The sequence below is a fragment of the Micromonospora sp. NPDC093243 genome (genome assembly GCF_044753725.1).
Taxonomy (GTDB): domain Bacteria; phylum Actinomycetota; class Actinomycetes; order Mycobacteriales; family Micromonosporaceae; genus Micromonospora.
Genome location: NZ_JBIVNT010000001.1, coordinates 1 through 56,334, shown reverse-complemented (window position 1 = coordinate 56,334; position 56,334 = coordinate 1). Strand labels below are relative to the sequence as shown.

The following is a 56,334-nucleotide window of genomic DNA, read 5'->3' as shown; positions in this document are numbered from 1 at the left end:
CCGCTCGCTCTTCGAGCGACAGCCGGTCGGCAACGACATCTGGGTCGCTCTCGGCTGGTGCGCGGGCATCCTGGTCATCGCGTACGCGTTCGCGATCGCCGCCTACCGACGCAAAATCGCCTGAACCACGATCGACCTAGACACCTCCGCCCAGCTGATCACCACCCAGCCCACCGAGGCCACGCGATCGTTGTTGCCCGTCCCACTCCCCACGCGCGGAACGTCGCGACCGTCCTCGTATGGCTTGCTAATGGCTTGTGCTACCGACTCGCCGGGAGTCCAGTTCGGCCTCAACCCGATGCCCGTTCCGCTTTCCGTTCCGATCGATGCTGTCATCCTCGGGTTGGCTGCCCTCGGCGTTGACGGCCACGTCGCTGCGGCCCCGCGCGCTCCCGATGATGCCCGCCGCACATGGGGGAGTGCGTGTGGGCAGGATGACGACGTGAGTGGTGCGTCTGGCGCGAGGATGTGCAGCGTGCCGTCCTGCGAGATGAGGGGCAGGACGGCCGCGGCGCTCGGCGAGTTCGTCAGCCTGCGAATGACCTGGTGGCAGAGGTGTTCCCGGCCGCGGCGGGGGCGTTCTGGATCATGGCGGGGGCGTCTCCGGGCCCGTGGCGGTGCGTGTGGGGTTGAGGAAGACGAACCGGATCGCCGGGTTACGCGCGGTGAGCCGTCGTCTGGCCTCGTCGGCCACGTCCTCGACGTCGGCGGCCCTGACCTGGTCGGCAAAGTCGATCTTCGCAACAACGAGAATGTCGTCGGGACCGAGCTGCAGGGTCAGCAGCTCCACGATGCCTCGCACGTTTGGCAGGGCGGCCAATTCCCGGCGAATCTCGTCCTGAATCGGCTCCCTTGCTGGCCGGCCGACGAGCAGGGCGAGGTTGTTGCGGGCCAGAATGGTGGCCACCACGAGGAGCAGTACACCGATGGCGACCGATGCGAGGCCATCCCAAAGCGGGTCACCGGTCAGCTCGGCGAGCCCCAGGCCCGCTCCGGCCAACCCCAGACCGATCAGGGCGGCGATGTCCTCCAGGAACACCGCCTTGATCGCGGTGTTGGGCGTGCGCCGCAGGACCCTAGCTGGACTGATGCCCCAGCGCTTGGCCCGGCGCCGTACCTGCCGCACCGTCCGTATCAGGGACACCGACTCCAGGACGAACGAGACGACCAGCACCGCGTATGAGACGAGGTAATCTCCCGTCTCCTTGCCCGATGCGATGACGTGCACGCCGTGGGTGATGGAGAAGCCGGCGCCGCTGACGAAGGTGAAGACCGCGGCGAGGAGGGCCCAGATGTAACTCTCCCGGCCGTAGCCGAAAGGGCGCGCGGGGTCGGCCCGGCGGCCCCCACGACGCAGCGCCACGAACAGCAGCACCTCGGTCGTGGTGTCGGCGAAGGAATGCGCGGCTTCCGACAGCACGGCCGCCGAACCCGAGAGCAGACCGGCAACCACCTTGGCCAGGGCGACAGCGACGTTGACGGAACCGGCCACGATCACCGTGCGGACGCTCTGCGACTGCCCGTCCGATTCGGTCATGAAGCCAGGCTATGGGCCGGGAGTCGGCCGGGCGGGCAAGACCATCGAGTCATTTCGTGACGGCCCACGGCTGACAGCACGGGCGCCTTTGTCTTTGGGCGAGTTGGCCCATTCTCTCCGCGGGTTCTCCCGTCCGCCGTGCGGGTGTCGGAAGGCCATCCGCGCAGCTCAAGCGGCATGCGTTTACTCGTGGAGCATGCCGCCGGCTCGGTCGACGGGGAAGGCGCCCCGTGGTGGGACATCAGGCGACGCCCCCGTGAAATGATCCACGTATGCTGACCCGCCGCGATCTCAATCGTGCCCTGCTTGCGCGGCAGCTGCTGCTGGAGCGCTCGCCGCTGGGCTCGCTGGAGGCGATCGAGCACCTCATGGGCCTTCCCGCCCAGGCGCCGAACCCGCCCTACCTCGGGCTGTGGACGCGGCTGCAGCGGTTCCAGATCGAGGACCTGTCGGCACTGCTCACCTCCCGCGCGGCTGTCCGTACCGCGCTGATGCGGGCCACGCCGCACCTGGTCAGCGCCCGCGACGCCACGGACATCCTGCCGCTTCTGCTGGCGGTGCAGGACCGTCACCTAAGCCCGTCGGGGCGCGAGCGGCTGCGCGGAGCCGATCCCGGCCGGGTTGCCGCCGCGGGACGGGCCCTCGTCGAGGAGCGGCCGCGCACCATCAAGGAGCTCGGCGCGGAGCTCAGCGCACGCTGGCCCGACGTCGAGCCCGCTGCGCTCGGCGCGGCGGTGCGCGCGGGCGTGCCGCTGGTACAGGTGCCTCCGCACGGGCTGTGGGGCGCGGTCGGGCAGCCCGCGTACACCAGCGCCGAGCACTGGCTGGGCGCCGGCGGCGGCCCGGGGACCACTCTGGACGACCTGGTGCTGCGGTATCTGGCGGCGTTCGGCCCCGCGACGGTGCAGGACATGCAGGCCTGGTCGGGGCTCAGCGGGCTGCGCGAGGTGACCGAGCGGCTCGGCGGCCGGCTGGTCGCCTACCGCGACGAGGACGGCACCGAGCTGCTCGACCTGCCCGATGCCCCGCTGCCGCACCCGGACACTCCGGCGCCGGTGCGCTACGTCGCCGACTTCGACGCGATCGTGGTCTCCCACGACGACACCAGACGGATCATGGAGGACCGGGACCGCCGCGACGTGTTCGGCGTGCCCGGCATCATCCCGGGGACGGTGTTGGTCGACGGGTTCGTCCGGGCCATTTGGCAGATCACCCGGCGCAAGGGCGCGGTTACGCTGGTCGTGCGGCCGCTGTTCCAGATCCCCACCCGCGACGTGCACGACCTGACCGAGGAGGGCGAGCGGTTGCTCGCGTTCGCCGCGCCCGACGCCGTACGCCGCGACGTGCGGTTCAATTCCCGCTGGTGAGCCGTGCCCGGGGCAGGCGCAGGAGCGGCAGCGGCCGGTGAGTCCGCACGACCGAAGGCCTCGTACCCGTTGAGCGCCAGCAGGATGACGATCAGCAGCGCGGCCGTGACCAGCGCCGGGACCACGACGGCGATCGCCGCGACCGCGCAGCAGGCGAGCGCGGCGGAGAACCGCTGCGCACGGCGCCCGAGCAACGGTCTCGATCGGGGCAGCAGGCGGTCAGCCTTCCCGGTAGGCGGGCAGCCCGAGCGCGGTGCGGACTCTGCCGGCCTCCTTGGCTCCACTGCTCGCCGCTGCTGCGCGGATCTCCCGCATCAGCGCGTCGGCGTCCGCCGATTCGCCGGCTCGCCGCCAATGCCGTAACGCGACGTCGTTCTCCTTGAGGAGTGCGTCCATCGGCGCCCGGACCTTCGCCGGCCAGACCGTCTCGCGCAGCTCAACCGCGTGCGCCGCGTTCGTCCGGGCCACGTTGGCGGCCAGCGTACGGACCGTCCGCCACGGCTTCCCGGCGTTGACCGCGTCCTCCAGCTCTTCCAACGCGGTGTTGTACGGCGCCACGCTCGCCAGGTAGCGGCTCTTCGCCTCAGCAGGCGTCAGCGCGGCAGGGGTGGTCGGCGCGGCGCTCTGCCAAACCGGCGCTGGAGCTTGCGGGTCGGCCTGTCCGCCTCCACCGCACCCGGCGAGCAGCACGATCAGGGTCAGGATGGCCGTCCAGCGACGCACGGAGACTTCCCATCTGTCGAGCTCCGAGACACCGGGAGCGTACGCCGCCCGCATCGCTGACCACGAGTACTGCGGGGCCGAGGTGCGGGATGAAGGTCGCGCGACTACTTCGCGAGGGCCTGCGCGCGCGTGCGGCCGTATTCGGCCAGGGCGTGGAACGCGGCCTTCGGCCTCCACGAACCGTCAGGCAGTACCCGCACGATCCCGCGCGCGGCCAGGTCGTAGTCGTGCTCCGGGTCGCCGGTGGTCGGTAGGTGCCGGTTCGCGAACGTGTATACGAACGCCGCCTCCACCCCGCCGGCCTCGTAGTCGCGCAGCAGGTCCACAACGTAGCGGGCCTGGCCCTCCTCGTCACGCTCCAGCCCCGCGGTGAGCTTCGCGGCGCGGCCATGCTCGTCGTACGTCACCGGTTCCGCCCCTCCCGCGACGTCGGCCGCGCCGCGGAACGTGCAGCAGCCGAACTCGGTCGCGGCGTACGGCTTGCCCTGCCCCACCGCCGCCGCCAGGGTTTGCGGGAACGCTCCGGCGTTGGTCGCGTCGCGGTAGCTTGCGTCGCTGGCGATGATGTCGAACGGCGCCCAGTCGACGTCCTCCAGCGGGATCGACGCGTAGCCGACGAGGCCGCCGAACCGCTCCCGCACCGCAGGCACCACCTCGGCGAGAAAGTCGCGAACCGCTGCGCGCGCGACCGGAACCGCCTCCCGCATCCGCATTGGATCGGTGAACAGCGCCATGCGCTCGGCTAGGTCACCGCCGGGCAGGAAGCCATCGGTGAACAGGGAGATCTCGGAGCCCGTGAGGTACACGACCGAGGACCCACGGCGCCGCAGCCGCTCGGCCCGCTCGGCGCCGTCGAGCACGAACGCCATGAGTCCGTTGCGGTCGAGGCCGTTGGTGAACGGGCAGTACCACACCTCGAGCCCGGCTTCGGAGGCGAGTCGCGCGGTCAGCTCGAGCCGGTCCTGGACGCCGCCGGTGATGCGCACCGCGTCGCAGTGCAACTCCTCACGGATGACGCGCAGGTCGCGCCGCACGGTCTCGGGGTCGAACGGCTCGTGGGTCGTGGACCCGGCGCTCACGAAACCGGTGTCGTAGTTCATGCCGAAGACGCGCATCGAGTCCTCCTCGCTCGTAAGGTACTTCGCGTACCTTACAAGGTACGTCCAGTACCCTACAAAACATGAGCACGAGGCGCCGGGGCGAGGAACTGGAGCGGGCGATCCTGCACGCGGCAGCGGAGGAACTGCGCGAGTCCGGCTACGCGGGGATGACCATGGACCGGGTCGCCGCCCGGGCCGGGACCAATAAGAACGCCATCTACCGCCGGTGGCCGCATCGGGCGGCACTGGGCATCGCGGCGTACCGCCACCTGTCCGACGCCGCGTTGCCCAATCCGGACACGGGCACCCTGCGGGGCGACGCGCTCGAGATGCTGCGGCTGGCGAACGAGACGTGGTCCTCGCCGCACGGAGCGGTGCTACGGGGCCTCCTCGCCGCCGCGGCCGACGACCCGGAGCTACTCACCCTGATGCGCGAGCGATCCGGCGCGGACGCCATGGACCGCGTCTGGCTCGCGATGCTCGAACGGGCCGCGGCCCGGGGCGAGGCGCCGGCGGCAGCCGCGCACCACCGGGTCGCGACGACGCCAATCATGCTGTTAAGAGCCGAGTACGCGATGCGCGGCATCCCCTCGGTCCCCGACGAGGTACTCATCGAAATCGTCGACGAGGTCTTCCTGCCGCTCGTACGCGGCCGCGCCTGAACACCCACGTCGAACGCGATCACCCGCCACTCGACGCTGACGTCAGAGCCTGGTGCGTCATCTTTGGGCATACCCGTCTCGGCCACCGTCTGAGGAGCGATGGAGTGCCCGGGTGGTGGCGTAAATTTCCTGCCTTCTATACCGTGGCACGACTGCGGGCGGCTACTTCCCCGATATCGCTGTCCGCGACGGATTCGCGTACGCAGTCGAAATGAGGGGTTCGTCGTGACCATGGACTCGCAGGCGTCCGGCTGGCCTGAGGCCGGCAACGTCGACGTGCAGCAGAAGATCGACACGTCGGTGCCGCATTCGGCGCGGATCTGGAACTACTGGCTCGGCGGCAAGGACAACTTCGCGGTCGACCGCGAGGCCGGCGACCAGTATCGACAGGTTTTCCCCGGCGTCGTCGACGTCGCCCGCGCCTCCCGTCAGTTCCTGGTCCGCTCGATCACGTTCCTCGCCGGTGAGGCGGGCGTCCGCCAGTTCCTCGACGTCGGCACGGGGCTGCCGACGGCCAACAACACCCACGAGGTGGCGCAGCGGATCGTGCCGGAAGCGCGGATCGTCTACGTCGACAGCGACCCGCTGGTGCTGGTGCACGCCCGCGCGCTGCTGGTCAGCACGGCCGAGGGCAAGACCGCCTACCTCGACGCCGACCTGTACGACCCGGCCGCAGTCATCGCCGAGGCCGGCAAGACGCTCGACTTCCAGCAGCCGATCGGACTCATCCTCAGCGGCGTTATGGGCCACGTGCCCGACTACGAGACGGCCCGGTCGATCACGCGGCAACTGCTGGCGCCGCTGCCGAGCGGCAGTTTCCTCTCACTCAACGACGGCACCAGCCTGATCAGCCCGGAAATGCAGCAGGCGCAGGAGAACTACAACGACACTGGGGCGACCCCGTACACGCTGCGCTCGCCCGACCAGATCGCCGGGTTCTTCGAGGGCCTGGAACTGGTGGAGCCGGGCGTCGTACCGTGCCCGCAGTGGCGACCCGACGACGAGGTCGACGGGCCCGCCGACATCGACGCCTTCGGCGGGGTAGGCCGCAAGCGCTAGAGCCGGTCATAGCAGGACTCTAAGTGGGGCCGACCCGCAGGAGCGCGAACCTTCATGATCAAGCGCCGCGGGGAAGCCAGACACACCTCCTCGGCTTCAGCTACGCGGTCTGGAAGTATTTGTTTATCAGGCCGTCGAGGATCTTTCCGTCAGGGTCGACCGGTCTCGGTCGACTGGCTGTTCGACCGACGCGGGACGGTCTCGGAGTTCGGTCGCGGGTTTCCGTCGTCTCACCGGGGCCTGCCGTCCTCGCGACGCTGATCGGTGCTCGGTGGCCTTCTCCGCCGCGTCGGAGGCCGCGACGGGTGGTGTGGTGCGGATCGCCGCGGTGTTCACCAGATCCGGCAGGTCCCGCCCGGCCACCAGGGGTAGCTCTCGCGTGACGTCCGTGATCGGGCCCGGGTCGCCCGCTCCGTCGGCGACTCGGGCGACGCCTGCTCGTCCCGTCGCGGCGGTTCGCGGCATCGGTGCCACGCGGCGGGTCGTTGCCGGCGGCGCGGTGTCGGCCGGCCCCGCGACGGAGGCTGCCGCGTCCGTGGTCGACGGCGATTCCGCCCGGCTGGTGGCCGAGCGGCCTGTTGTGTTGCGCGGCGTTCGGCGCGGTGCAGCTGCCGGCAGGAGCGGGGCGAGTTCCGCGTGCAGCGCCGCCCAGTCGGAGGCGGGGGGCGGGTCGGGCTGATCCGTGGTCGAGGTGAGCTGGCCCGTACCTTCGGACCGTTCGAACTGCCGGTCGCTACGGTCCGGCGTCACCGCCCGGGACCGCTCCGATCCCGGTCGCTCGTCACCATCTCCCGCCTGCTCAACGCCGTCCCCGGCTGACTCTGGCCGCGCTGAGCCGCCGAAGGTCCCGTCCGCCGCAGGGGCTACGGGAGCCGCGTCCATGAGCGTCTCGGGGGCGTCGGCGAGCAGCCGCTCCGGGGCGTTGGCGAGCAGCCGCGCGGCCGAGGCTAGTGCGACGGGGTCGGGGTGGCCGGCCCGACGCCACCGCCGGCGGCGGCCGCCAGCCGGCAGGTTTCCGGCCAGCACCCGCGCAGGTGCCAGATCGGCGGCGATCAGCGCGGTGAGCCCGTCGTAGTCCGCCTGCTCGGCCAACCGTCGGGCGATCTCGTCGAGGTCGTACACCGCCACGGCGATGTCCGCGGTAGTGGCGTCCAGTGCTCGGCCGATCTTGCGGCGCAACACCCTGCTGAGCGCCGCCTGCCGCCGCTCGGCGCGAATCTGCGCGCGGGCCGCGTCGAGCGAACCGTACAGCCCCAGGCCGGGATCGGCCTTGGCCAACGAGCGGGCGCGGCGGGTCAGCCACGGGTGTCGCAACCAGTGCCCGACCGGTTCGTACCCCGGCGTCGTGGGTGGCAGCTGTTGCCTGGCGCGCAGCCGGTCCCGCCGCTGATTCTCGCTGCTCATCAGCCACACCAGATAACCGAGCAGCGACATGCCCGCGTAGAAACCGCCTTCGAGGTGGTTACTGTGAGCCAGCCAGTTGAAGGCGACCGCGGCGGCGGCGATGCCGGCCGACAGCACCCGGGACAGCATTGCCCTTTCGCCTAGCCGACGGCGTACGTCAGCGTTCGCCAGCACCACGATGCCGCCCAGCTCCAACGCCCCGACCGCGGGAAGGGCGACGTACCACGGCATGCCGAGCCCTTCCATCGCCCCGGACACCTGGCCACCGAGCGCGATCAGCAGCACGACAACGTAGAACCCGGTGCGCAGCACGGCAACGTGCCGCATCGCCTTGGCCAGGTCCGCGTCCCACGCCTCCGGCGGCCCGGCGCCTGACGCCCCGCCAATTGACTTTCCGCCGGTCATCCGAATGTGGTCCGGTTCCTGGAACACGCCGAGCAGGTTCCTCTCTCACCTCGGCCCCGGCCTGACCGGCGCCGCGGCCGCCCGACCCGGCGGTGCCGCCCGTCGAGTCGTACCAGAGCCGCGCTCCGGCTGCCGGCCGTCGTCCGCCGCATGCTACAAGGTTGCCGGCCGCATTGGAGATCTGCGATACCACGCCAGGTGCCCTGGGTCGCCCCTCCCGCGCCACACCTATGGTGACCGGAGCGGGCACCAGGTGACGCAGAACCCAGACAGTCGCCTCGACGCCGGGGTGACCATGGGCGGTCGTCTGCACCACCCTCGCGCTGATCGAGATCAGCTGATACGCGGCGGTGCCGCTGTCCGGCGACGACTACATCGAGCTGCTGCCGGTGTCCTGGAACGCGATCGGCAAGGGCAGCATCAAGCTTGCGGGTGTGTTTGCCGTCAGGCTTGGTGACCCAGGCGTAGACGGCGAAGCCGTTGCGGTAAGGGAGTTGGACCCTTCGCCGTTTGCTCGTGCTCGTGCGGGCTCAGGCTGCCTCCTGGCGTTCGATCTGGTCGCGGATGTAGTCGTGGACCCATGCGGGGAGGATGCGGCGGTACTTGCACGCTGATCCTGGCCCGGAGACCGATTCCGGCCATGCGGTCTCCACCGCCGAAGTGCTGGCCAGGGTCCTGCCAGACGCGCACCTGCAGGTCTCGGCAACCGCTGGGGACGTCCGCACCTGGCGCGACCGAATCGGCACCTTTCTGGCCGGCTGACCGGCAGCTTTCCGGCCGGATAATCCCTTGGCCCGTAGACGCCGAAATGCTACGAAGGGGAGTGCCTGACCTGACGAGCTCCCTTGATGCAACGTCCCTGGAGACTCCGCGGCTGCTGTTGCGCCGCTGGCGAAGCGATGATCTGGACGGGTTCGCCGCGGTCAACGCGCAGCCCGAGGTGATGCGCTACATCCATGACGGCCGCACGCTGGACCGGGCCGCGACCGCGGAGCGTCTGACCAACTATCAGCGGCACTGGGAAGAGCACGGCTTCGGCCTGTACGCGGTGGAGATCAAAGAGACCGGCGAGTTGGCCGGTTTCACCGGACTGGCGGTGCCAACCTTCCTGCCCGAGATCATGCCGGCCGTGGAGATCGGCTGGCGGCTCGGCCGCGCGTACTGGGGCCGAGGCCTGGCCACCGAGGCGGCCCAGGCGGTTGTCGCCCACACTCGTGCCGAGCTCGACCTGCGGCGGCTGGTCAGTATCCACGTCGTCGGCAACGAGGCGTCCGCGCGGGTGATGGTCAAGCTGGGCATGTCGCTGGAGCGCGAGACCGTGCAACCGGACACCGGCCGCCACGTCCGGGTCTACGCGATGGACCTGTAGACAGATCCCCGCAGCCAGGACCGACGCCGCCGACGCGAAGGGCCGACCAGAGAGGGACGCTCAGCAGAAGGCCAAGCAACACGAAGGCCTGCCGACAGGAAGGCCAGCCAGGAGGAGCGCCGTCCAGTACACCGTTCTGCCGTGATCTAAGCTCGCCATTGTGGGCCGCCACCAGCGCCGACTGACGTGGATCAAGGTTTGCGGCGTAGCTCGCGCAAAACACCGTGCCGGCGTACGGCCCACACGAGGCGCCGGACGCTGCGGTGCCGCACGAACAACACCGCCGCCCGACGGACCAAGCCGAACCGGTCGTCGCTCACCTGGTTCTCAATGGTCTGCCAGATCAGCTCACGCACCTTGGCGCTGTCCAGCACCGCGCGTACCTCGCGCCGCACCGTGGGATCCTCGGCCGCCGAAGCAATGGCGGCAGCCTGAGCCGGTCGGTCCGCAAGGGGCTCCACCAACGCCGCGACGAGCGGTCGGCGCACATCGTCCTGCTCCAGCAGCAGCAACACTGCCTCCCGAATCTCGATCGTGTCCAGGCCGGACCGCAGCAGGCTCAACAGGCTGCGCTCAACCTCATGGTCATGATCCGGAACGGACAGCGCGGCCAGCAGCAGGGCCACCTCATCGAGATCAATGAGGTGGCGCACCCCGTCGCGGAACTCCGGCAGCCCCCAGGCGACCTGCAGGCCCTTCACGAGATTGCGGTTCATGAGCCATCCGCTACCCGGAGGCGACAGCCGGCGAAACTCCGCGACCTGTCCGGTCCACCGCACCGGCCACGAACCCGAGTTGGCCGGCATCAGGGTCATCCAGTAGCGGGCGAGACGCCCGCCCGCAGTCTGGGCCCAACAGCGTCGCACCGGCCGACGTAGGGCCACCTCCATCACCGAAGCCCAACGAAAAAGCACTTCGCTCATGCCGCGATCGGCGCGCTATCCAGCGTAACGGCGCGCCAGAGTTGCCCGACCTTCGCCGGCCGTTACATCGTGGCCTGCGTGCTTCCAATCTTCCTGGCACGTTCCTGACCCTTCACGGGTCAGGTGGACAGAGCCTCGGTGGGGGCGCCCTAGGGCTTCAGCACGATTTTGCCTCGCGCGTGGCGGGACTCACTCAACTCGTGCGCGGCGGCCGCCTCTTCCAGAGAGAACACGGCAGCGACCGGCACTGTGAAACGACTCTGCTCGGCCAGTTCGCCGGCGGCGGCGATTCCTTCGAGAGACGGTGTGTCCGCGCCGGGGCCAGAGCCGCGCGACAGGTGCACGCCGTACGCCGCGGCGTTGATGTCGGCGATGCTCACCACCCTGTCCGGGCTCGCGACAAGGTCCACCAGGTCGGGTATAGAACCAGAGCCGGCACAGTCGAGTACGACATCCACCCCGCCGGGCACCAGAGTGTGGACCCGCTCGGCCAGCCTGGGGCCGTAGGTGGTCGGGATCGCCCCGAGCGAGGCGACGAACTCATGGTTGCGGTCGCTGGCCGTGCCGATGACGGCCGCGCCGCGAGCGACCGCGAGCTGGATCGCGGTCGTACCGACCCCGCCGGCCGCGCCCTCGATCAACAACGTGGTGCCGTCCTTGACGCCCAGCCGGTCGAGCACGCGGGTGGCCGTCTCGATGTTGCCCGCCGCGCCGCCGGCCTGCTCCCAGCTCAGAGCGGCCGGCTTCGGTGCCCAGGCGGCCAAGACGGCGTATTCGGCGTTCGCTCCGCCCATCTGGGCGTAGTCCGTGATCCCGAAAACCTCATCGCCTACCCGAGCCGTGATCACCCCGTCACCGACCTCATCCACCACGCCAGCTGCGTCGACACCGGGCACGTGCGGCAGGCGGAGCGGAATCCAGTCCTGGAATCGGCCGGCACGGACGTACGTGTCGGCCGGATTGACACCCGAGGCCCGAACCGCCACCCGTATCTGGCCCGGTCCGGCGTGCGGTTCCGGTGCCCCCGAGACCTCAAGGACACTCGCGGGACCGTACTTTGAAAATTGCAAAGCCCTCATGCACACGGACGCTAACGCGCGCCGCTGTCCGCCTCGCTAAAGTGAGAGCAGTGACCGATCGTTTGCCTCACACCCTCCGCTCCGACGCCCTGGACAACCGCGAGCGCATCCTCGATGCCGCCCGCGCGGTCTTCGCCGTGGAGGGCTTGGACGTGCCGATGCGGGAGGTTGCCCGGCGCGCCGGGGTTGCACCCGCCACCCTGTACCGCCGATTTCCGACCAAGGAGATGCTGGTCACCGAGGCATTCGCAGAACAGATGTACGCGTGTCGCGCCGTCGTCGACGCGGGCCTCGCCGATCCGGATCCGTGGCACGGTTTCTGTCTCGTGATCGAGAAGATGTGTGAACTGCACGCACGCGACCGAGGCTTTACCACGGCTCTCATTTCGACCTTTCCCAATGCGGTGGACTTCGACGCGCGCCGCGAATACGCGCTCAGAGCGATCGACGAACTGGCCCGCCGCGCCAAGGAAGCGGGCCGTCTGCGCCCCGACTTCGTCCTGGACGACGTCATCCTCGTGCTCATGGCCAACAGCGGTATCCACGCGACCTCGCCGACTGCCCAGGTCACCGCCTCCCGGCGTTTCGCCGCGCTCGCCATCTCGGCATTCCAAGCCTCCCCGGATGTCTCGCCGCTCCCGCCCGTGGCGCGGCTGGCACCCCCGGCATCGGTATCCAGACGCAGCCAAGTGGGCTAGTCCTTCTTCCTGGTAGCGGCGCTGCCAGACGTAGAACCGGGTGTGGCTGAGGCCATGTGACCCCGGAGCTTCTGCGACCCCTCGGGCCGGCGTTGCCGGCAGGCCAGGGGTCTGCCCGAGTTGCGCGCGCCGCATCCCCACCACGCCTCGTCGCGTGGGCGGGCCGCCGCGTCAAGCTCAGCTTGACTGGATTGGGCTGGAAACCCCTTCCGGGCTGAGGAAGCTGGTAATGAGGGTGGCAAGTTCTTGAGGGCGTTCGGCGACCATCGCATGGCTGGCGCCGGCGAGGTGCAGCACCCGCAGTGACGGGTTGTCTAGGCTGGCGAGACGCTCGGCGGTGGCGCGGCGGTAGGCGGCGTACAACTCATGGAACGCCTGCTGTTCGGGTAGGTCCTCGGTTGCGAGTACGAGCAGCAAAGGGCACCGAGTGTCCCGGTAGGCGGGGATTAGATCAAGCGATTCCATTGCATTGCGCAGCTGCTCGGTCAGCTCTGGACCGGGACGCAACCGGCTACGGCCGTCGTCGCAGGGCATCAGATTGCGCGCAAAGGCCGCCGCCCAGTCTTCCGGCGTGGCTCCGTACCGTTGGGCCATCGCACGCTGTCCAGCCAGCGCTGCAGCCACCTGATCGGCGTCAAGCGGGTCGGCCATCATCGCCGCCACAGCATCGAAGGCGGCCCGCAGCTTGGCGAGTTCCGTCGCTGCCTGCTCCGGATCCATCCCGGAGAGCTGCTCCGGGCGGCCCAGTGTCGGGTTCCCGTCGAGGCTGACCGCGCCGGGGCACTCCGGGTGGCGCTGCGCCCAGAGCGCGGCCACCATCCCGCCGAGGGAAACGCCGACCACTGCGGGAGGGGCCAGGGCCAGGTCATCGGCGACTGCGGCCAGGTCGGCCAGCACCTCGTCCCAGCGCCACGCACCGTCTCCGGACCGCCCATGCCCTCGAAGGTCAACGGTGACCACCCTGTGGGCCGGCCGCAAGTGTTGAGCCAGCGTCATCATCTGGGCGAGATTGCCGCCGGCGCCATGCAGAAGTAGCAGCGGGCGTCCGGACCCGCCGAAGTCGCGGACTGCGATCGGCACCGTCCCAGAGCTGATGAAGGTCTCACGCACGTCTGGTCCTCTCCTGTAGCAATCGGTCACGGACGGAGGCGCAGAGCACGCCACGCTCGGGGTGACGGGCCAGCTTGCCGCGGGAGACCAGGTCGTGGACACCCTGGCGAGTGATGCCGAGCATGGCGCCCGCCGCCGCGTATGACACCGACTCGGCGGTGGGGTGACCCACCCGCCGCGCAACCACCTGGCCGAGCGGGCTTCGCCACCAGTCCAGGGGAGGCTCGAATGGGCCATCTCCTGGATACAGGGTGGAGATCACTCGCATGATCGCTGCAGCGGCCGCTCGGTCGTCGCCGCTGAGCATCGTGGTGGCCCAGGATCGTGCCCGCTCGTGGACGACGGCGCGCAGCGAGTCGACACGGTCGTGGCCGTCGAGCAGGATCTCGAGGGGGTCGAGCAGGCGGATGTCGATCAATCTGGCGAGCTGTTCGACAAGGTCCCCGTGGCTCGGTGGCATACAGCCTCCTCCGTTGCTTGACGGTCATCGTCAAGTACTTGACGCGGCATGTCAAGCGGGAGTTGTCGAACCGGCGGGGCGAGCAGACGGTCGAGGGCTTGGACCATGGCGAAAGTAGCCGGCGGGTGAAGGCGAGCGTTGGCATCCCTCACCGAGGTTCGTGCCCATTGCGTGCCCGACGTATGGGTCAACACCGGCAAACAGCGGTACCCGACACCCGGGATCTGAACTCTTCGTGCCCGTTCACCAGTCGGCACGGCTACTCACTGTGGCGGATCAACCCGATTTCCAAGCTGAGGTTAGGCACCTTCAAGCTGAACGGTCCGGGTTACTGGTCGTCGTCCTCGTCGTCCCGCATCAGGCGATCGAGGTCCTCGGGGCGCATCCGCTTGACCTGGGTCTCCAGTTTGCGACTGTACTGGCGATCGTTCGGATTCATGCCGTTACGAGATCGAGAGCTGCGGCCATACTCCTTGAGAAAGCCACCCAGCTCTCGGCGTATGCGTTCCCGCCGGCCCGACATGGACGCCACTCTAGGATCCGAAGGGCGAGTTGCGCCCTCCCATAAACCCCTGTCGACAGCAACGGCGACAGCAACCGCCCGAGACGAGGACGGCCGGCAGCGGACCGGGTACGGATCGAAGCCCGAGGTTACAGACCCGGACGGACGCCGCTGGACGGAGCCCAGAACTTACAAGCGACGGGCCGTGCGAAGCCGGCTCTATTTCTGGAATGCGTGACTGTCGCTGGGCCCCTAGGGGCGGCCGAGCTGTTCGATGTTCTTCGCCCACTCGCGAGTCAGCGCTAGTGCCGCTTGGCGATCCTTTACCCCTTGCCGATGTAGGTCGTGGCGGCCCGGGTCATCGTCGCCGAGGTGGGCTGGAAGCGGGTAGGCCACGACGAGCCAGCGGCCGGAGGCCGCCCGGTACGGCCACACGACCGTGGTGGCAAGCAGCGCGGCAAGCCAGTTGAGCACGTGGCCGATAGTCAGAACCAGGAGAATGGCTAGCGCGATGATCTCGAAGGGTCCGGCGTCTGAGCCTCCAAGCGCCGGCTGGGGGAACCGGGGACGCCAGGCGAGACGGCGGCGGCCCACCCGCCACACGCGCAGTCGACCGGACTCGTTTCTCCACTGCGCCAGCACGACGCCATGGTGGCGTACGACCGCCAAGCAGGCAATCTGCGGTGTCGGCAACCTCAGGACCGCTGCGCGGACTGAGCTGACGAGTGGGCGTATCAAGGATCCTGCCGAGCAGCCAAACCATTGAGCAGCGCTGAGCGACGTTAACCAAGCCCTGTCCGCTGCTGGCAGTGTGGAGGTCCGCCCGTGCCTGACGCCAGCAGATGACATCAACGGAGCCGACCGCCGCCGAACATCAGCGGACGGACCAACGGGAGCCCGCGGCCATCTCGAACGACGGCCGACCCGGCGGCAGGAGCGACGCTGATCTCGCGTGGGATACCGAGCTTCTCCAACACCTCGGCCGTGAAGGTCTGACCGTGCCGGCGCCGATCCCGACCATGGACGGCCGGCTGTTCGCCGATGGTCTGGTGGTGATGACCTACCTGGAGGGCGGGCCGCCCGAGACGCAGGCCGACTGGCGTCGCGTGGCCGGCGCGCTCCGCGAGCTGTATCGGTTGACGCAGGTGGAGGGCTTGGGGTGGTGCCGCCGTCCCCGACAGGCGATGCCCGCCGGGAACGACGGAGGGGCTCACTGGCTGGAGCGGGCGCTCGGGGTGAGGATTAAGGCGAGGACCGCGGCAGCGGCGGCAATGGTCGCACCGGTGGTGAAGCCGTGTTCGAAGTAGTACGTCACGACGTCGGGCCCGGTACGCCATCCGGTTAGCGGGTCCGCGTCATGGACGCCATCACGATCCGGTTCGGCACGGTGAGTCGACCCACGGTCAACGGGCGAAATAGTGCCGCGACGGGGTCCACGGTCGATGTCTGCATGCTGATTCCTCGAAACCTGATCGGTTGAACTGGAGGCTGGTGGGCGACTAGCGGAAGTCCGCTGCGTGGTCGAGGGCCCACTGCCGGAATGTGCGGGCCGGAACTCCGGCAACCCGATCAACGGTCGTGGTGACCGGCTCCGGCACGTCAATCATCGCGGCCCACCCGTTAAGCGCCATGTCCACGAACGACGGATCGCCCCACGCGGCTAGCAGAGACTCGCGCGCCTCGGCGCGAGGCTGCTCCTCCCACCGGAGGTCGCGGTCGATCGCCGTCCCGATGAGCCGCACCTGCTCCCGTTGGCTGACGGCCTCAGGCCCGGTGAGGGTGTACGCCGCCCCAACGTGCCGATCCTCGGTCAGCGCCAGCGCGGCCACCGCGGCCAGGTCCTTCTCGTGTACCAGCGACCGGCGGGCGTGTCCGAACGGCCACCGCACGGTCCCTCGAATGCGGATTTGCTCAGCCCAGCCAAGCGTGTTGGCCGCGAATCCGCTCGCCCGAAGGAACGTCCACTCCAGCCTGGTCCGCTCGATCAGACCCTCGATCTCACCCCAGAAGCCGCCTGGGCGTTCGCCATCCCGCCCGCCCATCGCGGACAGGTAAACGACCCGGCGGGCGTACTCCGAAAGCCGCTCCACGGTTGCTGGTGCGACCGCGGTCGACACGCCGGGCCACACGAGGAAAACCGAGTCGACCCCGGCCAGGGCGGCGTCAAGCGTGTCCGGTCTGGTCAGGTCACCGGCGGCGACGGCAACACCGGCGGGCAGCCTCGCTGCGTCCGGTTCGCGGACCAGTGCTCGGACGTCAGCGCCCAACTCCAGCAGCCTGTTAACAACGTGCCGACCGACGTTGCCGGTGGCACCGGTGACCAACACTGATCTCTGTGTACTCATTGACCGCTCCAGTGGTTCGTGGCGTACGCGCGCCGATTCCGGCCGATCTGGCAACGGCGCCCGGCACACTCTCGAACTTGAACAAATGTTCAAGTCAAGTACCGTGTCGGCCGTGACATCGCTCGCACCCGATGCCGACGAACTTACGATCGGTGAACTGGCCGACCGTAGCGGCGTGACCGCCTCGGCGCTGCGCTTCTACGAACGCCAGGGCCTCATCCGCAGCCGGCGCACCGTCGGCAACCAACGCCGCTACAGCCGCGCCACCCTTCGCCAGGTGGCCTTCATCCGGGCCTCGCAGACCGTCGGAATCCCGCTGGCGGCGATCGGCAGCGTCCTCGCCCTGCTGCCCGAGGGACAGACACCGACGCGCGAGTTCTGGATACGCGCGTCCGAATGCTGGAGCGCCGAACTCAACGCCCGGATCCGGCAACTGGAACGCATGCGCGACTTGTTCACCGAGTGCATCGGGTGCGGCTGTCTGTCCCTCGACCAGTGCGAATTGATCAATCCGGACGACAAGCTGGGCGCCCGCGGGCCAGGCCCGCATCGACTGGTCAAACACCCGCAGGCGCCGTAGACGCCGGGCGCCTCGACGCCGCTATCGATCCACGCGAACATCCGTTGCTGGCTGCGGCCAGTCGGCGCGCCGGTTCATTGTGCAAGCCAGGGCCCACGGGTGGCCGGCAGCGTGGACCCCGCCACCCGCGCGTTCGGAGCCGATTAGCGGACTCGGCTCGCCGCCGTCGGGCAGCTCGAAATCGACACCGACAGCCATGGCGATGGCCGCGACGGCCGTCACGGTGACGGCACCGGCAGCCGCTGCGGCCAGGCCGGGCCGGGCCGGAGCAGCTGGCTGCGCTTCTGGCTGTGGGTGCTGAGCTGGCCTGTGGGGGCGGTGGAGGTTATGAGCACCCGTTCGATCTGTCGGCATTCTCGAATGTCGGCTCATGCGTCGCTGGGCGGATGTTGTGGTTGAGGTGGAAGACGTTGTGCGGGTCCCAAATGTTTTTGAGGGCGGTGAGCCTGGCGAGCTTGGCGGCCGGGTATGCACGGCGTACGCCGCGTTGCCCCTCGTCGGCGGCGAGCGAGTTGACGTAGGCGCCGTCGGCGTACGGGTCGAGCGCGGCTCCGGCACTGCGAGCCGCTGCCATCCAGGTGTCGTCTTCGGATGGCTCGGTCCAGCGACAGCCGGCGCCGAACTCGAACGTGGTGCCGCGGTGGCTGAACGCGGCGTCGGCGTCCGCGACGTCGGCGATGGCGCCGCCGTGCGCCTGCAGGCCGACGCCGGGCAGGTAGGCGCCGGCGTGCAGGTCCGACGCGCCGCGCAGCAGGAACGCCTCGATCGCGGCGGTGGGGAACTGCCGCAGGTAGTGCGCGCTGGAGTACCGGCGGTAGGCGTGGCCGCCGGTGGTGTCGTCGCGTTGCTGGAGTTCGAGGTATGACGGGGTGGTGACCCGCTCGGCGACCGGGCGCCCGAGCGCGCGCATCGCCGGCAGCAACCGGTGACCCCGTGCAGGATCGCCGACCCATACGAAGCCGACGGTGGCGACAGGGCCGCTTCCCGTGCTGTGGACATCGGCGGTGAAGGTGGCCTGCGGCGGCGCGACGGCGTTGAGGTCCCGCCAGCCTTCGAGCACCGGCACGGCGTCCTCGGCGCGGAAGTCGAACTCGGCGACCAGGGTCTGCGTTCCGGTGTGGTGCAGTTGGAAGTCGAAGCCGGTGACGATGCCGAAGTTGCCGCCCCCGCCGCGCAGGCCCCAGTAGAGGTCGCGGTTCTCGGTTCGGCTCGCGGTCACAACCTCCCCGTCGGCGGTGACCATCGTGTAGGAAACGACGTTGTCGCAGGCCAACCCGTGTTGGCGGGCGAGCCAGCCCATGCCGCCGCCAAGGGTCAGGCCGCCGACCCCGGTGTGCGAGACGTTACCCGCGGTCGTGGCGAGGCCGTATGGCTGCGACGCCCGGTCGAGTGCGCCGAGCAGCGCGCCGCCCTGGACCCGGGCGCGTCGCCGGATCGGGTCGACCCGAACGCCGTTCAACGAGGTCAGGTCGATCATCAGGCCGTTCACCGGGACGGCGAGGCCGGCCACGTTGTGCCCGCCGCAGCGCACGCCGATCTCCAGGTCGAGTTCGCGGGCCAGGCGCACCGCGGTCACCACGTCGGTGACGCTCGCGGCCCGCACGATCATCTGCGGGCGGCGGTCGATCATGGCGTTCCAGACGGTGCGGGCCGCGTCGTAACCCGGGTCGCCCGGGGTGAGGAGGCGGCCGTCGAAGCGGGGGCTGGTCGCTGTCGTCATACGTCTGAGCCTGACGGAGATCGGTACACCCGGTAAGGTCCGATTGCATGGGCCGAACCAGGACCAATTCGAGCACGGCGGAGGACCTGCTCATCGATGTCGACCGGTCCGCGGCCGAACCGCTGCACCGGCAGATCGCCGCCTCGATCCGGGGCAGCATCCGGGCCGGCCGGTTGCGTCTTGGGGCGTCGCTGCCACCCACCCGCACCATCGCAGCCGATCTGGGAGTGTCACGCGGCGTCGTGGTCGAGGCCTACCAGCAACTCGTCGCCGAGGGCTACCTCACCAGTCGGGCTGGCGGCTACACCCAGGTCGCGGTCGAGCCGGTTCCGCCGCCAGCGGATCGCCGCGCCAGGGATCGGCCGGTGGCCCGGATCGACTTCGGGTATGGCCGCACCGACGTGTCGTCGTTCCCCCGGGCCGCCTGGCTGCGTTCGGTGCGCACGGTCCTCACAACCACGCCGAACGAGCGCTTCGCCTACCTCGACGGGCGTGGCGTGCCCGAACTGCACGCGGCCCTGACCGACTACCTCAACCGGGTCCGCGGCACGTCGGCCCGCCCGGAGAACGTCGTGATCTGCAGTGGCTACGGCCAGGGCGTCGCGTTGCTGATCCAGGTGCTCGCGGCGCGCGGTGCCCGTCGGCTGGCCGTCGAGGACCCATCCGCGGACGACGACGCCCGCCTCGTCGCGGCCTCCGCCGGCCTGGAGGTGATCGGCGTCCCGGTCGGGCCGGACGGCATTCTCGTCGAGAGGCTCGAACAGACCGACGCGGACGCCGTCGTGCTGACGCCCTCGCACCAGTGGCCCACCGGCGGGGTCCTGTCGGCCTCCGCGCGGGCCCGGGTGATCGGCTGGGCGCAGCGTCGACGCGCCGTGGTGATCGAGGACGACTACGACGCGGAGTACCGCTACGACCGCTCGCCCGTCGGCGCCATGCAGGGGCTGGCACCCGACACCGTCGTGTACTGCGGCACCGCGAGCAAGACCCTGGCGCCAGGGCTGCGCCTCGGCTGGCTGCTGGCGCCGTCACACCTGGTCGACGAAATCGCGGCGGCCAAGGTTCTGGCCGACCGTGGCTCTCCCGTCATCGACCAACTGACCTTCGCCGACTTCCTCACCCGCGGCGAGTTCGACCGGCACCTGCGGCGCATGCGCCCGGTCTACCGCCGCCGCCGCGACGCACTCCTGGCCGCGCTGCGCACACGGCTGCCCGAACTGAAACCGGTCGGTGTCGCGGCGGGCCAACACGTCGTAACCTGGCTCCCGTACGACCTCGACGAGGCCGCGGTCGTGGCTGCCGCCGCCCGGCACGGACTGGTCGTGCAAGGCGTCTCCCGGTACCGCCTCAGCCCCGCCCGACCCGGCGGGCTGATCTTCGGCTACGCCACCCTCACCGAACGCGCCATCACAGAAGGAGTGGAAGCCCTTGCCGACGCGGTCGCAGAGGTCCGTGCACCAATCTGCCGCTGATCAGGCGGCGTTGGCGGATTGACCTGCAGGACGCGCGCGGCTTTGTCGACGTGAGTGCGCAAGGGCGGCGGAGGGCGTTCCACCCGGATTGATACGGCGAGACGTAGAGACCGATGGTGGTAGCCCGTAGATGCCGGTTGCAGCCATGGGGACGTCGTTGACGGCGCTCGGGGCCGCTCGTGATGACATCGCCCTACGGCTGGAACGAACGACCGCCCAAGACCTGTATGCCGAGACCGGTGAGCATGGCGCGGCCGCCGCGCCCATCACCCCGCCGGGCGCCGCAGAAGCCGAGCGGTCACCGGGGGCCCGTGATCCCCCACAGCTGGGCTTGGCCGGCGTCGGGGATCAGCCTCGTGGCGCCTGGCTAAGCGCCCTTCCTGGCGTTCTTGACCGCCTCGCGGTTCCTGGGCGCGGCTACCGCTCGCAGGACCCGCTGTCGAGGTGGAAGTACCTCGTGTTGGCCCAGCGGCAGAGCCGGATGCCGACGACAACGCCGGCGATCGTGACCAGGGCAGGAAGGTACCCGCTGGCGACCTGCACGATCGGGATCGCCGGACAGCCACCCGAGATCGCCCAGCCGGTACCGAACAGCACCGCGCCGGGGATCACGCCGGCGTGGATGCGTCCCGGGGTGCGACGGACACGCAGTACCGCGAACACCACGACGATGATCGCTACGGCGCCGACGAAGGCCAGGAACATGCGGGGATCCTGGAAGGTGAACATGCGGTTCAGTTCGGCGTAGTCAGCGAAGCCGATGTTCGTGACGGTGAAGCCGAGGGCAAGCCCGGCGATGATGTTGGCGACGAGTATCCCGCCCCGGGTACGCATCAGATCACCTTCCACAGCAGAAATGACACCAGGACGCCGGTGCCGAAGAAGACGGCGGTGGCGACGATGCTGACCGGCTGTAGTCGGCCGCAGCCGTTGAGCCCGTGACCGCTGCTGCACCCTCCGGCGAGACGGGTGCCGAAGCCGACGAGCACACCGCCGACGAACAGTGCGCCGATCATTGCGATCGGCTTGTCGGTCACGATCCGGCCGAAGGCGTCGCCCATGTCGAGGCGGAGCTGGAATCTGCCGGCGGTAACGGACGCTACCCACCCGCCGACGAAGATTGACAGAAGCAGGGCGGCCTGGCTGACCAAGGGTGCCGGGAGCATGCTCGCCACGGAGGAGCTCACCGCCGTCGGCGGCCGCACCTGCTGTCCCGGTGTCGGTGCGTCTGCGTGCGGAGCGCGAGGCGCGGCAGGCGCAGGCGAACCGGCTCCGAAGTGGTCGGCGGTGGCCACGGCGAGAGCGTCGGCGAGGACATGTTCGTCGGCGAACTGGGCGTTCACCCGTTCGACACGGCGTTCTGCGCGCCAGTGCAGCACACGGTCCCACGCACCGGAGACCCCGAAGGATCGATCGGTCGTCACGGCGTAGTTGATGGTGGTGAGGGCGAGCCCGGCGGCCCCCGCCCACCACGGCCAGTATCCAGTCATGCGGAGGTCGCAAGCCAATCTGTGAGTCGGGTCCACCATCCGATCCGCCGGGGCGCCGGTGGGGTCGATGGGGTTTCGGAGGGGTGGGGGTCCTGCGGGCCTGGTTCGGCGTTCGGGCCTTGGGTGGGCACCGGTGCCGGGTCGGGCTCCCGGGCCGGCACCGGCTCGAACCGCTGTGAGGGCCCCGGAATGAGCCGTGACGGGGATGCCTGGCTGGCCGTGTCCGACCGGTCAGCGGCGGGCATGCCTCTCAGGTGCAGCGCGTCGGCTCCATTCGGCAGGAGCGTGATCGGCACGAGCTGCCCCGTCCGGGACCGCTCATACCGAGCGCACGTCCGCCAACCCTCCGCGCTGTCGCAGTAGTAGTTACGCCATTCGCGCAAGCTTGCGTTGAGCAGCGGGAAGAGGGGGCACTCCCGAACGTGTAAGCAGCCCATGTCACTCCGATCTGGCCAGCGTCACCCGCGATTGGGCGAGATGGCATGAGCTGGAGAGGCAGGTCTCGGTCAGCAAGCATACATACCGTATGCATGAATAGCGATCGCAAGGTGATCATGTCGAACGCCGTTTTGATCAACGGCTGGACACGCCCTACTACGGCCTCGGGCGGTCGGACGCCCGTTGCCCGTGGCCGATGGCGCGTCTGCGTCGGCCGTCTGGTTCGCCCGACTGGCGCCGGGTCAGCCCCGCGCCCCGGTTGTCGCCGCGCGCCGAGCGTTCGCGCTGCGCGGCCGGCAGATTCCATGCCGGCGCGCCCTACGCCTCCGGCCACCGGAAGCGTTGTGGATCAGCGGACGTGTCGAAGCCGTGTGGATGAGACCAGGCGGGAAGCGCAGTCCGGTGCAGTCAGGCAGGCGAGCGCGTCGGTGGCCGCATAGTTCGACGGGATAGTCGCCGACTTGGCCAGCCGAACGTCCGCGCAGAGGTGAGTCGCGAGGTCGACATCGGACGTCTGTCGCGCCGGCGTCACGAATGGTTCCCACGTGACGCCTACCGCCTTCGGTGCGGGCGAGGTGAGACCAGGTACGTTGGCTGGCCATTCCCACGCAGCTGTTCACGTGACCGGCTCGTCCGCGACCGTTGGGTGTCTCGGCGGTGTCGCTGGTCGCGCTGGTGGTTTCGCCGTTGTGGTACGGCGCTCCATCGGCGGGCGCATGTTCAGGGTGGTCAGGGTGGTGCGGAACTCAGGTCGGCACAGGGTGGGCGCCGGCCGGGCACCCGCCACCGACTGCCCGCGAACTACCACAAGCTGCACGGGGTCCGGCAGTTCCACGGCTGCTACAGCGTCGGCGACGACAACTCTGGGGCGTCGCCCGGCTCCGTAAGAGCGCCGCGAACACCCTCGCCGCGCTCAAGTCGATCCGCGCCGCGCGCCCGGACGGGGCGTCGATCTACGTCATCCTGGACAACCTGTCCGCGCACAAAGCACCAGGATCCGCAGGTGGGCGGCCCGGAACAAGGTCGAACTCTGCTTCACCCCGACCTATGCCTGCTGGGCCAACCCGATCGAGGCTCAGTTCGGGCCGCTGCATACCTTCGTGATCGCCGGCCCAACCACCCGGTGCTGACCTGGAAACTGCAGGCCTACCTGCGCTGGCGCAACGCCAACGCCCGCCACCCCGACGTCCTGACCGCCCACGTCGTGAACGCGCCCACATTCGCAGCGAACGACAACGACGCTGGGGCCAACCCGCCACCCATGCAGTCTGACCCGGCACCGTGAACGTTCGTGGTCAGGGCACTTGCGGCGTTGCTGATGCCGGCCACCGCTTGATCTTCGTGTTCTTGCCAGGAACCGGAGGATCATCAGCGGCGGCCGTCCTCACGTCGAGCCCGAAACGCCGGCATCTACAAGGGACTACCAGGAACCACCAGCGGCCGAAGTTAGATGAAAAGCTGCACGTGCTGTTCGTAATGGAGGTCGCAAGCCGCCGGGTGCACGTTCTCGGTGCCACGGCGCATCCGACTGCGGCCTGGACCACCCGGCAAGCCCGCAACCTGGTGATGGATCTCGGCGACCGAGTCACGTCGTTCCGGTTCCTGATCCGCGATCGGGACGCGAAGTTCACCCGATGCTTCGACGTTGTGTTCGCCGCCGACGGCGTTGACTGGTGAAGATCCCTCCCCAAGCCCCTCGGGGGAACTGTAACGCAGAACGGTTTATCCGCAGCGTCCGGCATGGGTGCACCGACCGACTCCTGATCTACAACGAACGTCACGCCGACGCCGTGCTCGACGGGATACGCCGCGCACTTCAACAAGCATCGTCCACCCCAGAGCCTCGCCCAGGACCCACCGAACCACGACCGGGCCGTGGTCATCCCGATCAACGCGCCGATACGGCGCCGCCGAGTCCTCAGCGGCGTCATCACGAGTACCAGCGGGCGGCATAATCGGATCAACGAAACCCGAGTTCACGGACCCTGCACCGAGTTTGGCACGGTACAGGGCCTCATCCACGTGAACACGTCTTCAGCACGCGTATACCACGGACGACGACCGCGAGATGCGGCACGCTGGCCGGGCAAAGGGGCGGCCTCGGCCTGTCACTCGAGCAGAGGTATCCATGCGGCGGCGACGGTTCCGTCGCGTCGCGCCTCGGTGAGCCGTTGAGCCGGAAGCGGCTTGGGGTGCCCTGCCCGCTGCCGGGGACCAACTCCGTAGACGGCGGCGACGGCGCCCAGCGCCCTCGCGGCGGTCGTCCAAGTGGACGGTATCTCGTTGACGCCGTAGGCGAATACGTGACCGGTCGGGTCATGCAACCCGAGACCCGTAGCGTGCAGATCCACACCCCAGGTGGTCACCCTCGCCGGATGTGTCGCCGATGTCCAGCGCGGCAGGCCCAACAAGATCGCCGCCTCCACCTGCGCCTCGCACCGTGAGCCCGTGAGGGTTTCCGTCCACGCGGCGCTGGCTGGCTCGAACCAGGCGACGGCGACCACCACCGGTCCGTCGGCGTGAGAAGGCTCCCCTGGCTGCGGGATGGGAAAGGGAGCATCCCACCGCTTCTCCTGGCTCGTCACCCACAAGTGCAGCCGTTCACCGCCGCGCCCTTTCGCATCATCGGCGACGGCAAGCACCCATGCATCGCTGACCTTGTCTCGCGCGCCTGACCGATCCGGGTGATTTACCGGTGGAGTCGGCTCCGTAGCACCTGCGCTTTCCACAGCCGGTAATCCATCCGATACCTCTCGCGATGTTGCTGATGTCCACGGGCGTGCGTTCACCGCTTGAGTGGACCTGGGTACGGCCGCGGGTGCGGGCCTGAACGCGTCGACTCCATTCGGCAGGAGCGTGATCGGCACGAGCTGGCCTGTCCTGTACATCTGGTACCGAGCACACGTCAGCCAACCCTCCGCACTGTCGCAGTAGTAGTTGCGCCAGACGCTCAAGCTCGCGTTGAGCAGCGGGAAGAGCGGACAGCCCTGAGCGTGTGAGCAGCCCATGTCACTCCGATCTGGCCAGCGTCACCCAGGGTGAATGGGTGGGATGGCATGAGAGTTGGAGGGGCAGATTTCGGTCAGCCAGCATACATACCGTATGGACGAGTAGCGATCGAGAGGTGTTCATGTCGAACGCCGCTTTGATCAACGGCAGGCACGTCGACCGCTTCGTCGACACCCTCGAGGCCCTCCCAGCGGCGACCGCCGCGCCCGCACCGCTGCCGCGCTCGCACGAGCAGCCCGGTCGGCCCCTTGCGGCCAGGCTGCGGTGACTCGATTGCTTCGTCGGACAGCCCCGTCCACCGGCCTGGCTGCCCGTCAGGACGGTGCAGTCCCCGACAGACCGCGAGCAGCACCGGGGCTTCGATCCCTACGCAGCCGGTGGTCGCAGCCTCGGCCAGGCGAACGGACGAACTCCTGCCACTCGTCGAGCTAACAGGTCGCCTGTCTAGGTCGGACCCGCTACTGCCCGGGCTGATCGGACAAAATCCTGCAGTCGTTGCCCGCAGCCGCGAGTAGAGCGTCCGCGGTGTCGAGCCGGCCCACCGCGCGGTGGGTGGCGGCGAGGGCTTTCCACTGGAGCGGGTCAACGGTCAGCACCGCGGCGGCCGGATGGTTGACCAGGAGGTCGAGCCGGTCGGTGTCGACGACTGATCGGGCTGCCTCGGCCAGGCACATCACGGGTAGCCCGAAGAGGGCTTTCTCGCTGGCCACCGTGGCGATCGCTTCGCCCACGGCGGTCGAGCCCTCGGTGAACGCGAGGATGGCGGAGGTGTCGAGGATGAGCCGGATCGGAAGGTCATTCAAGGCGGGGCCGCGCTGGTCCGGGCGGGCGGGTGGGGTAGATGAACGGTGGCGGGGTCGGCGCTGGCCTGGGGCGCGCCACATGGGGTAGGTAGGGCTGCCGTCGGGGAGAGTGAACGGTTCGAGGGGAACGTAGCCGTGCCGTGAGTACAGGTCCTGATCGACGAGGGTTGTCACCTCCGTGTAGATGGGCATCGGCGCCTGGCCCATTCGAGCGTTGCTGGTGGCGAGCAAGGTGCTGGCGCGCCTGACCCAGTACGGCTTTTCTTGGCCGCTCTGGCTGCTCGGATCGAGGTGCTGCCTCCTAGCGGCCGCGATGAGGTCGTGGATGCCGTGCTGCCGAGGAGCTACTAATCATCGCCGGTGGCCTGCGGGTGGCTGACCCCAGCACCGGAAGGGTCGTGGTGCCGGGCTGTTGTGCCGGATCGGAGGACTGGCGGGATTGGGCGCAGGCACTCAATGGCGGCTCGCCGTGGCTGGGTCACGACCCGGGCCCTGAGATAGAGGCGGTTGGTGAGGACCTGCGGGTGTGGCAGGACGGCGGCCCGGACCGTCATGATGGCCGCTGGGCCGGGCTTCATATCGACCTCCCGCGTCAAGCGCTGCCGCAGTTGCTGATGGGCGTGCAGCGTGACCTGGTCGGCGTCCTGGACGCCTTGGCTGGATGGGCTGATCGGGCCGACCTGGGCCGGCAAGGGATCGCCTTGGCGAGGGCGATCGACTACAGCTTCACGATCACTGCATTGTGGGACTTGCCGGAGGGTTAGCGGATCGTCCGCGGGTCGGTTTCGGCTTGCGGCAGTGGCGACACCGGCACATGTCGGCATTCGCTTCTGCCGCTGGTCGGGTGCCAATGACCGCAGCGACGCGCGATCACGCTAGAACACGATCCAATCCACCTGCAGCCTGCTGGCTCTATGTCGCTGAGCAGCGGCGCCCTGCGCCGTAGAGAGATGTGCAACGCGGACAGCCAGTTGCTTCGCGAACCACCCGTCCCGTTACCTTTTTGATCGTCCCCAGCCGGGGACCCTCGGTCGCTCGGCCCGGTATGACTTCCTGCCCCTGTCTCTCGGATGATCCGGGGGTGTTTTCGCCGGGTCGAGTGGCGTCGGCGGACCGCTGATAGGGACACGGCCACCCGTGTTGGGGTAGGTCTCTTCGTAACGTGGCTGCCGGCAGTCCGACGCCTGACCAGCGGCCGAGGCCACGAACGATGCGTGGAGGCGGGTCTGGTGAACGGCGGGTACGGCGTCTTCCTCGGGTTGGACGTCGGCAAGGAAGGCCATCACGCGGTCGGGTTGGCCCGGACGGCCGACGGCTGCACCACGCGCCGTTGCCGAACACCCCCCGGCGACGCGCCGCCCTTGCTGTCGGCACGGGGGGCAGTAACCGCGCCCAGGGGCACACAACCGCGCCTGACCCGACGCGGCAGTCAAGTGACGTTGGAGTACTAAGTGCGTCGGAATCCGGACGTCGCGGGGCCAGCGGGCCCGCCGACCCCACGACGTCCGGATTGCCGTGGCTTAGCTAGGCGAGGTCAGCAGGTGCGGGAGTTGTAGGCGGCCCAATAAGGGCCGCCGCCCTGAGGCGGGTAGAACCTGAAGTTGCCGTCGGGCGAACGCTGCAAGACGAATTCGTGCGAGCTGTACGGGCTCCTGGAACCCGTTGCCCCGCGGTACACCACATACAGCCACCCGTTCTGGTTGTCGTGCTGCACCAGCCTGTCGCCAGCCTTCGTCCAGCTGTTCCGGCCTGCCGAGCCGTCCGCGACGAGGCTCTTGTCGCGCTGGAAATTCCTCGTCGCGGCATCGGTCTGGTCGCCGAAGACGCCGTCGATCCCGGACGAGGGCAGGTAACCATTTGCCCAGAGAATGGTTTGCCACAGACAGGCGACGTTCGAGTTGCGGTGCGTAGTGACGTTGACGACGCCCTCGTCATCGAAGTCGTCAGACACCGCGCCGCTGCCGTAGACGTACGCCCTGCCGGTGTAGGAGCCGCTGGCCGCAGCCGGCGTGGCGATGGCGACGTTGATGCCCATGGCCAACGCGGCGCCGACGACGGGGACAGCAGCCTTATTCAGCATGCGACGGATGGAGTGGAGCGAGGACATGCATCTCCTTTGGTTGAGGGTCAATCTGGGGCCAAGGGTGGTGGCCCAGCGGGTGGGCCGGGTTGGTGATCGAGATGACGCTCGCGATCCCCTGGATGGCCTTGACGCAGTCGGCGGACCTGCTGTCACGACCATCGCTGCGAACGCCACTGCGACAGCCGTCAGTAGCGCACCAGTCCTGGACTTCGGTGAATCTGATGCTCTTGAAGCAGGGTGTGGACAATCGGTCCCGTTTGGCTACGCGCCGTCGTTGGGCAGCCAGGGCGTGGGAGGTGCTCTCGGACGGGCGTGGAGGACGGGTGAAACGGTACGGTGGGGCCCGTACAACCGCCGCACAACTGGCGTATAGATCATCTACTCGCCCGCGGCATCCGGGTGTTGTGCGCCTGGTGACAGATGGCAGCGCCCACATGTGAGGTGCCTGGTTGCGTTTCGAACTACTTGGCCCGTTCCGGGTGTACCACGAAGGCCAGCCGGTGCCGCTGGGCTCGGTGAAGCAGCGTCTCCTGTTGGCCACCCTGCTGCTGCGCCCGAACGAGGTTGTCGGCACCAACGAGTTGACTGCGATGCTGTGGGGCGACGAAGAGCCGGCGTCGGCGGCTGCGAACCTACGCACCTATGTGCGCGGGTTGCGGCGGTCGCTGGGCGGCGGGGCGCCCTGGGATGGGATAACCGCTGCGGCCGGCGGCTACCTGCTGCGGGTGGGCCCAGGCGAACGGGACCTGGACCTGTTCGACGCTGCGGCGGCGCGGGGCCGCGAAGCGCTCGCCGCTTCGAATGTGGACCGGGCCCAGGCCGAGCTTTCCGCCGCGGTGGGCCTGTGGCGGGGGGCTGCGCTGTCCGACCTGCCCCTGCGCCCGGCGCTAGCTCGGCGGGTGGCGCAGTTGGAGGAGCGCCGGTTGCTCGTCGAGGAGGACTACGCCGAGGCGGTGCTGGCGCTCGGCGCTTCGGCCGACGTGGTGCACCGGTTGCGCGGCCTGCTTGACCGGCATCCGCTGCGGCAGCGGGCGTGGGGCCAGCTGATGGTGGGCCTGTACCGCATCGGAGACGCGGCAGGCGCACTGGAGGCCTTCCGCCAGGCTCGGCAGGTGCTGGCGGAGGAGACCGGCCTCGATCCCGCGCCGGAACTCATCAAGTTGTACGACGACATCCTGCATCACCGCCCGGAACTGGCAGGGCAACCGCCAACGGGGGCGGACGGGCCGGCGTCGCGCACGGGGCCGGGGCCGCTCATCCAGCGCCCCGAGCAGTTGCCACGTGCGGTGCCCGAGTTCGTCGGCCGCAACGCCGAGCTGGCGAGCCTCGACGCGCTCCTGCACGACGGGGCGCAGGGACCGACGAGCGTGGTCATCTCGGCGGTGTCAGGCATGGCTGGCGTCGGCAAGACCGCCCTGGCGTTGCACTGGGCGCACCGGGTCGCCGACCGCTTCCCAGACGGGCACCTCTATGTGAACCTTCGTGGGTACGACGAAGCCGGCGTGGTGTCCCCGCCAGACGCCCTGTCCGGCTTCCTCGAAGCGCTCGGCGTACCCCACGCCCGGATACCCTCCGGCATGGAAGCCCGGACTGGTCTCTACCGCAGCCTGCTGGCCTCGCGTCGGATGCTCCTGGTACTCGATAACGCTCGCGACTCCGCCCAGGTTCGGGCCCTGCTGCCCGGAGCCGGCGGCTGCATGGTCGTGGTGACCAGCCGCGACCGGCTCGACGGCCTGATCGCCGCCGAGTGCGCCACGCCGTTGACACTGGGCGTGCTCACAGCCGAGGAGTCGATGAGCCTGCTCGCCAGGCGGCTCGGGGCCAGCCGGCTCGCCTCCGAGCCGACCGCGGTGGCCGACATCATCGAGGCCGCTGGCCAGCTCCCGTTGGCACTGTCGATAGTGGCGGCGCGCGTCGCCACCCATCCCACGTTTCCGCTCGGTGCCATCGCGGCAGAACTGCACTCAGCCGAGGCGAGGCTGGACGCGTTGGCCGACGGTGACGCCCGGCGCGTCTTCTCCTGGTCGTACCTGGCCCTAGGGCAGGACGCAGCCCGGCTGTTCACCCTGCTGGGGCTGCATCCGGGCCCGGACCTGACCGCCGCCGCGGCCGCGGCGCTCACCGGCGCGTCGACCGCGGCCGTCACGGCGCGACTGCGGGAGTTGACCCGGCTCCACCTGCTGGCCGAGCACATGCCCGGCCGGTACGCCTTCCACGATCTTCTGCGCGCCTATGCGGCCGAGCTCGCGGAGTCCTCGGAGCGCGTCGACGAACGCGTAGCAGCCCGACATCGCCTGTACGACCACTACCTGCACGCCGCCTATCCGGCCGCCCTACTGCTCCAGCCGCAGTGGCCCCCGATCGAGCCGGTGCCCCCGCTGCCCGTGCCCGACAGGCGGCCGGCGACCGATCACGACGGCGCGCTCGCCTGGTTCACAGCCGAGCACCGGGTGCTGATCCGGGTGGTCCGACAGGCCGCCGAGAACGGCTTCGAAGTGCACGCCTGGCAGATCGCCTGGGCGTTGAACACGTTCGTGGCACCGCGCGGCCTGTGGCAGGACCAGCTCGCCATCCAACGGGTCGCGCTGGCCGCCGCAGAGAAGATCGACGACCTCGCCGGTCAGGCCGCCGCCAACCGGCTGCTCTCCCGCGCACTGACCCGACTCGGCGACCACGCCGCGGCCGAGTACCGGCTGAAGCGCGCGCTCGAGCTACACGAACGTCTCGGCGACCCGACTGGTCAGGCCCAGACGCTGCACAACTACTGCGAACTCTGCTATCTGGACGGCCGGCTCGACGAGGCGCTCGCACACGGTCGTGAGGCGCTGCGGCTCTACCGGCTGACCGGTAACCGCTCGGGGGAAGCGCGGACGTTGAACGCGATCGGTTGGCTGCTGGCCACCACCGGCGACTACGTCCACGCCATCGAGAGTTGCACCGAAGCACTCGCCCACCAGAGACGCAGCGGCGACCGCAACGGCCAGGCCGCGACGCTGGACAGCCTCGGCTTCGCCTACGACCGCCTCGGCCAACGCGACCGCGCGGCCGACTGCTACGAGCAGGCGATCCAACTCTTTCGTGCCTCCGCCGACCGGTATCACGAGGCGGAGACCCTCATCCGGCTCGGGGACACCCGGGAAGAGATGGGCGACAAAACCGCTGCAGCTGCCGCCTGGCGCCGGGCGGTGCGGATCTACGAGGACGTGGGCGACCCCGCAGCCCACGAAGCCCGCCGCCGCCTCGAACGCCTCGTTTCGTCCTAGTTCTACCGGGTCTGCGTCGCAGCTCGCACCCTCGAACGCCCCGGCTAAGATCGCCACGGCGGTCGACGGACGTTGAGAGCGGCCCGAATCGGGCCGCTCACTCAAATCATGCGTCGCAGCGTGGTTTTCACGGCATCGATCAACGGATCACCTTCGGTCAGTGGGTGCCGTGCGAGACCGAGCTCGACGTCCGGCAGGGTGGGCAGGGCGTCCGCGTCGTGGCAGGCCATGACCGGTTCGAGGTTCGCGGGCATGAGCGCTGCGACGCCGAGCCCGGCCCGTACCGCGGCAAGCACACCGACCAGGCTGTTGCTTTCGAACGCCACCCGCCAGCGTCGATCGGTCCCTTCCAGCGATTCCAGAACTGATGTACGCCAGGAGCACGGGTTCGAGAACAGCACCACCGGCAGCGGATCGGCAGCCACGTCCACCCCCTGACCGATCGCCCAGACCAGCGGGCGGCGTATCGTCCAGCGCGGCGGCCCGGGAACGTCCGGCACCGCGTCGAGCACGATCTGGACGCGCCCCGCGTCGTAGGCCTCCCGCTTCGCCGCGCTGGAAATGCTGAGCACCTCCAGCGTCGCACCGGGGTGCAGCCGGGCGAGGTCGGCGAGAGCCTGCGGAAGTTGGGACGCGGCGAGGTCTTCGAGCAACCCGACGACGCAGTGTCCGGTGAGCACACGTCCGGTTTCGGTGAGTGCCTGTGCGGGGCAGTTGCCTCGTTGTAGGACTGCTGGTGGCGTAGGCAGCCGTGGAGGATGCCGACGAGTCGGTTGGCCAGGGCGCGGAGCGCCTGGTGGTGGGTGCTTCCGCGAGTGCGGTGCGCGTCGTAGTAGGTTCGGGCGCCTGGTGAGGTTTTGAGGGCGGCGAACGCCTGCAGATGGAGGGCGTCGTCCTTGGGGCCGGACCTGGTACATGAACCGAAGTGGGACGGTTGTCCAGAGACTTCGAGGTGTCTCAGGGGCGAGACGTCGCCGCGCGGTCAACCTGACCATGCCGACCCACACGGCTTGATTGAGACCACGGTGATTTGCTACCAGCCGCTTTATGACATCGATGCGGTGCCCGCTTCTAGCCGATGAGCGGAAGTCGTCAGATTGTTCTGAGCCGCTTGCCGCGATCGATGCATGCTCGCACCATGGCAGCTCGGGCGAGGCCCTAGCATTGCCCGCATGATCGAGGACTTCGCGGATCGGCTCCTGCGCGACATGGCCGGCCTCGACCCCTGCACAGCGGTCGTCGACGCTGGCGAGCAGGATGTCGATGGGCTAACCGACTACAGCCCGGAGGGCCACCAAGCCCGCGCCGACCTCGCAGCCCGCGCCCTGCGCGAGCTAGAGATTTTGGGTGACGCACTACCGGCCGCGACCCCGCTGCACGCCCACCTCGTCGAACGGCTGCACACGCGTGTCGCCTTCCATGAGGCCGGGGAGGATCTGCGCGAACTGCACGCGGCGGCCACCGGTCCGCTCCAGCTCATCCGCCAGGCCGTCGAGGCCGCGGTTCCCAGCCGCGGCACCGAGGGCGCGGCCTTCGAGGAGGGCTGGGCTCGGGTCGGCGCACGCATGGCCGCGATCCCCGCGGCCCTGGACGGGTATGTCCGCAGCCTCTTGCTCGCCGCGGAGCGCGGCATGTGCCGGCGCGGCGTCAGGTGGAGCTCGTCACGCAGCGCTGCCGCAACTGGATCGACGACGATGTCGCCCTAGTGGATCGCTACGGCGACGGGCGCCAGCGGGCGTCGTTGCAGGCCGCAGCGACGGGCGCGCGAGAGGCGTACCAGAAACTCGCCGAGATGGTGACTGCGGACCTAGCACCGCAGGCCGTTGAGGAGGAAGCGTTCGGCCAGCAGCGGTACGCACTCTGGGTGCGCACCTTCCTCGCGGCCCAGCCTGACCTGCGCGAGCTGTACGACTGGGGCTGGGACGAGTTCCGAGCGATAGAGGCAGAGCTGATCGCGGAAGCGAAGGCCCTAGACGGGAGCGTGCCAGAGGTGCTCGCCTGGCTCGCCAGCCCTGACGCGCCCGGCACGCTGCACAGCAGGGAGGCGTTCGCCGCCTTCGGGCAGCAAAGAGGCAGCAAGAGCGACGCGAACCGAAAAGCCGAGCCATCGTCGGACGGCGTCGCCCCTACACTCAGCCACGTCCCGTAACAGCGAACCACGGCCGTTGATAAGCCATACCCGGCTCCCCCCGACGGGGTCGTCGCCTTTCCTGGTCAGATTGAACACGTTGCCGGCGCCGAGGCGGACGCGGTGAGTTCGGCGAGGAACGCCTCTATCGCCGGGCGCAGCGGTCCCGTGCCCCGGCTCCGGGTCACCGCGAAGATCCGCCGCTCGGTCACCGGATCGGTGAGCGGCTCGACGTGCACGGTTGGCGGCACCTCGCGCAGCGCCATCTCCGGCACGAGGGCCGCGCCGAGACCCGCGCTGACGAGGTCGAGCGTCAGCGCGAAGTCGATCGCCCGGTGGCGGATGTCCGGCTCGAATCCGGCCAGCCGGCAGGCGTGCAGTGTGGAGCGCAGGCACGGGGTGCCCTCGGCGCTGGCCACCCATCGTGCGTCGCGCAGGTCGCCGAGCCGGCCCGACCGGCTGCCCCACCCGGCCGGCGTGATCAGATGCATCGGGTCGTTGGCGATTGGGTGTCGGTCCAGGTCAGGTGGGAGCGGCGTCGGGACGTGGTCGTACTCCTGAAGCACGATCACATCGAGCGTGCCCGAGCGCAGGTCGAGCCGGCTCTGCTGGTCCTCCGCCTCGAAGACGCGCACGTCCAGGTCCGGATGCCGGGCGATCGCCCGTGCGGCGGCCGGCGCGACCAGGGCGCCGGCCGCCGAGGGGAAGGCGCCCACTCGTACGGCGCCGCTGACGTCGCGCCGCAGCGCGGCGAGTCCCGCCCTGGCTTGCTCGACCGCGCTGATGATCTGCTTTGCATGGTCGGCGAGCACGTAGCCGGCCGGGGTGAGCACGACCCCTCGGCCGGAACGTTCGACCAGCTCGCAGCCAGCCTCGCGGGCGAGCTGACCGAGCTGCTGGGAGACCGCGGACGGGGTGACGTGCAGGGCCGCCGCGGCAGCGGTGATCCCGCCGCGAAGGGCCACCTCGTACAGCACGCGGAGCCGTCGTACGTCGAGATCCATGAAGTGAGGCTACAGGAAGGCTTAAGAACCATGAACTTGTGCTAACAGGTGGTGGCCCGCACAGTTGATCTCATGAGAATGTCGCACCGGCTCCAGGCGGTCCTGGTCGCCGCCATCTGGGGCGTGAACTTCGTGGTCGTCGACGTCGGCCTGCGGGACCTGCCGCCGCTGGTTCTGACCGCGCTGCGGTTCGTCGTCGTCGCCGTACCACTGGTGTTCCTCGTGCCCCGGCCGACCGCCCGCTTGCGTTACATCGTCGCCTACGGCCTGATCCTCGGGGTGCTGAAGTTCGGGATGCTGTTCAGCGCGATGGCTCTGGGCATGGGCGCCGGCCTCGCCTCCCTGGTGCTTCAGGCGCAGGCCCTGGCGTCGGTGGTGCTCGCCGCGCTACTGCTGCGGGAGCGCCCCGCCACGCGGCAGATCGCCGGCGTGCTGGTCGGCTCGGCTGGCATCGGCGTGCTCGCGGTCTCCGGCGGTGGGCACACCACCGCAATCGGCTTCGCGTTCACGCTCTTCGCCGCCGCGAGCTGGGCCGTCGCGAACATCGTGGTACGAGCCAGCGGCGAAACCCGGCCGATCTCCCTGCTCGTCTGGTCCAGTCTGATGCCACCGCTGCCGCTGTTCGGCCTGGCGGCCGTCGTCGACGGCCCGCAGGTGGTGCTCGACTCGCTGCTGGGCCTCTCCTGGCGCGCCCTGGCCGCGGTCGGGTACGTCGCCTACGTCTCGACCCTGGTCGGGTTCGGCCTCTGGAATCATCTCATCGGCCGCTACTCGGTCGCCCGGGTCGCGCCGTTCAGCCTGCTCGTGCCCGTCTTCGGGCTCACCGCGTCGTGGCTGTTCCTGCGCGAGCGGATGACCGGCGGCGAGGTGCTGGCCGCCCTGATCGTGCTGATCGGGCTCGCGCTCGTGGTCGGCGGCGTCCGCCCGGCGAATGGGCTGGCCGACCGGGCGCGATCGGCCAGCCCACCCGGCTACCTGAACAGTCGAAGCGACCTGCCCGACCGGGCGGGACGCGCTAGCTGATCAGGGACGCGCTAGGTGTCGGGGTGCCGTTTCCGCTGGTGGCGGGGCAGCGGCTCGCGGTTCCGCCTCAACGCCTGACTACTCGGGTTGGATGACCAACTGGGCGAACGCAACGCGCGACCGGCGCGCGGACGAGCAACCCCTTCTCTGCACGCAACAGCTCGACGCATAGCGTCGCGGTCCTGTCTAGTCCCACCACATGCTTGACGAATCCGTCCCAACACATGCTTGACTTTTCAGCTAGGTTTCGGTCCCAACCTCTTGGGCGGCGGGTCTCCGCGACGTGCTGTTGCACTCGTGGGGGTGGGTCGCCGATGGCTGCGTCAGGAGGGTGAGGCGGTGGGGGTCGCTGCCGGGTCGTAGTCGGCGTCGGAGCGGAAGTAGACGACGCCGCTGGCCGGATCCAGCCAGTACGAGGCCGACACGAACGCGCCCTCCTCACCCTCGCGCCAATCCAGGTCCGCGACGGTACGCCAGTCTGGTGCGGACGGTAGCCAGGACGACAGCCGGGGGTTCGGCGCGCGATCGCCGGGAAGTATCTGGGCGTCGGGCATCTTCAGTACGGTCAGCCTGGCGACGTCGGCTGGCGCCACCCGGGCCACGCCCTCCCGCAGCAGGATCAAATCGCCGAGGCTGAAGTCGCAGCGGCCACTGGCGGTCCACTCCAGCCAGTGGACATCTAGGACCCGGCCCAGCGGTTGTAGCTCCCGCTCGATCGGTGCGGTTCGGTCGTGCACTGACCCGTCAATCGTCACCTCCGGGTCCGGGCAACTCAACCCCGGGGTCATGCAGCCGCTTTGAGGTGCCGACATCGCGACCAAGGCCACGACGGCCACCACCCGGCGTTTCACGGCAGGATCCGGAGGAACAGTGTGAGCGGCCAGGGGTTAACCACTTGGCGATGCTACACGTGATCAAAAGCCGAATATCGATCATGTCAAGCATGTGGTCGGACGCCAGTGTCAAGCACGTCCCGTGACGGGACACGCTGCGTCGCAGGGTGGTTGCCGAATTGCCCTATACAGAATCAAGGCGGCCCGCAAGCGGGCCGCGCCGGCCAGACTTTGGCCTGCTGGCGACCTACGGCCGGCATCGGCCGGGCCGGCCAGCCACGCTAACGGGACACAATGCCTTGAAGACCTCGGGACCCCGCCCCTAAGCCCCGACCCTCCTCACAGATGCCGCCGCGGGTCGCCTCGCCGGGCACCACGAGGGCTATCCGGCGTCAGCTCGGCTTCCGACACACAGCATATCTTGCCTTCCACTATATTAGGTGGATGAGTTCTCGGGCGATGACGGAACCAGCCTTCTTCATCCTCACCGCGCTGCTCGACGCTCCGCGCCACGGCTACGGGATCGTCGCGGAGGTGGCGGAACTGTCGCGGGGCCGCGTGCAGCTGAAGATCGGCTCCTTGTACGGGGTCTTGGACCGACTCGTCGGTGATGGCCTGGTCGAACTGGACCGCGAGGAGGCGTGGCAAGGACGGTTACGCCGGTACTACCGGTTGACCGAGCGGGGCCGCCATGCCCTCGGCGCCGAGGCTCAACGCCTGGCCGCCAACGCGCGCCTCGCCTCGACCCGGTTGCGCAAGCGGCGGAACCCGATCGCGGGGACACCGTCGTGAGCCGGCTGGAGGAGCGCTACCGGTTCGTTCTGCGGCTACTGCCCGCGCCTACCGGCAGGAATGGGAAGACGACATGGTCGCCGCCTTCCTGGACAGCATGGACACCGGCGACTCCGAGACCACCGCGTATGTCACGGACTACGGCCGGCCGAGCCTGTCGGAGGTCACCAGCATCGTGTCTCTCGCCGTTCGGTTGCGTCTCGGCGGGGCTGACGCGCCACCCCGCTCGTACGCCTGGGGGCAGGCCGTGCGACTGGCGACCCTGATGGCGATGCTGGCCCACGCCGTCATGGTCACCGCCAGTATCGCCGTCACACTGTGGCTCTACGGGAAGATCGCCTGGTTGCCGGCTCCTGCACCCGAATGGGCACTCACCCCGTCGGGGAGCATCTGGCACACCGCCTGGGACCTGGCCGGCTACGCCTGGTTACCGGCCTACATCGCGCTTGTCCTCGGACACCGGCGCGTAGCCCAGGCAGTCGCCCTGCTCGCCGTCGTGCCTCCGGTCATCACCACCGCCGTGCGACAAGCCGGTGATGTACCGCCGTCCGTGTCGCCCTGGGCCATGCTGCTCATCGACGTCGTCTTGCTACTCGCCATGGCGGCCTTTCACCACGGCGCCCCACCGGTGCCGCGCCGCCCCTGGCTCCTCGCGCTGCCGGTCGGCATCCTCCTCGTCCCCGTGCCGCTGTTCACCATCCAGGCGACCACACCGGCGCTGAGGCTGCTGGACTGGCCTGGCCTGTCCTGCGCGGCGGTTACTGCTGTCATGGTGATACACCTGGTCGGTCGAGTAACCAAGCGTTCATCTCGCACGCTGCCATGGTCACTGGCGCTCACCCTGCTCGCGGTAGCCGCGCTCGCCCTGCGAACCGCAACCCTGCTCGATTACAGCGGCCAGGCACAGCACGCAACCCTCGCCACGATCGCTTCCGTGCAGGCAATCGCCGTCCTGGCGGTGGGCGTACCGGTCGCCGTACTAGCCATCCGGGCGCTGCGTCGACTTCCATCGATCCCCAACGTCGGCCCAAGACCCACCACACCGACGTAGGAACTCGCCCAACCTCGGCACCACCGGCCCGAGACGCGAGCCCCATCGGCCGCGCAGACCACAACGGAACGTACTGTCATGCCGCTGACAAAGCGCGCCGGTCGGCGCGGGCAACTCACTCGGATCACCGATACGGGCCCGACCGCCGCTAGCCGCAGTCACAAACGCGGGCCGGCGGCGGGATCGATCCCGCCTCCGTACCGGAGTCATGCATGCACAGCCCGCCAAAACTGCACAAGAATCGATGCGAACGGCCGCTCACCCGGTTTGGCCGGAGCCTCCACGCGCCAGGCCAGTCGGGTATGCCACCGCCTGCCCTCGGGAAGGCGATAGACATCAGCCAGACCGCCGTAAGTGAGCTCATCCACACTCAGGATTCCTGATGGGAAGTCCATCACGATGACGTCGCTGCGGTCCCAGCCGCTCGGGTCAAACTTCGCCGGTCCGTCCCGGGTCTCCAATCGCATCTGAGCCCCCAGCACGACCTCCTCGTCGATGTTCTCCAGATACACGTTGCCCGGCGTCGTCCCGATCCAATGGCCCACGGTGTGTGGCGACGGCGGTTTCGCACCGCCATGACACGCATCATCGACGAGCCCGACCAGTCGGTAGTCGATGCTGACGTGAAGTTCCGCAAAATCAGTCAGCACTGCCACTGGGAACCTCCCATTCACTGGCGGTCAGGCTAGCCGAAACAACGGATGGCACCTTCAGCACCGCGGCGAGCGGGTCTGGCGGCATCCGGATTTGCCGCCGAGCGGGCGCGCCGGAATGCAGGAACTCCCGTCACTCGCCGTAGATGTCCGGCGCAGGCGTCGGATCGATCCCGTGCACGCACGTGCCGATGTGCGTGTGGAGGGCTTGAGGGGTCGCAACGGCGATGAGTTTCGTTATGGTGTCCAGTCTGTATTCCCGTGCACCCGATCTCCCGACTCTCGGGGAGAGCGTCATGACCGCTACGTACAGGAGGCAACCGTGAAGCTTCTTCTCACGTCCGCGGGCGTCACGAACCCGAGCATCCGCGATGCGCTGGTCGACCTGCTGGGCAAGCCGATCGCCGACTCCAGTGCCCTCTGCATCCCTACGGCGCTGTACGGCCACCCCATGTGCGGGCCAGCCTCGGCCTGGCGCTTCATCACCGGTCAGACGCCGCTACCCATGTGCGACCTGGGCTGGAAGTCGCTGGGCGTCCTCGAGCTGACAGCGCTGCCCAGCATCGGCGAGGAGCGGTGGGTCCCCTGGGTCCGGGAGGCTGACGTCATGCTCGTGGCCGGCGGCGATGCGACGTACCTGTGCCACTGGATGCGGCAGTCCGGGCTGGCGGACCTCGTGCCGTCGCTGCGGGACACCGTCTGGGTGGGGTTGAGTGCTGGGAGCATGGTGCTGACCCCCTGCATCGGTGCGGACTTCGTCGAGTGGCAGTCCGCGCCCGACGACCGCACACTGGGGGTCGTCGACTTCTCGATCTTCCCGCACCTAGGTCTCGAGCCGGACAACACCATGGCTGGCGCCGAGAGATGGGCGGCCGAAATCGCGGGTCCGGCGTACGCAATCGACGACCAGACGGCCATCAAGGTGACCGACGACGGCACCGTCGAGGTCGTCTCCGAGGGGCACTGGAAGCGGTTCCCCTCGTAGCCGCGGCCAACGGTGATCGGCGTGGCGAAGCACCCGCTCATGCCGCGAGTCGCGCGGCCAGCCGACCGTACAGGACGTGCGACAGTGCCGATGATCGGATGTCGATTGGGTGCCGCCACGCGGGTGCGGTTCCGACGAAGGCAGAAACTGTCCCAAGCGCATGCGCCAGGTGGCGTCTGGCCCAGATACCTGCCCCGCCGCCGGGGCTGACTGGCGGGCGCAGCGTCGTCAAGCCATTGCGGGGAGGATGACCCGCTCCAGCACCGTGAGCGGGGTTCGCCACTGGTCGGGGTCGTCGTAGTTGCCGGCGGTGATGGCCACGGTGAGGTCTAGGTCGGGCAGGACGAACAGGCGCTGGCCGCCGTTGCCCATGCCGGCCACCAGCCGATGGCCATCGATGGACTCGATGTACCACTGGTAGCCGTACTGCGCGCCCCAGCCGGTCTGCAGGCGTGGCTGGAGCATCGTGCGGATCCAGTCGGCGGGGACGATCCGCTGACCGTCCCAGGCTCCCTCGGCCAGCACCAGCTCGCCGAGCCTGGCCAGTCCGCGGGGCGCGAGTCGCAGCCCGGACGCGGCGGAGGCCACTCCGTCCGCGCCGGTCATCCACTCGAAGTTGCCGATGCCCAGCGGCGCGAACAGCACGGCCTGCCCGTACTGCGGCAGCGACTGCCCGGTGCCGTCGGCGATCAGTCGGCCGAGTAGAGCCGTGGCACCGCCGCAGTACGTCCATCGGGTGCCGGGCGGCTCGAGGATCGGCCGCCCCAGGATGTACCGGTACCGGTCCGGCGCCAACTCCATCGCGATCTCGGCGTTGGCCGGGCTGTTGTACGGGAGATCTTCGTGCCATTCCACCCCCAATGACATCGTCAGCGCGTGCTCAACGGTGAGCCGAGCACGCTGGGGGTCGACCGCCAGGTCGGGGTACTGCGGAAACCGCCGCAGGAGCGGCTCCGCCGGCGGCGGGACCAGCCCTTCGCCGAGCGCGATGCCGTACAACAGCACCGTTACGCTCTTGGTGACTGACCGGATGTCGTGCAGCGTTTCGGGCCCAAACTCGACGACGCCTAGCGGGTCGCCCCAGGCGAAGTCCTCGCCAGCCCTGTAGTACTCCAGCAAGGTTTGACCACCGCGAACCGCCGCGACGGCATGCAGACCGCCGACCTGGCCAGCGCGAAGTATCTTGTCGAGGCGGTCACGCAACTGCGTCGTCATGGGCACTCCGAGAGGGCGATGGCGGCCAGCGGAACAGCACGCTCGTTATACCGGAGTTTCCGCATTGGAGCGGCCCGAGCGGGAGAGCCAGCCCCGGCCGCCGCAGCCTCCCACCGCAGCCATGATTCGGTTGCGAGAGGCGGCCGCCTTCGGCCCAGAGCCTCGACGTCAACGTCCAGGACTATGCCGCGCTCACCTTGCATACCACACTCTCGATGAGGTCGCTGTCGACGTTGCGCGGGTTGGGTGCCGAGCACGAGCAACACGATCCCTCCACGTCCAGCGCGAGCGACATCAGGCGACCCAGCACCTCCGCCCGATCGAAGGTCAGCGGACGACCAGACCGGGCACCACTGATTCTGAGTCGACCAGCTCAGATTTGACGCGATCAAACTGTTGCAACGCGACATGACGAGGTGGGTTCGGCCCGGCGATGAGCACGGACCGGTCGGGTCACCGGTCCACGTCAGTGGTTGAGGTAGGCGAGGACTGCGCGGACCCGTCGGTTGGCGTCCTCGGCCGGTGGCAGGTCGAGCTTGGCGAAGATGTTGGTGATGTGCTTCTCCACCGACACCGGCGCAAGGACGAGCGCCGCGCAGATGGCCGCGTTCGACAGGCCCTGCGCCATGAGTCCGAGCACCTCCCGTTCCCGGGCGGTGAGCCCGTCGACCCCGTGGTTGCGACTGTTACGCGTGAACAGTTGCCGTACCACCTCCGGGTCCAGGGCGGTGCCACCGCTGGCGACCCGCTCCACCGCGTCGAGGAAGTCGTCGAGGGCGGTCACGCGGTCCTTGAGCAGGTAACCGACACCACCCCGGCCGTCGGCGAGCAGTTCCACGGCGTAGGCCCGTTCGACGTACTGGGAGACGATGAGCACCCTGGTGCCCGGGTCGGAGGCACGCAGCGTCAGCGCGGCGCGCAGCCCTTCGTCGCGGAAGCCGGGCGGGAGGCGAACGTCGACGATGGACAGATCGGGTCGGTGCTCGGCGACGGCCGCCAGCAGGGCGGGTGCGGTGTCGACGGCGGCGACGACGGCGTGGCCGGTGTCGGTCAGCAGCCGCACCATTCCGTCCCGAAGCAGCAGCAAGTCCTCGGCGATCACGATGCGCATCAGTGGGGCAGCTCCGCGGACAGGACGGTGGGACCGCCGGATGGACTGGTGATGGTGAGCCTGCCATCGAGTGCCTCGACACGGCGGCGCAGCCCGTCGAGCCCGGAGCCGGACGGGTCGGCACCGCCCTGCCCGTCGTCGGTGAGGGTGACGGTGACCGTGCCGGCGGTCCGGGTGAGGGTGACGACGCAGGTCCGAGCCTCGGCGTGCTTGCCCGCATTGGCCAGACCCTCGGCGATGACGAAGTAGGCCGCCGACTCGACCGCCGCCGGGTAACGGTCGTCTGGATCGCCCCGGACCTCGACGGCGAGCGGACTGTCGCCGGCCAGCGCGGCGACAGCGGCATGCAGTCCCCGATCGGTGAGGATCGGCGGATGAATGCCGCGGACCAGCCGACGCAGCTCGGCGAGGGCGTCGTCGAGCTGCCGGCGGGCAAGGTCGACGTCGGACGCGGCAGCCGCACCGGTCCGCAGCTTGCGGGCGGCCAGTGCCAGCGTCATACCGGCGGCAACGATCCGGGCCTGGGCGCCGTCGTGCAGGTCCCGCTCGATCCGACGCAGCTCCGCCGCCTGGGCATCGACCACCCGACGGCGGGTCTGTGCGAGGCGGGCAGCTTCCTCGACCAGATGCCGATGCGCGCCGGGAGCCAGAAGTGCCCGGGCCATCCGGGCCTGGGCCAGTCCAACGGTTCGCAGGAACCACGCGACGACCGGCAACAGCAGCACGCCGAGGACGGTCAGGCCGAATCGGCCCGGAACGGTCGTCATGAGCGGATGCATCGGAAACGGTGCGTGCGGGTTCGGCACCGCCCACGCCCACGCCGGCGCCACGACGGCGGCGAGATCGACGACGGTGACCACCACGGCTACGATCCCGCCTGCCAGGCCCAGCGGGAACAGCGCGACCAGCCAGGCCAGGTCCCGCCAGGTGGCCGGTTGCACCGCGACCGCGCTGATCCGCTGTCGGACGGTGCCGCCCTCGGTCGACAGGTACGGCGCGGCGATTGCGGTGCCGAGCACCCAACGAGCCCGGCGCCGCTCCAGGGCCGCGAGGCGCCGGGTCGCCCAGGCGGCACCAAGGAACGTCGGCCCGCCGAGCTGCGTGATCGCCAGCAGACCGACACCGAGGATGGACGCCAGGACCCAGGCGAGGCCGACAACACCGGCGACGAGGCTGCTGACCAGATACGCCAGCGCCGACGCCGTTGTGCGAATCATCGCGGCGATCGTACCTGCGGTGCGCTGGCACCAGCCGCCGGCCGCCGCCCGGACCCGTCCCCCGACGACACGGAGGACAGGTCCGAGTGGCGATCCGGTGGGAAGCACAGTCAGCGCCCGTCGCTCAGGGCCGGCAGGCTGCGCCGCCGCAGCAGGACTCGGGCCGGTACGGCACCCGCGACCAGCCCCAGTGCCGCGACACCGCCGAGCATCCCCGCGTAGGTGCCAGCGTCGACGAACACCCGCAACGTGCCGCCCTGTGCGGTGCTGAACGCGCCGACCACGATCGCGGCGACCAGGATGCCCAGCACCAGGCCCGCGCCGACCGTGATCATCGCTTCACGGCCGACGAGCCGGCGAAGCTGCTTGGTCGTCGCCCCGACCAGCCGCAGGTCGGCGAACTCGCGACGACGCGCGGCGGTGGCGATGGCGAAGGTGTTGACGACCGCGATCGCCGTGAAGCCGAGGGAGATGACCACCATGAGTTCCCAAGCGCCCTGCTGATTCTGCGCGTCCCCAGGGGGTGCCGCACCGAGCGTCGGGGTCAGCCGCAGATCAGGCCACGAGGCGGCGATCCGATCCGGTACGTCGCCGCGATAGCGCAGCCCGACCGTGCTGACCAGCCCGCGCGGGTCGTGCGCCGCCACCAGGTCCAAGGGCAGCGCCAGCTCACCGAAGCCGCGGGCTCGGGCGTACACCCCGGCGAGGCGCAGGTGAACCTCATGGCCGTCGGCGAGCCAGATCCGCACGTCGTCGCCCAACCGCCAACCGTACTGGTCGGTGATGTACTCGCTGGCGGCGAACGTGCCCATGCCCGGTAGCGTCCCGGCGCGCAGGTCGAGGTCGAGCGCGCTCTCGCTGCCGGCCACCAACAGACCCTGAGTGGCGAAGTCCTCGGGCTTGCCGCCCTGCTCGACGATGGCCCGCGTCGGCAGCGTGGCTGCCACCCCCGTCACGCCGTCGAGAGCTACGAACCTCTCGACGGTGCCGAGCGGAAGCCCGCCCGGCGCGGTCACCTGCGCCGTCGCGGGCGCCGTCCGGTCCACCTGCTCCTGCGCGGTCAGATCGTCCACCAGGACGCTGTTGAGCAGCATGGTGGCATTGATTGCGAACATGAGCACGAGCGGGACGGCGACCGCCGCGACCCGTCGCGGGTCGGCTCGGGTGACCAGACCGGCCAGCCAGCCAGTCGCGCCTCCAGCGCCGACGAGGCGGGAAACCGGCGCCGTCACCACCCGGATCAGCAGCGGCCCGAGAGCCGCGACCGTGCACAGCAACAGGGCGGACGACACGAAGCTCATGCCCATTCCGAGCGGCCCGTCGAGCGGCACGAAGACGAGCAGGGCGATCGCGCCGGCGGTGGTCATCACGGCGAGAGCGATCCGCAGGACGAGGCCCCCGGTCGGCGCGTTCGCGGTCTCGGCGAGTGCCTGGGTCGGGGCGATCCGCACCGCTCGGCGGCCGGCGATCCGGGCACCGACGAAGGTCACCAGCATTCCCGCCACGGCGGCGGCGATGAGCACCATCACGTTGGTCCGTACGACGAACTGGGCGGGCACCGCGCCCAGGTCCCGGAATCGAGCGGCCACCAGGTGGGCGAACAGCACACCCAACGGCGCGCCCGGCAGCGCGGCGAGGCCGGCGAGCAGGACGCTCTCCACGCCCAGGAGGCGGCGCAGCTGACCGGGGGTCGCGCCGGAGGTGCGCAGCAGGGCCAACTCGCGCAGGCGTTGACGTACGCCGAGCGTGACCGTGCCCGTGAGGACGAAAACGGCCGAGAACGCGGTGATGCCGATGACGAAGCCGAATATCGAGAGCGGACCGATGTAGTCCGGCAGGGCTCCAGGCAGGTCGGCCCGGACCCGGTCCGCGCCGGTCAGCACGGACGCCTTCCCGGCGGCATCCTCGACGGCACGGCGAAGCGCGACCAGGTCGGTGCCGGGGCTGGCCAGGACGCCCACCGCGGTCGGGCCGGGCAGCCCCGACACCGACGCCGCCTCAGTGTCGGCGACGAACAACGCACCCTGAGCGGGTAGCGCGTCCCGCCCGGCGGGCGCGGCCACGCCGGACACGGTCATGGTGCGGACGCCGGTCTTCGTGGTGACGATGAGACGTCCGCCCACTGTGGTACCCGAGCGGTTGGCAAGGTCGGCGTCAACGACGACCTGCCCCGGGCCGGGTGCCTCGCCGGTACGCAGCGCGTACGGGGTCAGCGGTGCCGAGGCCCATCCATGTCCGATCACGGGAGCGTCGTCGGCGCCGCGCAGCAGACGGCCGTCCGGCGTACGCGCCTGCACCGGGAAGGCGACGTCCGCGACCGCGGTCGCGACGCCCGGAATGTCGCCCAACCGGCCGGCGAGGTCCACCGGCAGCGAGCCGGCGCCGGTGAGCCGCTCGGACTTGACCTTGCGCTTGACCTTGACCTTGCCCTTCTTCTCCTTGGTGGTGACCTTCTGCAGGGTGACGTCGCGGTCGCCTGAGACGACGACCGCCGCCGCCGCGAACCGGTCGGCCGGCGGCTTTGCCGTGAGCACGGAGGCGAGCAGGAGACCGCCGCCAGCGAGCAGGGCCACAGCCAGCAGCGCGGCGAAGAACGTGCCAGCGTACGCACCGCGGTGTTGGCGAAGGGTGCCGAGAGCGAGCCGGATCATCAGACGGTCACCGCCATCATCTGCGCCGCGACCTTCTCGGCGGTCGGGTCGGCGAGTTCCGTGACGATCCGACCGTCGGCGAGGAACACCGCGCGGTCGGCCCACGCTGCGGCGGCCGGGTCGTGCGTCACCATGACGATCGTCGTGCCGATGCCGTCCACCGCCTCGCGCAGCAGCCCCAGCACCTCACGGCCGGTCGACAGGTCCAGTGCCCCGGTCGGCTCGTCGGCGAAGATGACCTCCGGTCGGCTGGCCAGGGCGCGGGCGAGCGCGACCCGCTGCCGCTGACCGCCGGACAGTTGGCCGGGACGGTCGTTTTCCCGTCCGGTGAGCCCGACGCGGCGCATCACCTCCCGCGCCCAGTCCCGGTCCGGCCGTACCCCGGCCAGCCGCTGCGGCAGCAGGATGTTGTGCCAGACCGACAGCGCGTCCATCAGGTTGTACGACTGGAAGACGAACCCGACCCGCCGCCGCCGTGCCTGGGTGAGCTGCGGCTCACGCAGCCCGCCGATGTCCTGACCGGCAAGGAGCACCCGCCCGCTGTCCGGCCGATCCAGGCCCGCCGCGCAGTGCAGAAGCGTCGACTTGCCCGAGCCCGACGGGCCCATCACCGCGCAGAACGAACCGGCCTCGAAGGCGACCGACACGCCATCCAACGCCCGGGCACCGCCTCCGCCGGGATAGGTCTTCGTCACGTCGACCACCTCGACGACCGGGCCGCGGGCCGCGGGCGTCATATCGCTGTTTCGCATGGTGGAAAGCCTGCTCGAGATGGCGTTCCCGGAACACACGGCGACCCATGATCTTGGTGGTGGGGAAACCCCTACCGTCGGCTGATCGACCCAGGCAGTGTCTCCAGAGTTTCGGGTCTGGCTGCGCATGCCCGACGGCGCCGTCACCACCGACTCCACCCACGCCATCCGCGCAGACGCCGTCCTGCGGGCCAAGGAGATCGTCATCGATGTCGCCCGCGACACCTTCATCGACCTGCGCGGTGGGCGTCTCACCCTTCACCAATGGGTGGAGATCTGGCAGGTCACCCATCAAGCCTCACCCGCCACCTGGGCCGCCGACCGCAGCCATCTGCGGATCCACATCCTGCCCAACCTCGCGCACCTCCCGCCGAGCTGAGTTGCGTTTCGGGGGCCGGCAAGCCATGGAGGGAGACCGCGTCACTGCATAGCGGTGGCCGGGGGATGATCGAACGATTCGGGGCAGCGGAAGGTGTACAGCGAGTAGCCACGCCCAATTTGCACGCCGACGATGTCGGGGGACGCGGTCGGGTTCTCCTCGGACGGGCGCCAGCTGCAATGCATGCCGTTCCACTCGCCCGAATCCACGGTGAAAATCAAACTCATAGTGGTGCCGCAGGCAGCACAATCCATCGGGTACGGATCGGTCAGTGACCAGTTCGCGTACCCGCCGACCTTCCATCCCGGCGCCAGCGACAAGTCGCTCTGATAGTGGGGACGGCTCTCGTCTTCGTCGTCATCCCACTCGTCGAGCCGCTCGCGTAGGTCATCGGGGAGCAGATCGGCGTATTGGTACTCGCGGACCTGCTCGGGGTGTACCACGCACGGAACCGGCAGGTACATGTCGCTGATCACCGGCGGCTCGGGAGGCGCTTCGAGCAGCGGGCCGACAGCGGAACTGTCGCGCCAGCAGAGGAAGACGCGAGGGCTGTAGTGCCGATCCGAGTGGTCCACCGGGCACCACAGCACCTGGAGCAGGTCGGTGCCGTCCGGACCGGCGTAGTCCGGGATATCTCGTCGGTACAGCTGCGCGACCGGGACCAACGGGATGGGATCCTCGATCAGGTCGTCCAAGTCCAGAGCGTCGGCCGCATCGAGCTCGGCCCGCTCCTCCGCAGTCAAGAAGTCTCCGCCCGGCAGCGGCTCCCGGGCTTCTGCGGTCGCGAGGATCTCCCGCCTGCGGTGCAGGGCGGCCGGGGTCGTCAGGCCCCATGGCTCGTGCGCCCCGGCGTCGTCGCAGACCGGCCATACCTCGTCGGCTGGCCACAGCAGTGGTCCGCCGACCGAGCTATCCGTAACGGTCGGAGCGCCGGGTCGCGGATGCAGGCGGGTAGCCGTGATGGAATGTTCCCGCAGTTCGGGGAAGAGTGCGGTGATGTCTAGGGGACGCGGAGGCGTGGTGCGGGCCATAGAAGCGGATCTTATGGCCCGCGTGCTGGTCCTGAGTTCTTTGCCTTGCTAAGCAGCTACGGTCCCGGTTCAGCCGGATCGTCGGGATTCCGCTGCATCCGCCATGCGCGAAGGCGCGCAAGTCGCGTGGAGCCGTCCCCGAATGGGGCTCGGTGGTCCACTCCCGCGCGGCCGCCCCGCCCTTGTGAAGGCACTGATCTGCCGCTGAGCGGCCGGAACGCTCGGTCGCGCACCTGATGGTGGGTAGGCGACCTGCGTCCGCGAGCAGTTCGCCGGCCGGATGGTTGACGGCTAGCGCGTGGTCATGGGCTCAGGTGCCGGTGGGAACAGTTGACGCAGCGTCGGACCGATGGCCGTGGCCAGCGTGCCGTCGTCGCCGGAGTGCATGACCAGGTTGACCACCCCCGTTGCGACGTCGCCAGTGCGGGCTTCGGCAGCTGCGGCCGCGATGTCGGGCAGCGCGAGATCGGCGAGTAACTGCCGCACCAGGACACCTTCGCCCCAGAATGCCTCTGCCGGAATGGGGAGCCGGCCCAGCCAGGACAGCAGGATCGCCGCCCTGTCGGTGGCTGAGGGCGTGGCGGCGGTGAGCCGTCGACGGACATCGTCGACGTGCGTATCGGACAGCTCGCCGCATTGCTGACCGGTGGCGGCGACCAACACGGGATGCAGCACGCTAGGAACCCCACGCTCAATCAGGTACCGCTTGCCCTCTCGCCCGGTGGGCCGGAACTGCGGGCGGCGCTCCTGCAGGTTCAGCAGGTCGGCCAAGGGCGCCAGGAATGATGTCAGCTGATCCGGTACGCCGAGCCCTGCCACAAACAGGTGGAGCGCCACAGGATCTGCCACGACGAGGTCGTTACTGAATCGCGACCGCTCCCAACTGACCGAGCCGTGGCCATGCAAACCAGCGCTGGCGAGCACCTCGCCTGCCACATCGCGGAGCACGATCGTCGGCCCACCGTGACAACGACAGATGTCACCGATGAAGCGACCCGTCGTGGTCAACACGCGCGCCATGTCAACCGAACCGGCATCCGGGAGCTCGGCCAGAATTTCACGACCGGCAAGAGGGCCGCTGTCCCCTGATGAAGATCATCGGGCACAGATCCGGCACAGCCGACAGCGAAAACCCATGCGAGACGTCGAGAGACACCGAGGAGTGCAAGCCAGGCCAGAGGGCCGACGAGTCCACTTTTGGTGGATCTGCCGTGGCCTCGCGGCTTAGGGGTTCAAGCCTCAGCCCTCACCTGAGCCCGTGCCCGATCCGTGCCCGATGCAGCGGTCAACACCGGCCAGCGGAGGTTCGTTGCAGAGCCTGGCCGTGTTGCCTGTGGGTTCACGACCAGTCAGCACCAGGCATGAAGGCCACGACTCAACCCGATTCCCAAGCTGACAGTCAGCCGATCGCCCGTCCTCGACGTGCCTCAGCCCCTCGACGATGGCAGGATCGCATACGTGGGACCGGCCGGCAGCCCGTGGTGGCAGGCAGCGAAGACGCCGAAACAGGGGTTCATCCTGGGAGGTATCTGGCTTTTCCTTGCCGTGACGCACTGGGTGTTCGCCATCAGGGAGTCGATCAGTTGGTCCGTGATCCTCTCTGCGCTGGCAACATTGCTTGGCGTTGGCTACCTGGTAACAGCCGTGCTGCTGCGCCGGCGCCAGCGCTCAGATCAGTGCTAGCTAGAAGCTGCGCGCCGAGTCGGCTTGGGGCACAGGGGGCACAAGACACCGTCAAACATCGTCAACCAGCGACCAGCCATGGCAGTCGCCAGAGCGGTGTGAGCAGGCGTCGAGCACCGCTTCTGCTGGTGGGCCGACCGCGGCCTGCAGTTCCGCTTCAACTCAACATCTAGCCCTTCGTGGGGGCTACCGGTGCTGGTTATGGAGGCGGTCGAGGGTGATGGCGGTGTTGATGAGGGAGAGGTGGCTGAAGGCCTGGGGGTAGTTGCCGATCTGTTCGCCAGTGGGGGCGATCTCTTCGGCGTAGAGGCCAAGGTGGTTGCTGAAGGTGAGCATCTTCTCGAAGGTGAGGCGGGCGTCGTCGAGGCGGCCGGAGCAAGCGAGAGCGTCGGCGTACCAGAAGGTGCACATGTTGAAGGTGCCTTCGTTGCCGGGTAGACCGTCGGGGGAGGCGGCGGGGTCGTAGCGGTAGACGAGGCTGTCGGAGACGAGGTCTTGGTCGATGGCGCGGAGGTGGACTGCCACATCGGGTCGGAGGGGGTCAAAAAGCCGACGGTGGGCATCATGAGCAGCGCTGCGTCCAGGACGTTCTCGCCGTATGCCTGGACGAAGGATTGGCGGCCAGGGTGGTATCCGTGCCGCATGATCTGGTGGTAGATGGCGTCGCGTTGCTGGATCCAGCGGGTGAGGTCGCCGGGTCGGCCGTGGCGGGCGGCGAGGCGGATGGCGCGGTCGAGGGCGACCCAGGACATGAAGCGGCCGTAGGTGTAGTCGCGCGGGTGGTGGCGGCTCTCCCAGATGCCGGCGTCGGGCTGGTCCCAGTTGCGGCAGAGCCAGTCGACGAGTCGGACGGTGCTTTCCCAGACGTGGTGGGAAGCGCGGATGCCGTGCTGGTCGGCGGCGTGCATGGCGTACAGGGCCTCGCCGTGGATGTCGAGTTGCAGCTGGTCGGCTGCGCCGTTACCGATGCGGACGGGTGCGGAGGCCCGGTAGCCCTGGAAGTGGTCGAGGGTCTCCTCGTGCAGGTCGGAGGAGCCGTCGATCCGGTACATGATCTTCAGGGGTATGTCGTTGTCGCCGGCCTCGCGGACGCGTTCGTCGAGCCAGTCGACGTACCGGCTGGCCTCTTCGGTGAAGCCGAGCCCAAGTAGCGCTTGAATGGAGAAGGAGGTGTCGCGAATCCAGGTGTAGCGGTAGTCCCAGTTGCGGGTCCCGCCGAGTTCCTCGGGCAGGGCCGTGGTTGGCGCGGCGACCATCGCGCCGGTCGGTGCGTAGGTCATGAGTTTTAGCGTGATGGCCGAACGTTCGACCATCTCCCGCCACCGCCCGGTGTACCGGGACCTAGCCAGCCAGCGACGCCAGTAGTCCCGAGTCTGCTCGAACATCGCCTGGACCTCTTCGAACGCGATGACGTGCGGCTTGTCGGGGGAAGCGGTGTCCATAATGACCGCGCCCTTGTCGCCCTCATGCAGGGCGGTGCTGGCGAGCAGGTCCCCGTCTTGGGTGTCAATGTGGTCCTCAGGAACCAGGCGTCCGACCGGCCGCGAGTTGTTCAGCGTGAGAGTCATCGACGCGCTGCGGAATACCATTCCGTCGGGGTGCACCTCCAACTCATGCCGGTCCCTGCCGTAGTTGAAGCGAGGACGACATTCCGCCCGGAACCGCATGCTGCCGCGGACCACGTTCAAGAGTCGGACGATGCGGTGTCGGTCGGTGGGCTGCTCGCCGGCGATCGGCATGAAGTCGATGAGTTCGCCGACCCCGTCTACGCTGATGAACCGTGTGATCAGGATGGGAGTGTCCGGCAGGTAAAGCTGCTTGGAGGTGTACCGGACGCCATCGGGCGAGATTCGGAAGTAGCCGCCCCGCTGCCGGTCAAGAAGACCAGCGAAGATGCTCGGCGAGTCAAACCGAGGAGCACAGAACCAACTCAGCGTGCCATCCCTCGCGACCAACGCAGCCGTCTGCAGGTCGCCAATGATTCCGTGATCCTCGATCGCTGGATAATCCTCCACCCTGGCCCTCCCCTGACGGTCCTACTGGGAGAACGGGCATGCCGGCCCAAAGGTGATGTTGGAGGCGGAGCAAGTCGAGTCTGCAAGGTCCTGAAGCCGCACAGTTGCGAGGCCGTCGCCAGGCCGTCACGGGATGGAAAAGTCGACTGATAACGACGACCGGCGACGACGAATGGCCAGTTCACGGAGCGTGAGCCGGGTGAGCGAGCCGAACCAGGACCGAGACGGACCACTCTTAGTCGGAGGGACGGCGACCGAACCGTAGGTAGCTGTCGACAGCAACGGCGACAGCAACAGGCCCGGACGAGCGCAGCGGCCGGCGGCCAAGCACAGACAGCCGCCCGAGGTCGCGGATGCGGACGGACCCTGCCGGACGTAGTGCCCAGAACTTGTAATCGAGATGTCCCGCGGCACGACGGCGATGCAGTGGCGTTGCCGCCTGACTGTGGGCCGCGGCAGCGGTGCTGCTCGACGGACCATGTCCCCATGGACTTACTCACCAGCGTCGTCGTGCCGCTTGCCTCGATAGCGGTGGGTGCAACCCTCACCTACTGGCTCAACGTGCGGGTACGCAGGACGTCGCAAGTCGAGGAACTTATCAACGCTGCCATCGGGGCTGTGGCGATGGAGGAGGCAAGCCGGTGACGGCGACCTCCTCTTCTCGATCCTGGCGCTCAGCTGCTGGTGATCTGATCGTTGTGGGATGTGATTCACTGTGACGGTGCAGGGCCGGCGGTGGTGGTCAGTGTTGTTCGCTGCACTGGTGTCGGCGTCCGTGCTGACGCTCGGCGTCGTCGTGACACAGGTGGTCGCATTGGCGGTCAACGCGGCGAGCGAGCAAGAGAAGTGGTTGTGGGGGCTAGGGCGTGTCCTGCCGATCTTGTAGTGGTTGATCGTTGACGATGTGCCGGTGGTGCGTCGTGGCGAGTTGACCGATGAGGCGTGGGCGGTGATCGCGCCGCTGCTTCCCGAGCCGGGCAGCAGTCGGGGCCGGTGGCGGGATCACCGTCAGGTCATCAACGGGATCTTGTGGAAGCTGCGGACGGGTGCGCCGTGGCGGGACCTCCCGGAACGGTATGGCCCGTGGAAGACCTGCCACGAACGTCTGCGTCGCTGGACGGCGGATGGAACGTGGGATCGGATCCTGGTCGCGGCGCAGGTCCATGACGATGGCACACCGGTGCAGTGGACGATCAGCGTCGACTCGTCGATCGTGCGGGCGCACCAGCATGCCGCTGGCGCCCGCAAAAAGGGGGCTCCCCGGCAAGTCCGGCGACGCCTGGTGCGCAAGATGGTGAGGCCATCGGCCGATCCCGCGGCGGACTGAGTACGAAGATTCACCTCGCCGTCGACGGTCGTGGACGGCCGTTGTCGATCCTGCTCACCCCGGGCCAGGCCGGCGACAACCCCCAGCTGTTGGCGTTGCTGGACGCGATCCGGGTCAACGATCCCGGGCCCGGTCGGCCCCGCAAGCGACCGGATGTGCTGATCGCGGACAAGGGCTACGCGCATGACTCGACTCGTCGAGCCCTGCGGCAACGCGGGATCCGGCAGGTCATCCCTGAACGATCCGACCAGGTCGCCCGCAGGGCCGCCAAGGGCAGCGCCGGCGGCAGGCCACCAGCCTTCGACAAGGTGATCTATAAGAAGCGCAACGTTGTGGAACGTTGCTTCAACCGGCTCAAGCAATGGCGTGACCTGGCCACCCGATACGCCAAACGCGCGTCCCTCTACCGCGCCAGCCTCGTCCTGATCGCCGCCACCATGTGGCTCCCGTGATCGACACCGACTGCCCTATGCGGCCACCTGACCAGAGCTGACGAACCAGGTATCCGATCCCACATCAATCGGCTCATCGACCCAAGGCTGCACGATCGCGGCGATCTCTGCCGTCATCGGCCACATGTCCATGACCCAACCCTCAGCCGTCACGTCGACGTGCGCGCGCAGTGGCCCTACGACGTCCGATGGCAAATCCCAGGACCCCTCCAGGAAGCCGTCCGCACCGAACTTCTCCACCATGTTGACCACGACCACGGCCAGACCTTAGTCGAGCTCCCCGTCATCTAAATCCCATGATCGGCAGGACACGGCCTAACCACCGCCGACTGCCAGCGATGTCCGGTCTCAGGACCTGCGTGACACGTCAGTCTCGGGGCGTGCATGACACCTCGGCCGATCTAGAGATCCTGCGTCCAGACGCCCATTGGATGGTCATCTGGTCGCTTCCAAAGCTGGGGCTGACGTTGGTGAAACTGCTCGTCGCTGTCGCGGTCCCAGTGAAACCGGCCCTGACGGTCGGGCCAGACGACCTGCAGGAACGGCATTGGCGGCCGGCGGTAGAAGGCGATGGCACGGCCGAAGAACGCCTTGTACCAGCGGTAGTCGATCGACTTGAGATGGACCGGGTACCGCTCGATGACGTCGTCTCGCACCTGCTCGGCCGCCAGGGCGACACCCTTGGTCGCCGTCGTGCCCAGGTCGTTGAGGCACGCCTTCGACAGTTCAACGTCCAGCCCGAACATGGCGAGTTCCGGCATGCGGAGGGTGTGCCAGAGTCCGACCGTGTAGGCCCAGCCAGGTCCCGTGTCATCCTCGGGGATCATCATGACACTCCAACCGTGCTGCTGGATGTGCCTGATCGTGGTCAGCTCCATTGGGTGCCGATCGGCTGAGTCGCCGTAGTCGTGGCAGAGGCTGCAGTGGCAGGGCGACTCGGCGTGATTCACGCCGTGATCGTAGGGGCCAGATGTACGCCATCGCCGCTCCGGGCCACGGAGGTCCTGATTCCAGGGAGAGGCTCAGTTGCTCCTGCGCTGGGACGACAGCCGGCTGGACGATCCTATTGACGTACCGGTCAGGGAGCGGGTTGGGAGCTACGGGCGCGCGGGCCCGCGGGGGCGCCTACGTCGCAGCCGAGGGCCGGGTTCGCGTGGTGACGAGGGGTCCGCACGGACCCTCGACCTGCCCGGCGGGAGACCGGTTCAGGCGCCCTGGTGCAGGCCGGCCGCTCGACCGTCACCGAACATCCCGACGAGCGTTTTTACGCCGCGGTGCCTGACCAGATCTACCACGAGACCGATAGGCAGCTTGCCCTGCCCAACCTCGCGATGAGCAGTGTCGAGTCGTTGTCGCAGCTTCCCATCGAGAAGCAGGCGGACGTCCGGTGGAGCACGGCCAACTGGGCCCACCAAGTGGTGGTTTCAGAATGACATGCGATGGCTCGGGTGCAGGCATGGTCTGACATTGGTAGGAGATGTTGAGTCCGCCATCCACGGAGTCGCCCACCGGACACGGGTGCGCTGTTCGCCATGGCACTGACGTGTCAGCGGCATTCGCTATCGTCAATGCCATGACCTCAAGTGATCAGCTGCTTGACCTGATCCGGAACACCCCAGAGATCGATCTACTGCTGCGGTCATCGTTTGGCTTCGACATCCATCGGAAGCACCATGGTGAGGGCTTGAGGCTTGCCTCGGGCGCGCCGCTGGAGATGATCGCCGGGGAGTCCGCCGGTGGGGCGTACTTCCTGTGTGCCGAGCAGAACTGGCGCCGGCCGGTGGTGTTCGCGAGTTCCGAAGGGGAAGGCGGGCTGCTGGCCGATGACTTGGCGGACGCGCTGGAGATCATCATCGGGCTGGAGTGGCACGACTGCCTCTCGTTCTCGGGCGGTGGCGATGTGGAGGTGATGCAGATCTCCGCTCAACACCTCGAACGGTCCCATGACAAGTACAACCCGGACATCGACAACGAAGCTGCCCAGGTGGCCGCAGCTCTGTCGCTGCGTATCGTGCCTGTCACTGAGCTCGTCCTCCGGTTGCAGGCAGCCGCCTCGAAGACCGAACCGGACTACGTCGTGACCGACGAGGGCGGGCAGGCGTTCGACCCACTGTTCGGCGATCACGTGGAGCCTCGCCACGGTGGCTGGCGCTGAACCCGACCGCCGCCGGTCGAATCGACACCGTCACCTCGGCCGATATCTGACAACACGTCGGGCAGAATCTCCGACGTGTCTGCCGACATTGTTCCTGACGATCTCTGGGAGCGCATAGCTCCGCTTCTGCCAGCCTGGCCTGCCCGACGCCATCGTCACCCCAGACGACTGCCGGTACCGGACCGCGACGCCCTGGCCGGCATCGTCTACGTGCTGCGCAAGGGAGTGGCCTGACGCGATGTGCCCATCCAGATCGTTGGCTGTTCAGGGGTGACC

General features: G+C 68.9%; 54 protein-coding genes and 5 pseudogenes (1 of these 59 only partly in view). 27 read left to right on the top strand and 32 right to left on the bottom strand.

Features of this window, described 5'->3' with window-relative positions; translation table 11 throughout:
- Positions 1-124, top strand: partial view of an ABC transporter permease gene (locus tag ACIP9D_RS00295; RefSeq protein WP_350876924.1) — the end only. The gene continues 623 nt to the left of window position 1, outside the view; only the last 124 of its 747 coding nucleotides appear in the window; the start codon falls outside the window, past its left edge; it ends in the stop codon at positions 122-124.
- A gap of 462 nt (positions 125-586) precedes the next feature.
- Here ACIP9D_RS00295 and ACIP9D_RS00290 read toward each other — a convergent pair whose 3' ends face one another.
- Positions 587-1,537 carry a cation diffusion facilitator family transporter gene (locus ACIP9D_RS00290; protein ID WP_350876922.1) on the bottom strand — a complete coding sequence of 317 codons (951 nt, stop codon included), beginning with the start codon at positions 1,535-1,537 and terminating at the stop codon, positions 587-589.
- A gap of 272 nt (positions 1,538-1,809) precedes the next feature.
- Between ACIP9D_RS00290 and ACIP9D_RS00285 the strand changes: the two genes are divergently transcribed.
- Entirely contained in the window at positions 1,810-2,904 is a 1,095-nt protein-coding gene (locus ACIP9D_RS00285; RefSeq protein WP_350876920.1) for a winged helix DNA-binding domain-containing protein, read from the top strand.
- Between the two features lie 219 nt (positions 2,905-3,123).
- Here the strand turns inward: ACIP9D_RS00285 and ACIP9D_RS00280 are convergent, their stop codons facing one another.
- On the bottom strand, positions 3,124-3,627 hold the full coding sequence (locus ACIP9D_RS00280; RefSeq protein WP_350876918.1) for a hypothetical protein: 504 nt from the start codon (positions 3,625-3,627) through the stop codon (positions 3,124-3,126).
- Between the two features lie 104 nt (positions 3,628-3,731).
- Positions 3,732-4,742, bottom strand: coding sequence for a hypothetical protein (locus ACIP9D_RS00275; protein WP_350876916.1), 1,011 nt, complete (start codon positions 4,740-4,742; stop codon positions 3,732-3,734).
- Between the two features lie 65 nt (positions 4,743-4,807).
- Here ACIP9D_RS00275 and ACIP9D_RS00270 point away from each other — a divergent pair, with 65 nt between their 5' ends.
- Positions 4,808-5,389, top strand: a complete 582-nt coding sequence (locus tag ACIP9D_RS00270) for a TetR/AcrR family transcriptional regulator (protein ID WP_350876914.1) — start codon at positions 4,808-4,810, stop codon at positions 5,387-5,389.
- Positions 5,390-5,620: 231 nt separating this feature from the next.
- Entirely contained in the window at positions 5,621-6,448 is an 828-nt protein-coding gene (locus tag ACIP9D_RS00265) for an SAM-dependent methyltransferase (RefSeq protein ID WP_350876999.1), read from the top strand.
- Positions 6,449-6,574: 126 nt separating this feature from the next.
- On the opposite strand, the gene ACIP9D_RS00260 is transcribed toward ACIP9D_RS00265, so the two are convergent.
- Positions 6,575-8,284, bottom strand: coding sequence for a hypothetical protein (locus tag ACIP9D_RS00260; RefSeq protein WP_350876911.1), 1,710 nt, complete (start codon positions 8,282-8,284; stop codon positions 6,575-6,577).
- A 323-nt stretch (positions 8,285-8,607) separates the two neighbouring features.
- Between ACIP9D_RS00260 and ACIP9D_RS00255 the strand changes: the two genes are divergently transcribed.
- Both ACIP9D_RS00255 and ACIP9D_RS00250 read left to right on the top strand, forming a co-directional pair.
- Positions 8,608-8,871, top strand: a complete 264-nt coding sequence (locus tag ACIP9D_RS00255; RefSeq protein WP_350877001.1) for a hypothetical protein — start codon at positions 8,608-8,610, stop codon at positions 8,869-8,871.
- A 209-nt stretch (positions 8,872-9,080) separates the two neighbouring features.
- Positions 9,081-9,626 (top strand): GNAT family N-acetyltransferase, encoded by a 546-nt coding sequence (locus ACIP9D_RS00250; protein WP_350876909.1) that lies wholly within the window; start codon positions 9,081-9,083, stop codon positions 9,624-9,626.
- A gap of 191 nt (positions 9,627-9,817) precedes the next feature.
- Here the strand turns inward: ACIP9D_RS00250 and ACIP9D_RS00245 are convergent, their stop codons facing one another.
- Positions 9,818-10,549, bottom strand: coding sequence for a hypothetical protein (locus tag ACIP9D_RS00245; RefSeq protein WP_350876907.1), 732 nt, complete (start codon positions 10,547-10,549; stop codon positions 9,818-9,820).
- 149 nt (positions 10,550-10,698) lie between these two features.
- Complete coding sequence (locus ACIP9D_RS00240; protein ID WP_350876905.1) at positions 10,699-11,628, bottom strand: NADP-dependent oxidoreductase; 930 nt, start codon at positions 11,626-11,628, stop codon at positions 10,699-10,701.
- 50 nt (positions 11,629-11,678) lie between these two features.
- Between ACIP9D_RS00240 and ACIP9D_RS00235 the strand changes: the two genes are divergently transcribed.
- A complete protein-coding gene (locus ACIP9D_RS00235) occupies positions 11,679-12,326 on the top strand; it encodes a helix-turn-helix domain-containing protein (protein WP_350876903.1) in 648 nt (215 codons plus the stop codon).
- Positions 12,327-12,503: 177 nt separating this feature from the next.
- Here ACIP9D_RS00235 and ACIP9D_RS00230 read toward each other — a convergent pair whose 3' ends face one another.
- The 3 genes from ACIP9D_RS00230 to ACIP9D_RS00220 all read right to left on the bottom strand — a co-directional run bounded on the left by ACIP9D_RS00230 (position 12,504) and on the right by ACIP9D_RS00220 (position 15,040).
- Complete coding sequence (locus tag ACIP9D_RS00230) at positions 12,504-13,436, bottom strand: alpha/beta hydrolase (RefSeq protein WP_350876901.1); 933 nt, start codon at positions 13,434-13,436, stop codon at positions 12,504-12,506.
- Positions 13,429-13,896, bottom strand: a complete 468-nt coding sequence (locus ACIP9D_RS00225) for a hypothetical protein (RefSeq protein ID WP_350876899.1) — start codon at positions 13,894-13,896, stop codon at positions 13,429-13,431. Before ACIP9D_RS00225 ends, ACIP9D_RS00230 begins: the two co-directional genes overlap by 8 nt.
- A gap of 754 nt (positions 13,897-14,650) precedes the next feature.
- Positions 14,651-15,040 carry a hypothetical protein gene (locus tag ACIP9D_RS00220; RefSeq protein ID WP_350876896.1) on the bottom strand — a complete coding sequence of 130 codons (390 nt, stop codon included), beginning with the start codon at positions 15,038-15,040 and terminating at the stop codon, positions 14,651-14,653.
- A gap of 200 nt (positions 15,041-15,240) precedes the next feature.
- Between ACIP9D_RS00220 and ACIP9D_RS00215 the strand changes: the two genes are divergently transcribed.
- Positions 15,241-15,705 (top strand): hypothetical protein, encoded by a 465-nt coding sequence (locus ACIP9D_RS00215; RefSeq protein WP_350876895.1) that lies wholly within the window; start codon positions 15,241-15,243, stop codon positions 15,703-15,705.
- A 192-nt stretch (positions 15,706-15,897) separates the two neighbouring features.
- On the opposite strand, the gene ACIP9D_RS00210 is transcribed toward ACIP9D_RS00215, so the two are convergent.
- Positions 15,898-16,743 (bottom strand): NAD(P)H-binding protein, encoded by an 846-nt coding sequence (locus ACIP9D_RS00210; protein ID WP_350876997.1) that lies wholly within the window; start codon positions 16,741-16,743, stop codon positions 15,898-15,900.
- Positions 16,744-16,855: 112 nt separating this feature from the next.
- On the opposite strand from ACIP9D_RS00210, the gene soxR reads away from it, so the two are divergent.
- Entirely contained in the window at positions 16,856-17,323 is a 468-nt protein-coding gene (soxR, locus tag ACIP9D_RS00205; protein WP_350876893.1) for a redox-sensitive transcriptional activator SoxR, read from the top strand.
- A gap of 21 nt (positions 17,324-17,344) precedes the next feature.
- On the opposite strand, the gene ACIP9D_RS00200 is transcribed toward soxR, so the two are convergent.
- Both ACIP9D_RS00200 and ACIP9D_RS00195 read right to left on the bottom strand, forming a co-directional pair.
- Positions 17,345-17,677 carry a DUF6069 family protein gene (locus ACIP9D_RS00200; protein WP_350876891.1) on the bottom strand — a complete coding sequence of 111 codons (333 nt, stop codon included), beginning with the start codon at positions 17,675-17,677 and terminating at the stop codon, positions 17,345-17,347.
- Entirely contained in the window at positions 17,649-19,043 is a 1,395-nt protein-coding gene (locus tag ACIP9D_RS00195; RefSeq protein WP_350876889.1) for an FAD-binding oxidoreductase, read from the bottom strand. The genes ACIP9D_RS00200 and ACIP9D_RS00195 overlap by 29 nt, the downstream gene beginning before the upstream one ends.
- Positions 19,044-19,090: 47 nt before the next feature.
- On the opposite strand from ACIP9D_RS00195, the gene ACIP9D_RS00190 reads away from it, so the two are divergent.
- Entirely contained in the window at positions 19,091-20,515 is a 1,425-nt protein-coding gene (locus ACIP9D_RS00190; RefSeq protein WP_350876887.1) for a PLP-dependent aminotransferase family protein, read from the top strand.
- Positions 20,516-20,932: 417 nt separating this feature from the next.
- On the opposite strand, the gene ACIP9D_RS00185 is transcribed toward ACIP9D_RS00190, so the two are convergent.
- On the bottom strand, positions 20,933-21,349 hold the full coding sequence (locus ACIP9D_RS00185; RefSeq protein ID WP_400449074.1) for a YeeE/YedE thiosulfate transporter family protein: 417 nt from the start codon (positions 21,347-21,349) through the stop codon (positions 20,933-20,935).
- The gene (locus ACIP9D_RS00180) at positions 21,349-22,041 is read right to left on the bottom strand and encodes a YeeE/YedE thiosulfate transporter family protein (RefSeq protein WP_400449073.1); all 693 of its coding nucleotides are present in this window, start codon (positions 22,039-22,041) and stop codon (positions 21,349-21,351) included. Before ACIP9D_RS00180 ends, ACIP9D_RS00185 begins: the two co-directional genes overlap by 1 nt.
- Positions 22,042-23,196: 1,155 nt before the next feature.
- On the opposite strand from ACIP9D_RS00180, the pseudogene ACIP9D_RS00175 reads away from it, so the two are divergent.
- Both ACIP9D_RS00175 and ACIP9D_RS00170 read left to right on the top strand, forming a co-directional pair.
- Positions 23,197-23,715: pseudogene (locus tag ACIP9D_RS00175) on the top strand (transposase); the annotation flags it as partial.
- A 9-nt stretch (positions 23,716-23,724) separates the two neighbouring features.
- Positions 23,725-24,120 carry a hypothetical protein gene (locus ACIP9D_RS00170; RefSeq protein WP_350877280.1) on the top strand — a complete coding sequence of 132 codons (396 nt, stop codon included), beginning with the start codon at positions 23,725-23,727 and terminating at the stop codon, positions 24,118-24,120.
- A 431-nt stretch (positions 24,121-24,551) separates the two neighbouring features.
- Here ACIP9D_RS00170 and ACIP9D_RS00165 read toward each other — a convergent pair whose 3' ends face one another.
- Positions 24,552-25,085, bottom strand: a complete 534-nt coding sequence (locus tag ACIP9D_RS00165; RefSeq protein WP_350877282.1) for a hypothetical protein — start codon at positions 25,083-25,085, stop codon at positions 24,552-24,554.
- 825 nt (positions 25,086-25,910) lie between these two features.
- Positions 25,911-26,447 carry a PIN domain-containing protein gene (locus ACIP9D_RS00160; protein WP_400449072.1) on the bottom strand — a complete coding sequence of 179 codons (537 nt, stop codon included), beginning with the start codon at positions 26,445-26,447 and terminating at the stop codon, positions 25,911-25,913.
- Positions 26,448-26,626: 179 nt separating this feature from the next.
- Between ACIP9D_RS00160 and ACIP9D_RS00155 the strand changes: the two genes are divergently transcribed.
- Together ACIP9D_RS00155 and ACIP9D_RS00150 are read left to right on the top strand one after the other, a co-directional pair.
- The gene (locus tag ACIP9D_RS00155) at positions 26,627-27,019 is read left to right on the top strand and encodes a hypothetical protein (RefSeq protein ID WP_350877286.1); all 393 of its coding nucleotides are present in this window, start codon (positions 26,627-26,629) and stop codon (positions 27,017-27,019) included.
- A gap of 450 nt (positions 27,020-27,469) precedes the next feature.
- Positions 27,470-27,606 (top strand): annotated as a pseudogene (locus ACIP9D_RS00150) (IS110 family transposase); the annotation flags it as partial.
- A gap of 183 nt (positions 27,607-27,789) precedes the next feature.
- Here the strand turns inward: ACIP9D_RS00150 and ACIP9D_RS00145 are convergent.
- Positions 27,790-28,362, bottom strand: a complete 573-nt coding sequence (locus tag ACIP9D_RS00145; protein WP_350877288.1) for a peptidoglycan-binding domain-containing protein — start codon at positions 28,360-28,362, stop codon at positions 27,790-27,792.
- 425 nt (positions 28,363-28,787) lie between these two features.
- Between ACIP9D_RS00145 and ACIP9D_RS00140 the strand changes: the two genes are divergently transcribed.
- Entirely contained in the window at positions 28,788-31,601 is a 2,814-nt protein-coding gene (locus ACIP9D_RS00140) for a BTAD domain-containing putative transcriptional regulator (RefSeq protein WP_350877290.1), read from the top strand.
- A 101-nt stretch (positions 31,602-31,702) separates the two neighbouring features.
- Here ACIP9D_RS00140 and ACIP9D_RS00135 read toward each other — a convergent pair whose 3' ends face one another.
- A complete protein-coding gene (locus ACIP9D_RS00135) occupies positions 31,703-32,281 on the bottom strand; it encodes a LysR substrate-binding domain-containing protein (RefSeq protein ID WP_350877292.1) in 579 nt (192 codons plus the stop codon).
- Positions 32,282-32,283: 2 nt separating this feature from the next.
- Positions 32,284-32,493, bottom strand: a pseudogene (locus ACIP9D_RS00130) (IS110 family transposase); the annotation flags it as partial.
- Between the two features lie 235 nt (positions 32,494-32,728).
- Here ACIP9D_RS00130 and ACIP9D_RS00125 point away from each other — a divergent pair.
- Positions 32,729-33,750 (top strand): annotated as a pseudogene (locus tag ACIP9D_RS00125) (DUF885 family protein).
- Positions 33,751-33,815: 65 nt separating this feature from the next.
- On the opposite strand, the gene ACIP9D_RS00120 reads toward ACIP9D_RS00125, so the two are convergent.
- Positions 33,816-34,733 (bottom strand): LysR family transcriptional regulator, encoded by a 918-nt coding sequence (locus ACIP9D_RS00120; protein ID WP_350877294.1) that lies wholly within the window; start codon positions 34,731-34,733, stop codon positions 33,816-33,818.
- Positions 34,734-34,805: 72 nt separating this feature from the next.
- On the opposite strand from ACIP9D_RS00120, the gene ACIP9D_RS00115 reads away from it, so the two are divergent.
- Positions 34,806-35,756 (top strand): EamA family transporter, encoded by a 951-nt coding sequence (locus ACIP9D_RS00115; protein WP_350877296.1) that lies wholly within the window; start codon positions 34,806-34,808, stop codon positions 35,754-35,756.
- Between the two features lie 323 nt (positions 35,757-36,079).
- On the opposite strand, the gene ACIP9D_RS00110 is transcribed toward ACIP9D_RS00115, so the two are convergent.
- Entirely contained in the window at positions 36,080-36,493 is a 414-nt protein-coding gene (locus ACIP9D_RS00110) for a hypothetical protein (RefSeq protein ID WP_350877298.1), read from the bottom strand.
- Positions 36,494-37,033: 540 nt separating this feature from the next.
- Between ACIP9D_RS00110 and ACIP9D_RS00105 the strand changes: the two genes are divergently transcribed.
- Together ACIP9D_RS00105 and ACIP9D_RS00100 are read left to right on the top strand one after the other, a co-directional pair.
- Positions 37,034-37,381, top strand: a complete 348-nt coding sequence (locus tag ACIP9D_RS00105; protein WP_350877300.1) for a PadR family transcriptional regulator — start codon at positions 37,034-37,036, stop codon at positions 37,379-37,381.
- 73 nt (positions 37,382-37,454) lie between these two features.
- Positions 37,455-38,432, top strand: coding sequence for a hypothetical protein (locus tag ACIP9D_RS00100; RefSeq protein WP_350877301.1), 978 nt, complete (start codon positions 37,455-37,457; stop codon positions 38,430-38,432).
- Between the two features lie 206 nt (positions 38,433-38,638).
- Here ACIP9D_RS00100 and ACIP9D_RS00095 read toward each other — a convergent pair whose 3' ends face one another.
- Entirely contained in the window at positions 38,639-39,088 is a 450-nt protein-coding gene (locus tag ACIP9D_RS00095; protein ID WP_350877303.1) for a hypothetical protein, read from the bottom strand.
- 319 nt (positions 39,089-39,407) lie between these two features.
- On the opposite strand from ACIP9D_RS00095, the gene ACIP9D_RS00090 reads away from it, so the two are divergent.
- Entirely contained in the window at positions 39,408-40,070 is a 663-nt protein-coding gene (locus tag ACIP9D_RS00090; protein WP_350877305.1) for a Type 1 glutamine amidotransferase-like domain-containing protein, read from the top strand.
- Positions 40,071-40,298: 228 nt separating this feature from the next.
- Here ACIP9D_RS00090 and ACIP9D_RS00085 read toward each other — a convergent pair whose 3' ends face one another.
- The 5 genes from ACIP9D_RS00085 to ACIP9D_RS00065 form a co-directional block, all read right to left on the bottom strand.
- On the bottom strand, positions 40,299-41,285 hold the full coding sequence (locus tag ACIP9D_RS00085) for a serine hydrolase (RefSeq protein ID WP_350877307.1): 987 nt from the start codon (positions 41,283-41,285) through the stop codon (positions 40,299-40,301).
- Between the two features lie 466 nt (positions 41,286-41,751).
- Positions 41,752-42,396, bottom strand: coding sequence for a response regulator transcription factor (locus ACIP9D_RS00080; protein ID WP_350877309.1), 645 nt, complete (start codon positions 42,394-42,396; stop codon positions 41,752-41,754).
- The gene (locus ACIP9D_RS00075) at positions 42,396-43,613 is read right to left on the bottom strand and encodes a sensor histidine kinase (protein WP_350877311.1); all 1,218 of its coding nucleotides are present in this window, start codon (positions 43,611-43,613) and stop codon (positions 42,396-42,398) included. Before ACIP9D_RS00075 ends, ACIP9D_RS00080 begins: the two co-directional genes overlap by 1 nt.
- A gap of 110 nt (positions 43,614-43,723) precedes the next feature.
- On the bottom strand, positions 43,724-46,264 hold the full coding sequence (locus ACIP9D_RS00070) for an ABC transporter permease (protein ID WP_350877313.1): 2,541 nt from the start codon (positions 46,262-46,264) through the stop codon (positions 43,724-43,726).
- Positions 46,264-47,016, bottom strand: coding sequence for an ABC transporter ATP-binding protein (locus ACIP9D_RS00065; protein ID WP_350877315.1), 753 nt, complete (start codon positions 47,014-47,016; stop codon positions 46,264-46,266). The genes ACIP9D_RS00070 and ACIP9D_RS00065 overlap by 1 nt, the downstream gene beginning before the upstream one ends.
- Positions 47,017-47,113: 97 nt before the next feature.
- Between ACIP9D_RS00065 and ACIP9D_RS00060 the strand changes: the two genes are divergently transcribed.
- Positions 47,114-47,395 (top strand): hypothetical protein, encoded by a 282-nt coding sequence (locus ACIP9D_RS00060; protein ID WP_350877316.1) that lies wholly within the window; start codon positions 47,114-47,116, stop codon positions 47,393-47,395.
- A 41-nt stretch (positions 47,396-47,436) separates the two neighbouring features.
- Here ACIP9D_RS00060 and ACIP9D_RS00055 read toward each other — a convergent pair whose 3' ends face one another.
- Positions 47,437-48,426: a hypothetical protein gene (locus tag ACIP9D_RS00055; RefSeq protein ID WP_350877318.1), complete on the bottom strand. Its 990-nt coding sequence runs from the start codon at positions 48,424-48,426 to the stop codon at positions 47,437-47,439.
- A gap of 291 nt (positions 48,427-48,717) precedes the next feature.
- Positions 48,718-49,446 (bottom strand): hypothetical protein, encoded by a 729-nt coding sequence (locus tag ACIP9D_RS00050; RefSeq protein WP_350877320.1) that lies wholly within the window; start codon positions 49,444-49,446, stop codon positions 48,718-48,720.
- A gap of 438 nt (positions 49,447-49,884) precedes the next feature.
- Between ACIP9D_RS00050 and ACIP9D_RS00045 the strand changes: the two genes are divergently transcribed.
- The gene (locus ACIP9D_RS00045) at positions 49,885-50,109 is read left to right on the top strand and encodes a hypothetical protein (RefSeq protein WP_350877322.1); all 225 of its coding nucleotides are present in this window, start codon (positions 49,885-49,887) and stop codon (positions 50,107-50,109) included.
- A 186-nt stretch (positions 50,110-50,295) separates the two neighbouring features.
- Here the strand turns inward: ACIP9D_RS00045 and ACIP9D_RS00040 are convergent.
- Positions 50,296-52,124: pseudogene (locus tag ACIP9D_RS00040) on the bottom strand (glycoside hydrolase family 15 protein).
- Positions 52,125-52,610: 486 nt separating this feature from the next.
- Between ACIP9D_RS00040 and ACIP9D_RS00035 the strand changes: the two are divergent.
- Together ACIP9D_RS00035 and ACIP9D_RS00030 are read left to right on the top strand one after the other, a co-directional pair.
- Positions 52,611-52,769: a hypothetical protein gene (locus ACIP9D_RS00035; RefSeq protein WP_350877324.1), complete on the top strand. Its 159-nt coding sequence runs from the start codon at positions 52,611-52,613 to the stop codon at positions 52,767-52,769.
- Positions 52,770-53,037: 268 nt separating this feature from the next.
- A protein-coding gene (locus ACIP9D_RS00030) for an IS5 family transposase (RefSeq protein ID WP_350877332.1) occupies positions 53,038-53,903 on the top strand; the annotation gives its coding sequence in 2 pieces (ribosomal slippage) (positions 53,038-53,371 and positions 53,371-53,903; 867 coding nt in all).
- Positions 53,904-53,918: 15 nt separating this feature from the next.
- Here ACIP9D_RS00030 and ACIP9D_RS00025 read toward each other — a convergent pair.
- Both ACIP9D_RS00025 and ACIP9D_RS00020 read right to left on the bottom strand, forming a co-directional pair.
- Complete coding sequence (locus tag ACIP9D_RS00025; RefSeq protein ID WP_350877326.1) at positions 53,919-54,161, bottom strand: hypothetical protein; 243 nt, start codon at positions 54,159-54,161, stop codon at positions 53,919-53,921.
- Positions 54,162-54,304: 143 nt separating this feature from the next.
- Positions 54,305-54,853: a DUF4262 domain-containing protein gene (locus ACIP9D_RS00020; RefSeq protein ID WP_350877328.1), complete on the bottom strand. Its 549-nt coding sequence runs from the start codon at positions 54,851-54,853 to the stop codon at positions 54,305-54,307.
- A 267-nt stretch (positions 54,854-55,120) separates the two neighbouring features.
- Here ACIP9D_RS00020 and ACIP9D_RS00015 point away from each other — a divergent pair, with 267 nt between their 5' ends.
- The 3 genes from ACIP9D_RS00015 (at position 55,121) to ACIP9D_RS00005 (ending at position 56,292) form a co-directional block, all read left to right on the top strand.
- Positions 55,121-55,336, top strand: a complete 216-nt coding sequence (locus ACIP9D_RS00015; protein ID WP_350877330.1) for a hypothetical protein — start codon at positions 55,121-55,123, stop codon at positions 55,334-55,336.
- A 140-nt stretch (positions 55,337-55,476) separates the two neighbouring features.
- Entirely contained in the window at positions 55,477-56,058 is a 582-nt protein-coding gene (locus ACIP9D_RS00010) for a hypothetical protein (protein WP_400449066.1), read from the top strand.
- A gap of 75 nt (positions 56,059-56,133) precedes the next feature.
- On the top strand, positions 56,134-56,292 hold the full coding sequence (locus ACIP9D_RS00005; RefSeq protein ID WP_400449064.1) for a transposase: 159 nt from the start codon (positions 56,134-56,136) through the stop codon (positions 56,290-56,292).
- Positions 56,293-56,334: the final 42 nt, after the last annotated feature.

Coding starts and splice junctions, on each gene's coding strand:
- ACIP9D_RS00195 (WP_350876889.1), bottom strand. CDS start 19,043: ATGACGACAGCGACCAGCCCCCGCTTCGACGGCCGCCTCCTCACCCCG.
- ACIP9D_RS00245 (WP_350876907.1), bottom strand. CDS start 10,549: ATGAGCGAAGTGCTTTTTCGTTGGGCTTCGGTGATGGAGGTGGCCCTA.
- ACIP9D_RS00190 (WP_350876887.1), top strand. CDS start 19,091: ATGGGCCGAACCAGGACCAATTCGAGCACGGCGGAGGACCTGCTCATC.
- ACIP9D_RS00065 (WP_350877315.1), bottom strand. CDS start 47,016: ATGCGAAACAGCGATATGACGCCCGCGGCCCGCGGCCCGGTCGTCGAG.
- ACIP9D_RS00185 (WP_400449074.1), bottom strand. CDS start 21,349: ATGCGTACCCGGGGCGGGATACTCGTCGCCAACATCATCGCCGGGCTT.
- ACIP9D_RS00275 (WP_350876916.1), bottom strand. CDS start 4,742: ATGCGCGTCTTCGGCATGAACTACGACACCGGTTTCGTGAGCGCCGGG.
- ACIP9D_RS00105 (WP_350877300.1), top strand. CDS start 37,034: ATGAGTTCTCGGGCGATGACGGAACCAGCCTTCTTCATCCTCACCGCG.
- ACIP9D_RS00050 (WP_350877320.1), bottom strand. CDS start 49,446: ATGGCGCGCGTGTTGACCACGACGGGTCGCTTCATCGGTGACATCTGT.
- ACIP9D_RS00115 (WP_350877296.1), top strand. CDS start 34,806: ATGAGAATGTCGCACCGGCTCCAGGCGGTCCTGGTCGCCGCCATCTGG.
- ACIP9D_RS00075 (WP_350877311.1), bottom strand. CDS start 43,613: ATGATTCGCACAACGGCGTCGGCGCTGGCGTATCTGGTCAGCAGCCTC.
- ACIP9D_RS00070 (WP_350877313.1), bottom strand. CDS start 46,264: ATGATCCGGCTCGCTCTCGGCACCCTTCGCCAACACCGCGGTGCGTAC.
- ACIP9D_RS00145 (WP_350877288.1), bottom strand. CDS start 28,362: ATGTCCTCGCTCCACTCCATCCGTCGCATGCTGAATAAGGCTGCTGTC.
- ACIP9D_RS00120 (WP_350877294.1), bottom strand. CDS start 34,733: ATGGATCTCGACGTACGACGGCTCCGCGTGCTGTACGAGGTGGCCCTT.
- ACIP9D_RS00035 (WP_350877324.1), top strand. CDS start 52,611: ATGGACTTACTCACCAGCGTCGTCGTGCCGCTTGCCTCGATAGCGGTG.
- ACIP9D_RS00200 (WP_350876891.1), bottom strand. CDS start 17,677: ATGCCGACAGATCGAACGGGTGCTCATAACCTCCACCGCCCCCACAGG.
- ACIP9D_RS00210 (WP_350876997.1), bottom strand. CDS start 16,743: ATGAGTACACAGAGATCAGTGTTGGTCACCGGTGCCACCGGCAACGTC.
- ACIP9D_RS00080 (WP_350877309.1), bottom strand. CDS start 42,396: ATGCGCATCGTGATCGCCGAGGACTTGCTGCTGCTTCGGGACGGAATG.
- ACIP9D_RS00265 (WP_350876999.1), top strand. CDS start 5,621: ATGGACTCGCAGGCGTCCGGCTGGCCTGAGGCCGGCAACGTCGACGTG.
- ACIP9D_RS00055 (WP_350877318.1), bottom strand. CDS start 48,426: ATGGCCCGCACCACGCCTCCGCGTCCCCTAGACATCACCGCACTCTTC.
- ACIP9D_RS00160 (WP_400449072.1), bottom strand. CDS start 26,447: ATGCCCATCTACACGGAGGTGACAACCCTCGTCGATCAGGACCTGTAC.
- ACIP9D_RS00085 (WP_350877307.1), bottom strand. CDS start 41,285: ATGACGACGCAGTTGCGTGACCGCCTCGACAAGATACTTCGCGCTGGC.
- ACIP9D_RS00240 (WP_350876905.1), bottom strand. CDS start 11,628: ATGAGGGCTTTGCAATTTTCAAAGTACGGTCCCGCGAGTGTCCTTGAG.
- ACIP9D_RS00225 (WP_350876899.1), bottom strand. CDS start 13,896: ATGCCACCGAGCCACGGGGACCTTGTCGAACAGCTCGCCAGATTGATC.
- ACIP9D_RS00270 (WP_350876914.1), top strand. CDS start 4,808: ATGAGCACGAGGCGCCGGGGCGAGGAACTGGAGCGGGCGATCCTGCAC.
- ACIP9D_RS00290 (WP_350876922.1), bottom strand. CDS start 1,537: ATGACCGAATCGGACGGGCAGTCGCAGAGCGTCCGCACGGTGATCGTG.
- ACIP9D_RS00010 (WP_400449066.1), top strand. CDS start 55,477: ATGACCTCAAGTGATCAGCTGCTTGACCTGATCCGGAACACCCCAGAG.
- ACIP9D_RS00285 (WP_350876920.1), top strand. CDS start 1,810: ATGCTGACCCGCCGCGATCTCAATCGTGCCCTGCTTGCGCGGCAGCTG.
- ACIP9D_RS00100 (WP_350877301.1), top strand. CDS start 37,455: ATGGTCGCCGCCTTCCTGGACAGCATGGACACCGGCGACTCCGAGACC.
- ACIP9D_RS00215 (WP_350876895.1), top strand. CDS start 15,241: ATGACATCAACGGAGCCGACCGCCGCCGAACATCAGCGGACGGACCAA.